We start from the raw sequence: 57,671 nt of genomic DNA on the forward strand, positions 1-57,671 counted from the left end.
ACAGACACTGACACTATTTTTTATATACATCGCAACTCTTATAATAAATTCCTAAAAAAGCTTAAATAAATAAGGCTATTGTTTGAAATTTAATTGACAATGACAATCATTAATGATACATTTTTGTTAGCAAGATAAAATATTGTATAAATTTTTTCTTGACATCTCCGATTAAATTATCTATAATAATATTTGTCGCGTTTAAAGTGACGTCTCCATTAATCTTATCGGAGCATGGCGCAGTTTGGTAGCGCACCTGGTTTGGGACCAGGGGGTCGCAGGTTCAAATCCTGCTGCTCCGACCATTTACAAGTTGACAATGAACAATGGATAATTGAAAGTTAATAGCCTAAAAGAGAAAAATTTTAAGAACCTAATGTTATGTTTGTTCTAACTATCAACTATCAGTTTTTTAATATGCGCCTGTAGCTCAATCGGATAGAGTGGCAGACTTCGAATCTGAAGGTTGGGGGTTCGATTCCTCCCGGGCGCGCCATTACAATCAATCAAAAATTAATACTAAAGAATTAAAGGTTAATAATGAAGATTTAAAAGATTTTAAAAATTATTAATTCTTATCTCTTATTTATTAATTAAATATGGAGGGGTTCCCGAGTGGCCAAAGGGAGCAGACTGTAAATCTGCCGGCGAAGCCTTCAGAGGTTCAAATCCTCTCCCCTCCACCATTTATCAATCTGATTACTATCAGATCTTTTTCATTTTTTGGACAGTTATTTTAAGTGAAATACTCTATACTAGAGTTAGGAAATAACTCTTCAATATTCTCTTCCATAAACTCCTTCATCTCCTGAGCTTCACCTTCTGGATAAACATATTTGCCAAAACCTTTATGACTATACCTTTCTTTATCTAACTTTAAACTACTATTAGGAAATCTAGCTTCAATTAAATTCTTCGATCTTGTTGTAAAGCGATGCATTATTAATTCAAAGGTTAATCTATCATCTTCAGGAGACTTCAATTCTTTATGAAGTCTTAGTAACATCTCTTTATATTCCTCTTTCCAACCATCATAAATCATCAAAGGGGCAATAATAAATCCTAACGGATATCCAGATTTTTGTATCTTATTTGCCGCTGATATCCTCTCATCTAAAGATCCTGTTAGGTGTTCAAAACTTTTAATAACATAACTTGAATTAATGCTAAAGCGAAACTTAGTATTATTATTATGATCTATATCTAAAAGATCATCTACAAAGGGGAATTTTGTTACTACTCTAAGTCTGCCTTTCTCCTCTTTACCAAAGAACTCTATCATCTTTTTTAAATTTCCAGTTAAATGCTCAACACCTACAGGATCTGAAGAACTACTTGCTTCAAAACTAACTACTTCTCCTTCACCTTTTTTAATATGCTTTTTAACTGCTTCTAGTATTTCATCTATATTTACATAGATTCTCAGATAAGATGCTGATCCTAAGTTCTTAGCTAAATAACAATATTCACACTTACCAGGACAACTGGTATTGGTTACAACTCTATAATCAGCAGAAGGTTTACAGGACTTAAACCTTAGTGTCTTCTTCACTCCTACTGCCAAGGTTTCCTTAGTCCAATTAAAGAGTTCTATAGGGCTCATCTGTTCTTTAGGATTAAGTCTATTATGGGATTCTATATATTCTACTGGTATTCCCTGCTTCTTAAAATCTTCATCTAGCTTTTTGGTCAAGGCATATTCCAAAGCACCCTCTTCAATAAATACACGCTTAGGGATAAATTTCTTCACCGTACACCTCCATTCTAAAATTAATCTTTACATTAATTATGTTGGCCCAATCTAGGATCTTTTAAACCTTAAATTCATATACTAATCTACGATAATATAAAACAAATTAAAATTACTTGCTAATGAATATCCTTAATAATTTAACCTTCAATATAATTATTTAAAATATTACAATACTCTGGATTTAGAAGGTCTTCTCCAGTATACTTAAACTTAACAAGAAATTCTGTTGTGAAGTAATTATTAGAATTTCTTCTTAAATAATTATTTAATGCAAATAGCTCCTGATACAGATAGTCATTTTTTTTAGCAAGCCATTTACATAAGAAATTACATTTATCACCTTCACATTTATCTTTACTAATTTTAATTTGAATTATTTCTTCTTCACTAGGTTTTAACTCATTTAAACAGACATATTTGCACTTTTGTGATTTTGTTTGTGTTAATTGTTTAGCATTTATAAATATAGTTAATATAATTTTTTCCTTAATAGTCCCTGGTTTTAAATAGCTAACTTTATTTATTAAAAAATAAATGAATTTAATATTTAAAAACAACAAATTAGAATTACAGTTTAATTTTAAATTAAACTTAATTAAAAATAAACTAATTATTAGATAGTAAATGTGACGATTTTCATATTTTGTCTCAATCTGATATTGATCTATCAATTCATGTGATATCCAATGAAATTTTGTTGCATCAGACATATAAGCTAAATTATTTTCTAATATTGCCAAGGTAATTCTATTCTTAGACATATCTAATAAATCAGCTACCCTTAACGCTACTTTAATATATTTCCTACTAACTAACGAATCTTTTGCTTCTGATTTAATACTATAAATATCTGTAACTCCATAACCATGTGCCTCTGAAACTTCTGCTACTAATTCTCTGATACTACTTTGAACAAATTTCAAATCATTACTAGTTCTAATATGCTTAGCACTATTTTGAGAATGATTATTTCTTACATGCATCTCAAAAAATTCATCTAATTTTTGATAATATCTTACCAATAAATCTTTAACTTCTTTTTTATTATCATATTCTACTTCTCTTTTAAATTCAGTGTATATCAAATTAGAATCAGAGTTAGAATTATTATTAAAAACACTCTTTAAATCTGGGTGAGAAACCATTGCTATATCATGTAAATAACAAGCTATAAACAAAATATAATAATCTATTTGCTTAATTGTAAAATAATCGATTGAATTTATAAATCTAACTGAATTTTTTATTAAATCGGCCCCATGTTCCTGATTGTGCAATGTATAAAAATGTAAAAATTTTGACCCATTCTTCCACATCTCACTTGTATACCTATGTACTTCTATTAAATTATCAATTAGCTTTGGCTTACTTACAAAACTATTGTAATAATCTATAACTTCAAATAACGTATAATCAATTGTATCTAAATCATTAATATCTATACCAGTAATATCATTCAAGAATTTATCAGTTTTAAAATTTCTATTCCTTAAATACACAAGTATCTTAAATTCTGAATAAGTTAATGGTTTATTGTCTAATTTTCCAATTTGAAGCTTATCATTTAAAACAACATTAAAAACCTTTGAAAAAATCGAATTTAGAACCATTCTATATAATTCTGAATCATTATTCACTACCCATTTGTAGCATTCTTTTAATTTTTCATCATTTTTTAAATTTTGATTACCCTCTAACTGTTCTTCATTCGATAAATATTTGTTGTAATTGTAAAAATTACAATCTACACCATCTTCCATAAAAAATTTGATAATATTTTTAACATAATCTAATTTTCTTTCTTTATGTACCCCATTAACCCTAGGAAATACTATGTTAACTCTTTTTTCAATACTGTTATATTTATTAACTCTGAAATATTCACTTTCCTTAATATTAAATCTACTGCATACTTTAGAAAAGTATGCTATTTCTTTATAAGCTTCATTATAAATCGATTGATCAAAATTATTTGTTTTATTTTTTATTTTTTTATAATAAATTTCAACCAAGCATTTTTCTTTTTTATCTTCTTTTTTATCTTCTTTAATATTCTTCAAATTTCTCAAATAAAATAAATATTCACTTGAAAATATATCTTCATCATAATGTTTAAAAAATTTCTCTATCTCCTTTTTATTCATCTTTTCAAGGAGATTATTAATATCTTTACTAGAAATTTGATTGTCTTCTCTATAACTCATTAACTTTCTTCTAAACTTAAAGAATTTCTTGAAGCGAACTAAAAGTTTTTTATGATTACTATTATCTTTCTTATCTATACGTTCAATTCTATCTGTCTCTTTTTCTACTGATTCTTCTAAAGTTTCGAATTTACTTTTTAAACTAATATCCTCAATGTCTTCAAATGTTGACCATAACTGTCTTGCTCCAAGGGATGCTTGTCTACTAAGATATCTTAAATACTGTTCCCCATTATCATCTTCTTTAATTTCTGACAATTTACTTTTATTATTTGTATGAACTTCTATTTTATAATCAATATTTTTAGAAAAATTCTTTATTTCCTCTCTAAATTTGCAATCTGGTAATTTAAAACACTCTTCACTATTACCATTTCTAGATAATCTATCATTTAACTGTTGTAGTTTTCTATTTAAACTTTTTAGTTTATCTTTAAATTTTTCTTGTTCTTCTCTTAAATCTTTTGAGGAGTCAATATATATAACCGAGTCATCTACATAATAAAATGATCTACCATTAAATTCTTTTTCAAATTCTTTTGCTACTTCTATCATACAAATATTTCCCCAAAAATAAGCTTGGGGTAAACCTTGTACAATTCCAACAGAATAGTAATCACCATTGTCCTTTATGCTTTTATACTCAGTAGATAAACTATAATATTCCTCTCTTGCATTTGAACAATTTTCTAAATTAATAACTTTAAAATATAATAGTTTATATAAAACAACCTTTAAACAATCAAATTCTTCATCTGAAAACCTAATCGATAACTTTTCTAATACATATCTATAAATAATATATGGATTAATTGATGGAAAAAAGTTTTTTAAATCTAAAGTTACTTCATAGTTATATTCTCCAGTCTCTAAGTAATTAGAATAACTATTTGTTATATCTTTTGAATATCTTTTATACATTTTCTGCCACGGTTTAAATAATGACTTTGCCTTTAACGAAGGAATATTACCATAAAAATTACTTGGAATTAATTTACTTAAATCTGATAAAACTAATTTGCCATTTTTTTCACTTTCAAGTTCATCAAAATCATATATAATAGGATTTAACATTGCTACTATAGCAATTTGAGTGTAAAGGTCACTTGTATGTAAGGGTCTTGATTCAACCTTTGCTTCACTTATATATTTTTTAGGTCTAAGAAAAACAGAAATTTCAAAAAGTTTATCCTTTAATATTACGTCATTTATTTTTTCTATGACTTTATTCATTACTTCATTAATTTCTTCATAATTTAATTTATCCTTTAACTTACATAACTTTAAATAATCACCTTTATTTAATAAATCACGTTCAAATATATATGAATCAACTGAATATATTGCCATATATAAATTTTTAGGATTAACAATATTTTTATACAGCTGATTTTCTTTTGTTATCTTCATCCTTTGCATTCCCTTCTGAAATCCTATTTTTTTAATTTTTCTTCATCTTTTTCATTTTTATCTTTGCTTAACTCTATCAATTCCTCGTATCTACTGTTATCATATTGAATAACTTCAACACAACTATTTTTTTCATCATTTACTTTATCAAAAACATCTATATTTCCTTCCAAATAATCACAATTAGAATCGTACTTCCATAAGTTATCAAATATTATTTCTATCCCCTTTATATTTTTCTCTTTTAACTCTTTAACTATTTTCTTAATAAAACTTCTCTTTCTAATTAATTATTCTTAATATTTCTTCAAATTCTTTCTCTTCAAATTCTTTCAACGAAAACTTGTAATGGTTAGATGTTTTTTTATCATTATTAATTTGATAAATACATTCGATATAAATATTTCTCTTATCTTTCACTTTATAAAAATTGCCTTCACTAAATATTTCGATATCTCTTGAAGTAGAGTTATTTTTATATAAAAATAATTCATCTACTATTACTTCTTGTAAATTTTCAATTTTTTGTTCTTTTAACTCCTCTATCATTCTTTCAATAATATTTCTTTTTCTAAGTATTATGTTTAACAACTCTTCAAAATCTTCTATTGATTCATTTAAATAGCTTTCATTGTACTTATAATTTTGATTAGTATTAATTAAGTAAAAAGAAAATAATTTTATTATTTCTTTTGTTTTATCAAATTCATTAAATAACTCCAGTAAATTTTCTACCTTTTGTTTAAACGCTTCCCCTCTATTACCCATATTTTATATTACTCCTCCTTTACCATTATAATCTAAAGTTTTCACTACTAACCATCATTTTTCCTGCTTATTTTTTATATAAATTGTATTTATTCTTTTACATTTGCTTTTTCAACAAAATACTACTATATAATTAATTGTTAATTTTCACATTCTAACTTAAAATAAAAAATTGACAGAATAACTTTAATCTCAATTTTCTTAAGAACTTAAAACTAATCATTTGATATAGATAAATTATTGATTAAAATATTACTAACCTCTTTATATTCTTGTCAAGAACTTGTCGGCACTTATCCGAACTTGGTCTGCGTATATGCCTTTGACTTTAAATTTCTTGAAATTCAACTTCAAAATTATAGTTCCCTCAATAACAAAAGAGAGTTAACTGTTAACAGTTAACTCTCTTTTTATCTTAAAAATTATCTGGATTACTTTTATACTCCCTATAAAGAACATTCAATTCTTTAGTAACATCTCCTACTACCCCATCACCTATCTTCTTTCCATCAACCTCTACAACACCCAAAACCTCTTTGGTTGTACTTGTAATGAAGACCTCATCAGCATTATATAGGTCTTCTAGTGAGAAAGGATCTTCAACAGCTGAAAACCTCTCTCTAGCTAATTCAAAGACTATCTCTCTGGTAATACCACTTAATATCTTATTGGTCACTGGATGGGTTATGATAACACCGTCTTTAACTATAAAGATATTACTACCAGTACCTTCTAATACAATATCATTATCAGAAATAAATATTCCTTCAAAGGCTCCCTTCTCGCTAGCCTCTTGGCTTGCTAGAATATTTGGAAGAAGGTTTATAGTCTTAATATTACAACATCCCCATCTGTTATCAACTAAAGTAACTACAGATACACCTTTCTCTCTAATCTCATTAGGTAGAGACTTAGGAGGTAATAGATACATAACCAAAGTCGGCTCTAAAGTATAAGAAAAGTTATGATCTCTTGGGGCAACCCCTCTAGTTACCTGTATATAAAGACTTCCTGATTTGTTCTTATCACTTCTCTTTATAACCTCAAAAGCAATCTCCTTTAGATCTTCAACGCTATAGTCTAAATTAATTCGAATTAATTCAGCACTATTAATTAACCTCTTAAAGTGTTCTTCACCCTTAAATAATATTCCATCATATAACTTTATAACCTCATAAACTCCATCACCAAATTGAAACCCTCTATCTTCTAATGAAATACTTGCCTTATCTAATTCAACAAAATCACCACTTATGTAAGCTATCTCTTTCATTATTGCCTCCTTATATTAATAATAGGATATGATTACTAAGTTCTTAAACTAGCCCTTTAAACCCAGTCTGTCTTAAGGCTTCATAGATTACTATCGACACAGAATTTGCTAAGTTTAAAGACCGAGTACCTTCCTTCATTGGTATTCTAATACAGTTATCAGAATACTTCTTTAAAATATCCTCAGGGATGCCTGTAGTCTCCCTACCAAAGATAAAGAAGTCTCCTTCTTTGTACTCAACTTCGGTATGAAACTTCTCAGTGAAATTGGTCGCAAAATAAAAGTTACTTCCTTTATTCTTTTCAAAGAACTCTTCTAAGTTATCATAATAATAGATATCAAGGCTATCCCAATAGTCCAAACCTGCTCTCTTAACTGCTTTCTCATCAGTAGAAAAGCCTAAGGGCCTAATTAGATGCAGACTGGCACCGGTACAGGCACAAGTTCTCGCAATATTTCCTGTATTAGGTGGTATCTGTGGTTGAAATAATACTATATTCATCTCTTCCTCCTCTTTTATTAAAATAAAATGACTATCTAACTAGCCACTTCTTTCCTTCTTCTATTGTAATAAATTGTTCGATTTCTATACAATCATCATACCTTCTCTTCCATAACCTAAATTTAAATTTGCTAATTAATTCTGGTAACACCAAAGCTACTTTAGAAAGATTAATCTTTGACATAGTTTTTATAAATATATCAAAATCACTATCTTCTAAGTTCACTCGCCGAAGATCCAAAAGAATTCTTTCCTTATGAGAATTTAGCTCAATCAATTCACCAACCTTCCTACAGATAGCTTTTCCTTCTTCACAATCTATTATATCACTTCCAGTGATAATTATAAAATTTTCTTCCCCCTTTAGTCTATACATCTTTATCCCTCCCTTCAATACTTTTACCCCTATTATAGTATTAAAGGAAGAATAATTTCGTGCTAGGTAGTAATAAAATAAACTTTATTACTACAGCTGTCAGCCACCAGTCGTCAGCTAAGTTCAAAAACTTAAAATTCTTTAGCTGATAGGGCTGATGACTGATAGCTACTTAAGCTTTCCTCTCCAAATGAACCGGTAATATCTCGCTCTTATCTAAGATTATCTTATACTCATAGGCAGCTAAGGAGAATTTCTCTTCTGCTTTATTAAGGGGCATCCCCTTTAACTCTACTTTACGTAGATCACCTTCTCCTATGTTTGCCCGAATTAAATTATGTAAATAGTGAACAGCCTGTTGACGAAATCCTAATAACCTTGCCCCAACCACATCAGTAGCTACTGGGTCAGTACCTACTACTACTAAATTGGCGTCTACAGGCTTTCCTTTAGATGGACCTGTCCCTACCATTCCGTTATCTCCACTTAATATAGTCAAATCAATAGGTATCAACTTACCCATCTCTGTGATGAATTCATGTAAATATTCATGAATTCCTAAGTTAGCTTTAGGAAAACCATGCAATTCTGCTGGGGGCCAAGCTAAGGCAATATTTTTAATGCCTAAAGAGACAGTAGACTCTTCGTGGTGTTTAATTTGGGTATAAGAGATTATGCTATCACTCTCTGTTAATAACTTATTCAACTTTATCTTCTTAATTATAGGGTGGTCAATCTCAAACTCTTCATACGGGCCAAAGTTCAGATCAACAAAATCTACCCCTTCTTCATAGATAACCTTCTGGTATCCCGTCTTCTTCATTACCTCCTTATTATCTGCCCCACCAGATCCAGTAGCTATAACTATTCTACCAGGGTTCTTTCCTTTTACATATTTAATCAACTTCTGCAATGATTGTGGGCCAACTACTGTGCCAGTCTCTGGGGCATTAGTATTTACCCAATTTGGTGTAATAGTAACGGTATCGCCACTAGATATTATCTCATCACTAGATAGCATATCCAATAATCCACTAATCACATCCCCTTCTATCCCCTCACCAATTCCAACCTGTGGCTCATTAAACCTTCTCTTTCTAATCATTGTATTTATACCTCCTGAATTTAAATAGTAATAAAGCATAGCTTTATTACTGGTGATGAGTAATGGGTAAAACCTTAAGAAAACAGAAACCCCTTTGTTCCCTGAGACTTATAAGAGGTTTTGAGATTTTGACTTTACTCATTACTCTTAACTCATTACCCATTACTAGTGGCACGAAAGTGACACTTTATTACTATTAATCCCCCATACTATTAATATCATTCCCTACTTCCAAGAAATAAATACAATCAAAGCCACTTTATAACTCCACAGGCTAATCTTCTTCCAGCATCACCGGCTGGTTGGGTTCTAAAGTCATTGGGATTCTTATGAATTATAACAGATCTACCTACTACATCCTCTACTACAAACCTATTTGTAAATACATCCATCTTTGCTACACCGTCATTCGAAAATAAATTTGGTAAATCTCCAGCATGGTTACCATGAGGCTGATCATTAGGATCATAATGTCCTCCAGCAGCTTGAAAAGGATCTTCAGGATCTCCTACTTCACATGTGCCAAATTCGTGAACATGAAAGCCATGTGGTCCAATAGGATCCTCATCATTTGTTGCAGGTCTGTAAGGGGGAAGACCTTCTATCCTTGCTGATACTACAGTCCCCTTTCTCGTTGGTCTAAAGTAGACCAACCCTTCTATATCTAGAGCCAAAGGTCCACCAAAGACTCTAGCAACTCCAACCCTTTTTAACCTAGGTAATAAACCTTTATTTAAGTTAGACATAAACTTCTCCCTTCTTTCTTATAAAGCACTTTATACTATAATATGTCTAACTCATTATCCTGTGCATATTGATAAAGTCATCTTACTAATCCTTATCTCTTAATTCTTAATTCTTACCTCCCCCTTATTCTCCTTAAAATCCTTACCAAAGGATGCTCCTTTACAACCACTGCCTCTTTAGGACAGAGTTCTTGACAGCATAGACACTTAATGCATCCCTTCTCCTCAATGACCAACCCATTATCCTTCTCAACTATCACATCTTGAGGACAACTCTGAACACAGAAACCACACTTTATACAGTCCTTTTGGACTATTACAGGCTGAGACATTAATGAATTAAATAAAGGACTTAATATCCACCTAGGGATAAGACTCAATATAGCATTAGAAGGCAGGTTATACTTCTCATCTCCTCCTTCAAAGTCACCAAGAACCTCAATCTGATCGAAGGATGTTGGCCCAAGCCCTCTTTGATAAGCAAGTCTAGTAATAGGAATATCTCCATATTTATAACCCAAAAAGGATGCAGCAACACCATCTAAAGCTACTGAATTTTGACTTGCTAATATAACCCCAACCTCACAAGGAGTACCTGTTGCTCCAGGGCCATTTCCTTCTAAACCCATAACCCCATCCATAATTGCTAGACCAGGTTTGAGCAAAGAATAGATATCAACAATTATACCTGCAAAATCTTCTGGATGAGGATATAACTTATGATACTCAGCCTTCTTCATCCCCGGTATACAACCATATAAGTTCTTAATAGCCCCTGTAAATAGAGTAAGGCTATGAGTCTTAAGCTTAGGAAGAGTAATGATCAGATCAGAATCTAATAAAACCTTTGGAAAAGGAAAAGATTCCTTAGAAAACTCCCCCCGCAGGTTTTGAATATCTTCTCTATCAAAGTTCACCATCTCTACCCCCATCTCATCACAGACCTCTTCTACTCCTGTCGCTTTAAAAGAAGCTTGAGTTAGAGATTTGTCCACCATCATTCCTCCTGAGCTCTCTCCTACTTTAACTATTCCCCCTGCCTCTTTAATCAATTTAATAACTGCTTTTAAGATTAGTGGATGAGTAGTAATACTATGCTCTGGACTATGTGGACTTAAAAGATTAGGTTTAATTAAAACCTTATCCCCCTTCTTAACAAAACTCTCTATACCACCTAAATAATCTAAAGATTCTCTAACCTTTTGATCTAACAACTCTTCTTCATATCCATTACAAGTTACTGCTGCCACCTTCATTAGAACTCCCCCTTAAGATAAATTAGCCAATAGATCAGCTAAACTTCCACCTGATATATAATAGATAACAATTACCAACACAACTACCAAAGTTGCTAAAATACCTTCTTCAAACATATTCATTATCTCACCTTCCAATTTATTTTTAAAATAAATGAAAAAAATCCTTCCTTAAATTTAAGGAAGGATTCATAATCAATCTCTTTCGGTTGCTAAATTATAACTTCTTCTATTTCCTCTAAACTCCTCTTTTCTAGTAAGATCTATCAAAGATAAACTACCTCTTAGAGAAATTACTGAGACAAAGGCTGTCATACCAAGCTTTCCTCCAAGGCCTCCTAAATAAGGTGTTGTAAAGATAAAAATCAATGCTGTAATAATCCCAGAGATCAAAACTAAAAATTCATTATCTAAAATATCCTTTGAGGACATTCCAGCAAAAGATGCACAAAATGCCATCAAAGCCAGTTGAGTACCTAAGTCACCATAAATTAGAGGTAACACTATACCAGCTAACAACCCAACTATTGCTGAACTTAAAACCGGACCTTTATTAAAACGAACACTTAATACATAAGTGCCAACAGCCCCACAGATAGAGTATATTATAAGCAAAGTTGATATATTTAAGTCTGGAATGCTCCCACTTAAAAATTCTACTCTATTAAATAGCCCTACTAAAATAGAACCTGTAAAAGCAATAGCCCCAAGTTTCCCACCGATACCACTAAAATAATTATCTACTAAAATAAATATGAGTCCACTTATAAATGCAGCCAAAAATAATTGTCCATAGGATATAAAGATTAGATTAGAAGCCATCCCAACAAAGGAGCCACAAAAAACTTCAACCTCATACTTAGATATAATAATAGCCCCTAGCAAACCAACTACAGCTGAAGCAACAATTGGTCCCATCCCCATATTTATATTTAAATAAAAGGTGAATAAAGCACTTAAGACAATAGATATAACTCTTATAGAATCCTTTATATCAATCTCAAAATCACTCTTATTAAAGGAAATAAACTCATTAAATATAGTAATTCCTTTTTGATAAACTAAAGCAAAAAATATTAGAAATTTAACTAAAGATAATAGACCCAAAGATTGTGTACCAATAACCCCTACCAATGAATGAGAGACAAAGATTATTGCTGTAATATTTAATAAAATAAAACCTAATAACAAATACATTATACTCACCCCAAATCCCTTACAATTTAATTCTCAACCATTATACCATAAGAAGAGCAGATAGAAAAGTCTATCTGCTCAATTTTTAAACATTGTTAATTCTTGTCTCTCTTCTTATATCTTGTATGAAGCAAATGGTGCGATTCGCCACTTAATGGCTCTCCTAAGAAATCATCATATAATTTCTTAATCTCTGGGTTCTTATGAGATTTTCTAACCTTTCCACTTTCATCAATATTTCTTAATCCTTGGGCACGTTTCTTCTTAATCTCATCATTAGTTGGTAATGGTTGACCTCCACCACCAACACACCCTTTTGGACAAGCCATTACTTCAATAAAATCATATTTGCTCTCTCCAGCTCTAACTTCATCAAGGATCTTAGCAGCATTTGCTAAACCATTAGCAATTACAACATTAACAGTTTGATCGCCAATTTCCAATGAAGCTTCTTGAATTCCATCAAAGCCTAGACCAAGTCGGTCTAATGATTCACCTGTCAATTCTTCCTTTACAGTCCTTAAAGCTGCTTCTGTTACTCCACCAGTAGTTCCAAAGATAGTAGCAGCTCCAGTAGATGTACCTAAGATACTGTCATACTCTTCATCTTCTAAAGTAGAGAATTCTATCCCCATCTCTTTAATCATTCTAGCCAATTCACGAGTAGTTAAAACTGCATCAGTCTCTAATCCACCCTCTTGTAACTCTTCACGATTCATCTCAAACTTCTTAGCTGTACAAGGCATAATTGCTACTGTATAAACATCTTCTGCATCTATGCCCATCTTCTTAGCATAGTAAGTTTTAGAGATAGAAGAGAACATTGACATTGGAGATTTGGCACTTGATAAGTTCTCAATTAAATCATGATAATTATGCTCACAGAACTTAACCCATCCTGGACAACATGATGTAATATGAGGTAACTTCTTCTTACCTTTAAACCTTTGGATAAATTCATTACCCTCTTCCATAATAGTTAAATCAGCCGCAAAGTCTGTAGAGAATACCTTGTCAAAGCCTAATCTTCTTAGGGCAGCTGCTAATTTACCAGTTACAACAGTTCCTGGCTCCATACCAAACTCTTCACCCATAGTTGATTGAATAGAAGGTGCAGTCTGAACGATAACATGCTTGCTATCATCATCTAAAACATTCCATACTTTTTCTCGACAACGATTCTCTGTAATAGCTGCTGTAGGACATACTGTAGCACATTGCCCACAGTTAGCACAGTTAACCTCGCTTTGAGGTAGATCGAAACCTGTAGTTACAATAGATTCAAATCCACGTTGAGTAAACTCTAATGCAGATACCCCTTGCACCTCTTCACAGACCCTTACACAACGTCCACAAAGTATACATTTGTTAGGCTCTCTTTTAAGAGAAGGGCCAACATCATCAACTGGTAAATCTCTAACCTCACCTTCAAAGTCAATTCTAGTAATACCTAAGTCATGAGTAATATCTTGTAGTTCACAAGTTCCGTTTCTATCACAACCTAAGCAATCATTAGGGTGATTAGCAAGTAATAATTCTACATTTGTTCTCCTTGCAATTCTAGCCTTTGAACTATTTGTAACGATCTCCATTCCATCATTAACTGGAGCTACACAAGAAGCTAATAATCTTCCGCTTTTTGCATCTTCAACTACACAGACCCTACAAGATCCATGCAGAGATAAACTTGGATGGTAACAAAGAGTTGGAATCTCAATTCCCAATTCACGAGCTGCTTCCAATAAGGTAGCTCCTTGCTCAACCTCAACTTGTTGACCATCTATAGTCAAAGTAATGGTATCCATTCTTTATTCACTCCTTCTTATTTTCTTAGTCTCTTAATATTTAAGCTTGGCTTATAGCGTCTACTGGACATTTTGGCTCACAAGCTCCACAAGATATACACTCATCTAAATCGATAATATGAGCTTGCTTAGGAGCACCTTCAATAGCATCTACTGGACAAGCCTTAGCACATAAAGTACATCCAATACAAGCATCCTCATCTACTACATATCCATTTAAAAGATCATCACAAGCACCAGCTGGACACTTTTGCTCATGGATATGAGCTTCGTACTCATGACGGAAATACTTTAAAGTACTTAAAACTGGGTTAGGAGCCGTTTGACCTAATCCACACAAAGAAGTCGATTTGATATTCTCAGCCAACCTTTCTAGCTGTTCAATATCTCCATCTCTTCCCTCTCCAGAAGTAATTCTATTTAAAATTTCTAACATTCTCTTAGTACCTTCACGACATGGAGTACATTTACCACAAGACTCACTTTTGGTAAAGTTTAAAAAGAACCTTGCTACATCAACCATACAAGTCTCTTCATCCATAACAACCAATCCTCCAGACCCCATCATAGCTCCAGCTTCAATTAATGAATCATAATCAACTGGCAGGTCTAATAGATTCTCTGGTAAACACCCACCAGATGGTCCACCAATCTGTACAGCCTTAAACTCTTTACCTCCTGAAATACCTCCACCTATATCATAGATAATCTCTCTCATAGTGATACCCATTGGCACTTCAGCAAGACCAGTATTATTGATCTTTCCAGTTAAAGCAAATACCTTAGTTCCCTTACTTCCTTCAGTACCTACACTATTAAAGCGAGATGCTCCTTCTCTAATAATTAACGGTATATTTGCTAAAGACTCTACATTATTGATATTTGAAGGCTTACCCCATAATCCTTTCTGCGCCGGGAATGGTGGTCTTGGACGTGGCATACCACGCTTACCTTCAATAGAAGCCATCAAAGCAGTCTCTTCACCACAAACAAAAGCTCCTGCTCCTGCTTTGATCTGTAGCTTAAAGCTGAAATCACTGCCAAATAAATTGTCGCCTAATAATCCATATTCCTTAGCTTGATCTATTGCATTTTGCAATCTTTTGATTGCTAAAGGATATTCTGCACGGACATATACATATCCCTCATCAGCACCAATGGCATAAGCACCAATTGCCATACCTTCAATGATAGCATGAGGATCTCCCTCTAATAAACTTCTATCCATAAATGCACCTGGATCACCTTCATCGGCATTACAAATTATATACTTTTTATCACCTTCTGTATCATGGGCAAATTGCCATTTAAGACCTGTCGGGAATCCTCCCCCTCCACGACCTCTTAGTCCTGATTCCTTAACCTCTTCAATAACCTCTTGAGGAGTCATCTCTGTTAAAGCCTTACCTAAAGCCTCATATCCACCTTCAGCTATATACTCGTCTATACTCTCAGCATCTATGTGACCACAGTTAGCTAGGGATAATCTTTGTTGCTTCTTATAGAAGTCTATCTCTTTATAAGATGGTATATTCTCTTTAGTTGTTGGTTCTTTATATAATAACCTTTGAACTATTCTTCCTTTTAAGATATGCTCTTCTACCAACTCTTCCATATCCTCTGGAGTAACTTGACAGTAAAATACTCCTTCAGGATAAAAGATCATTATTGGCCCTTTTTCACAGAAACCATGACATCCAGTCTCTACTAACTTAACTTCAGTAGCTAAATCATGCTTCTTTAACTCTTTAACCAAAGCATCTTGTGCTTCTTTACAACCAGAAGAAACACATCCTGTCCCTCCACAGATCAAAACGTGAGATCTATATATTGATTCTCCCATTATCTATACCTCCTTTAATGACTTATAATTATTCCTTATCTGCTCTTGCAATAGCTAAATCTTCCACAATATTTCCGTTTACAATATGTTCAACTACTATCTTTACTATATCTTCAGCCTTTAAATTCCCATAAGTAATCCTATCTTCACCTGGTAACTCTACATCTATTAATGGTTCTTTTTCACACATACCTATACACCCAGTTTGAGTGATAATCACATCTAAATTCCTTCTATTTATCTCTGCCATAAGCTCCTTAAGGAGTGCTCGAGCCCCTGCCGCAATACCGCAAGTTCCCATTCCAACAGTAACCTTAGCTTTATTCTCTGTCTTTCTAGCCTGTAATTCCTTTTGAGCCTTTTCTCTTAATTTTTTTAACTCTTCTAATGATTTCATTAATAATTCACCCCCGCAATTCTTTTAATCCTTCAGTTAAGTAATTATCGATCCAAGATAGAATTTCCTGATTATTAATAGCTAACCCTCCAAGTTCATCCCTTATCAATCTAGTATTAAAACTAAACTCTTGCCCATCTACAGAATGAATATATATTAAATCTAGATTAGGGTTAAGGGCCAACAAGGTAATAATAGTGCCTACCATATCACCTAAAGGTGGTCTATCAATATGAGAATACTTAAATTGAGCGACTACTTCTGTCCCTTGATCAAGCTTAGAATCTAACTCTAAATCCCCTTCACAAGCCTCTGCAATAGCCTTAAATAAAGATAGACCCAATCCTACCTTACGGGTCTTACGCGAGGTTACAAAGGGATCTAAAACCTTCTCTTTCATCTCTTCACTCATCCCACACCCATCATCACTTATCTTTATTCCTAGAATATCCTCTTCTATCTCCTCATCAATTGATAACTTGATTAAACTAGCTTGAGCAGCTATAGAATTTTGGATAATATCTAAGATATGAAGTGATAGCTCTCTCATATTACTCTTTATACTGAGCTAAAATTTCTGGGATGTCGTCAGCACCAAGGCGACCATGAGTATCATCATTAATCATTATTACTGGAGCTAAACCACAAGCACCTATACAAGCAACTGATTCTAAAGTAAACTTAAGGTCTTCAGTAGTCTCTCCATCATCAACACCTAACTCTTCTGTAATCTTATCTAGAACTTCACCTGCTCCTCGAACATGGCAAGCAGTTCCCATACAAACACGGATGATATTCTCACCACGTGGCTCTAAGTGAAACTGTGAATAGAAGGTTACAACTCCATAAACCTGACTAAAGGAAAGGTTCAACTGATTTGCAATCTCCTTAATTACATCCTGTGGCAAATATCCATACTCATCTTGCGCTTTCTGTAAAACAGGGATAAGGTCTTTCTCCTTCTTCTCATATCCCTCTAAAATTTTCATCAATGGAGCAAAATACTTCTCCTTACTTTCTGCTGAATTTCCACACTGGCATTGGCCCATTATATATTCCCTCCTTTAATAAAGTTTGATGATAATCTATATTATAATTATCATTGTTACCAAACTAATATGAGTTATAACGTAAAATGAAATTAAAACATCAAGTGTTTGATAATGATATTCAAAATCATAATGTGAATTAATTCACATTATGCACTTGTTAATTATACATCAACGAATTGCGAAGTGTCAAAATTGTTATTCTTTTAACAAAATATCGCATATAAATAAGAGACCCTAGCCTCTTATTTATATGTTTTTAATATTTTCTCTATTATATTAGTTGTTGAAGCACCTTTAACCTCTAAAAGAAGTTCAATTTTGCCACCGTAATCTTTGACCACTTCAGATTCTGGAAGATCGTCAACCTTATAGTCTCCACCCTTCACATAGATATCAGGTTTCAAGGTTTTTATTACTGCTTTTGCAGTCCTTTCTGAAAAGATTGTTACATAATCAACCATCTCTAAGGATAACAGAAGCTCAGCCCTCTCTTCTTCAGGTAATAGCGGTCTCTTCTCTCCCTTTAAATCTTTAACAGAAGAGTCACTGTTTAATCCAACGACCAATATATCACCTTTAGCTTTGGATTCCTTTAAATAGCGAATATGTCCTACATGCAATAAATCAAAACAGCCGTTGGTAAAGACTATCTTAGCTCCCTCTGCTCTTTTTTTATCTAAAATTGATTTTAAACAATCAATTTTATAAATTCCATTATCCATATACATCAACCCTTCATAACTTCTAATAACTCTTCTTTACTTACAGTAGCTACACCCGACTTTCTTACAACAATACCAGCAGCATAATTTGATAACTCCATAGATTCAATCCAATCCATCCCACTACCTAAAGCTAAGGTTAAGCTCCCTATCACAGTATCCCCAGCACCTGTAACATCAAAGACTTCAGTATAATTAGATGCAGGTATATGCTCACTTCCCTTATCACTAAAGATCTGCATCCCTTCTCCTCCTAAGGTGATTAATACAGCCTTAGCCTTTAATTCTTCTTTTAACTTCCAACCTGCTCTTTCTACATCTTCTTTTGAGCCTAGTTTAAATCCAACAGCTACCTCAGCCTCTTCCTTATTAGGAGTGGCAATTGTAATCTCTTTAAACTCCTTTAATTCATACCTCGAATCTACAGCAACTACTTTATTAAAGGTATTAGCCAACTTTATAGTTTCTCTCTTTATCCTAGGTGTAAAGACCCCATTTCCATAATCAGAAAGGATTACAGCATCCATCTTATCCATAATAGATTTAACATAAGATATTATCTCATCTTCAATCTTTGTTGAAATATCATCCTTCTTAACCTTATCTACTCTGACAATCTGTTGCTTTACAGTCTGACCTCCACCAGCAAGAATTCTAGTCTTAACAGATGTTGGCCTTTGTTTATCAATTATCAAACCATCTGTAATTATCCCTTTATCATTAAGGACATTTATCAGGTCTTTCCCAACCTTGTCATCACCTATAACACCTGTTAGATAGACTTGTCCACCTAAAGACGCTACATTATTAGCTGCATTGGTTCCCCCACCAGGTAAGATCTTATTATCCTGATGCTCTAAGATTATAACAGGAGCTTCTCGAGACAAACGTTCAGGCTGACCTATAATAAATTCATCTGCAATCATATCCCCTAATACCAATACCTTTTTATCAGAAAACCCATCCAAAAGTCTTTCTATATTATGCATCCTGCTCACTCTCTTCGATATCCATTAAGATCCATTCAACTGCATCAAGAAGGTCTTCAGCTATATAGTCAGGCTCTACTTGCCAACTATCTCTTTCTTCTTTATAAGCTCCCATTCCATAGCCAGTTAAGACCAAAATACCTTTGGCCCCTACTTTATGACCAACTTCAACATCACTAATTTTATCACCTATCATATAGGACTTCTTTAGATCTAAGTCTAATTCTTCAGCACCTTGGTCTAACATACCTGTCTTAGGTTTACGGCAATTACAATCCTTTTTAAACTTACCTTCTCCTACTCTAGGATGATGATGACAATAATAAATTTCATCCAAATAAGCCCCATCAGCTTCTAATAAAGCTTCTAATTTACCGTGAACTCTGCCGATCATCTCCTCTTCAAAGTAACCTCTAGCTACTCCCGCCTGGTTTGTAGCCAAGATAGCTTTAATTCCTTTTTGATTTAACCTCTTGATGGCCAGAGAAGTTCTTGGTAATAATTCATATCTTGCAGGATGGTTTACATAACCTATCTCCTTACTTACAGTTCCATCTCTATCCATAAATACTCCTATTTCATTATACTTCATCTTATCCCTCTTCCTTAGAAATAATTTCTAAATCCAACTACTAATCCTTCTGCATCTTTAGCACCTGCTAATCTTCTATGTCCAGCTTCTAAGGACCAATTTCTTGTTAACATATAATTAAACCCGAATTCAAAACCAAGAATGTCATCTGTCTCTTTAAGCAATACAGTTGCTCCTCCATTTACCTTTAGATGCCTAGATAAACTTTGTGAGGCTATTAAGCCAATTCTAGGTTTCTTATTATCGATATTATTAATATCAATTTGATAGCCTGCTAAAAATGATAAATCAAACTCTGAATCAGAAATCATATTGAATTTCAAATCTAGATTTAAAAATTCTTTATTATTAGAATGATGATATAATGACAAGAAAGCTAAAGTTGAACTTAATGAAAAGTCACTCTCAAGTGTAAATGCTCTTTTATCCCCAGCTTCACTCTGTAAATTAAAAGCAATAGACTTCTCACCAGCATTTACTTCTCCTTTGTACATTGCCTCTGAAGTGCTTATACTTATTATTATAAAAAACAATACTAATGATACTATTACTCTATTTTTATACATAAAGATCCTCCTATATTTTTACCCTGGTGTATTTTTCTATTAATATCTCAATTAAACTAAGTGATATCAAGCTTATATAGCATAGCTTCATTAATAAATTTTACAATTGAATGAAATCATCCTATGAAATAAATAATTATATCATATACAACTACACTCAGATTGTCTTGACAATTTTTAAAGATTTGTTATGTACTAAATCAACCTCTTTAATCTCAGTTATAACTTCGCCATTTGAATCTTTAATCAACCTAATAATAGGTGAACTTAAATCTTCTTTATTAACATCTACAACCATACCTTCTTCTTCATTATTTAACTTAACTATTGTTCCAACTGGATAGGCAGCAATATGCTTAAATAAAGCAGCTACATACTCTGGGTTTAACTTAGTCCCTTTAAGCTCATCAATAATCTTAAGAGCCTCGTAAGGCATCAACATTTTTTTATATACTCGATCACTGGTCAATGCATCATATATATCAGCAACAGTAACTATCTGGGCCCATTTTAAGATTTCATCACCTTTTAAGCCACGAGGATAACCACTGCCATCAAGGTATTCATGATGCTGATAAGCAACATGTGCTGAAAGAACATTTATCCTCTTTTGCTTTCTGATTATATCATACCCATATTTAGAATGTTTTTTTACAATCTCGTACTCTTCATCATTTAGTTTTCCAGGCTTCATTATAATATCCTTATTGATCTTTATCTTTCCTATATCATGAAGAAAAGCACCTAAAGCAATTTTTTTAACTTCATCTAGAGTAAATCCAGTATCTAAAGCTATTAAGATTGAAATAATGGTTACACCAACTGAATGTTTAAAAGTATAATCATCATAACCTCTAATATCATTTAAATGTATAATAACATTATTTTGTAATAATAGTTCATCTAAAATAGAATCTACAACTTGAGAAACTTCTTCATAATCGATGTTGGCCCCATTCTTAATAGACTCCATTGTTTTTTTTACAGTCTTAATGGCCTCAGTTCTTGTCTTATCAGATATAGGCTCAGGTACTTGAAGATCTGGAAAATTTTCATCAACTATATATACCTCTTTAATATTTAAACCTTTTAATTGGTTAATATAGCTCTTCTTTATCTTCATCCCTGCACTTAACAATACTTGTCCATTTTTACCATAAATAGTCCTTGCTATTTTCATCCCGCTTTCTAAATTTTCAACTAAAATAAGCTTCATATTATCTCACCATTTCCTAAATTATTAACCCTAATCTGAAATTTTTAAATTAATATTGGACCTTAGCTGATTTTTAAAAAACTTACCACCATTACTTATTAATATATAACTTTTTAATGATTTTTTCAAATAAAAATACTTATTTTTCTCCAAATTTACCTTCTATTAGCTCTACTATACTATCTAAAGCTTCCTTAGCATCATCACCCTCTACTCTAATAGTTACCCACTCCCCATAACCTACCGCCAAAGACATTACACTTATAATACTTTTAAGATTAGCTTCACGATTTTGATGGATTATCTCTACCTTTGCTTCAAACTTATTAGCTATATCTATTAATAACGAAGCTGGCCTAGCATGTAAACCACTTTGATTAATTATTTGAACCTTTTTAGTTAACATTAGTCCCACCCCACCTTTTATTTATTTTATTTGATATTATTTCGCGATAGCTTCAAAAACTCCTTTTCAATAATCAAACATATATAATTAATTAAAATAACTATACCTAATATTACAACTTGAATTTTTTAGAAATATTTTTTAATTGCTACTTTTATTATATATAGCAAAAGGTATTTATATCACCAAAATGATGACTATAAATACCTTTTGTTAGCTATCAGCTGTCAACCTTCATTCATCAGCCAAGAGTCTTTAAGTTCTTTAATAGATAATAATAAAGCTACGCTTTAGTACTATTTTATATACCTTACTACATCAGATAATGATCTCTGTCTAGGCTTCTTTCCTTCACCATCTGCGTAACCAAGAGTAACAAAGCCATAGACCCTCAAGTCTGCGCCTAAATCCATTATCTCGCTGGCTTTTACTTCATCAAAGGCTCCTATCCAACAAGTTCCTAGCCCCATAGCAGTAGCTGAAATTAAGATGTTTTCAATTGCTGCTGCAGTATCTTGGATAACATATAGGTTGCGCCCTCTATCTCCATACTTTTTAGCTACTGTCACAGGTTTAGCACAGACTGCTATCAATACAGGAACCCCTTTAGACATCCAACTCTTATTGAAGGTAGACATTGTATCATCAACTAATTTTGTTATAACTCCTTCATTCTCTATTACGATAAATTCCCAAGGTTGAGAATTGCCAGCACTAGGTGCAGCTGTAGCTGCCTCCATCAGTTTTTCTACCTTCTCTTCCTCTACCGGTCTATCTAAATACTTTCTAATACTTCTTCTCTTTTTTAGTAATTCTATAATATTATACTCCATAATTTCACTCCTTTAAGTATGTATTTTCAACCTTATATAATTACAAATTTATATATCTTTTATATTATTATACCCCTTTTCTCAACTGGCTGCAAATTGATAGTAATAAAGCCCAAAATAAAAGTACTGATTGATCTTCAAGATCAATCGGTACTTTTTAAATACTACCATCTATACCTTAAACCAAAGGTTTCAAAATCCAAGAGATTTAAGTCTATATTATTACTAACTCTATAAGAGAGATTAGTCTTAGAGTCTCTTCCTCTAGCTATAGTATAATCTAAGGCTAATCTTCTAACTCTAATTTCACTTCTAAACTTTATTAGTGTGGAAAGATCATCATCATAACTTATCCCTCCACCTAACCAATGCCTTGTTAGATACCCACTATATATATCATACTCTCCCCACATATCATAGATATCATCTAAACTTATGTTGGCCCCTAATTGCACTCTGTATTTGGGAGAATAAGAAAATCTTGCTTTAAGATCTGGATTTTTATAATCATCCACCCATAAAGAGATTGAGTGTTTCTCCCTCTTAGGCTCTACATCTTCAAAGTTGACACCAGTTACCTTAGTACTAAATAATGAATCTAACCTCATATACTCATAATCATAAAGATGCTCTAAATTTGGCCCTTTTAAAAATATTGGTACTGTCATATCAATAGAGGTTATACCTTGGTGATTACCCTTTCTAACATAACCATCTCCCATTATCTTAGGAGCATTTAATACTGATATTATATCACCTACATTGGGGCTTTTAAATAAGTTGTAGATATTAACTGGTACTAAGGGATATTCTAATTTGTGAGTAAATTCCAACCATTGATCTTCTGTTAAGGGTTGGCCCTTATATCCAGCCTCATAATAACCAAATGTATCTACACCTTCATAAGAGTAACTTATCTTCTCATTCTTTATTTCAAAAATTATGCTACTCTCATTATGATAACCGATTATCTTGTTCTTCTTTTCTTGAATAAAGGTATAGTCAAGGGGAGTTTCCCTTAATAGCTTTTTAGCTATCTTAACTTTATCATCACTATTAGCTAGATAAATATTTGGATAAGAAAAGTTTAAGACATCATCTTTAAAAATCTCCTCCATCTCATCTTCAAAATCTACCCTCTCCCCAAAGGTCATCCCATGATCGGAGTAGATAATAACATTCACATCATCATCTAAATTACTCGCCATTTCACCAAAGTATTTATCAAATCTTCTAAACCATTTTCTTTGCTGGTTCTCTCCAAAAGCATGTCCATATGTATCGGTAGCAAACCAGTAGAACTCTACTACCCCATACTTATCAATTAAATCTGGTACATTCAATAGAGCTGGTCCTCCTAAATAAGATAGAACTGGATAACCATAAGCAAAGTTACTTCGAGCACGCCTAGATACTGTGTCTCTCATCTTCATAAAGACCGATATTTTGCCATGGCCCTCATCTGTCTCTTCATCATATCTATCCCAATCTATAAGCTCGCCTTCATATATTTTCTTGCCTTCCCTTATTCTTGTTGTTACTACTTGAGTAAAAGGTGGGAAGTAAGTTATTCCATAGTCAATAATATTGCCATTAGCAAAGAAAGAATTTAAGTTCTCTAACTCGCCTGCATTTAATTCATCTAAAAATAGCTCTGATGATATACCATCGACATGGATAACAAGGTACTTACCTCTATCTTCTCTTGCTTCTGTTATACCTATAAATACAAAAGAAGATATTATTACTAAAATAAAGCTAAGTATTAAAGTTCTAATTTTCATATTAAATTCTCCCTGCTATTTTATTATCTTTAATTATAAAGACTTCTACTAAAAATTGTTACCTATATCATTATATATTTTTAAATGATATATTTCAAGTTTGGTCTTTGCCTTCTTTATATTCAGGATCATCCGTAACCCTTTAAAATATCTATCATTTTTTCTCCAAAACAGAGGAAAAAGAATACATTAACTCAGGCATGCTTAAAATTAAAAGGTAATCCCCCTAAATAGTATGTAAAAAAAGGAACTGTATGGTTTTGAATTAACTCAAAGCTCATAGCACTCACAGCTAGTAATAGAGTGAAAATATATACCTTCAACCTCAAGATTCTAAATCTGTGGCAGATACAAGGTTGATCTAAAGAATACTCTTCTGACTAAAAAACCTAAATCTTCATCTAAACTATTAGCTGGAACCTCGTGATTAACCTTGAAAATATAATTATATCCTGGACTTATAGATAAGATTGCTTGCCCTTTATTATTAGTAATTATCGTCTGATACTCCGATTCATTATGCAAGTCTGGAAAGACTCTTCCCCCTGCTTCGTTAGATTGGAGTACTTTAATTCCTTCATCTGACAAAGAATCTCCATAATATCTGACCTCTACCTTAATCTCATTATTTTGCCTTATCTCTTCTAAAGTTGATAGAGGAATTATCTCTAGATCAAGGCCTAAATGATTATTGGCCCTCTGCGCTTCATCTCTAACCCAAGTAATTGCCTTAGCATAATCTCTATATTGGGATCTTCTAAATCTAGCAGGAGGTCTTATTGCCGAGAAGATATATGTGCCCTCTTGATCAAAACTTAGCTCTGATTTATAGAAGGTTTTCATATCTCTTAACTCAATTTCTTCTACTTGTCCTTTAGGGTCTTTGACTTTAAGTGTTAATTCAGCCATATCCCTCTCCTCTATAGAATCATCAGGATCTGCCCAGAATATATCAAATTCAACCTCTTCACTATAATTGACCGTCAAAGGAGCCTCAATCCAAGCGCAATGGGCCAACGCCACCGAAGGAACTCCTAATATAATAACTGCTAAAAATAATACTACAACAATACTTCTTCTCTTTAACATTACTTAAAACCTCCTTTTCACACTATAGCTTAAACAAACACCAAAAAGTTCTTTGGGCTCTATCTAACCCAAAGAACTTTCATTTATTTTATACAACTTCGTAAAAATGATTTATATTTACCACACTATCTAATCTCTTACTAAAATAATTTCTCGCCTTATCAAAGCTACTCTTTCTCATTAAAGAAGGAGACTTATCTCCATAGATTCTCCATTCCTCACAACAGGTAAATTCTAAATCACTGTACCCCATAAATCCTAGGACATCTTTTAAGGGATAGCCAAAAAAGAGTCCGATCTCATGTGGAAACTCCCCTTTACCTAATTCATAGCTCCTAAGTTTTGTAACTAAAACATGCACATAAAGACCTAAACTATAGTTTTGAGGATAACCAATCTCCTTTAAAAAGTTAAGATTCTCTAATTCTCTTAACTCTTTATCTAAAGCTGATTTGTGGTAAATAAATACCTTTTTACGAAACCAATCCTCATTTAACTCTACAATCTCCATCTCTGCATAAGAGGTTATGCTTTTTTTACAATCCTCCCAGACATTAATATCACCATTATGTACCTTTATACTTCTTAATTCAGAGGGCTTAACTCCCATTATCGTAGCTCCTACATTCTTTAAGATGCACTTAAGGCACTCTTCAAAGTTAACTTTACAACCTTTATCCTTTTTATACACCTTTATACCCTCCCCTTGTAGTATATTTGGGCTATAGTTTGTTGGCCCATTCTCTAACCTTATCTTTAGCCTCGCCATCTATATCTCCATCCCATTTGAAACCATCTACAACTATCTGAGCACCTAACTCTTCTAGCTTTTCTTCTAGCATATCTACTGCTTGGCAAAAGAACTCACCGTAAGCCTTATCTCCTGGGCCAAAGGCAGCACCCTTTTTCCCCGATAGGTCTATGCCCTCTAGTTTATTATAAAAATCATAGAAATCATCCTGTAACTCTCCAGCACCCCAGGTAGATGATCCAAATACAATCAAATCAAAGCCTTCTAACTCTTCTGGGCTTACTTCCTTTACATCCTTAATAACAATATTATATCTATCTTTTAAAACCTCTCCAGTTTCAATTGCTAAAGTTTCTGTATTTCCCATAGTTGAGCCATAAATAACAATAGTTTTACTCACTGATCATCTCTCCTTCATTTATTTTTTATAATGAAAATCATTCTCACTACTTAAGATGATATTATATTCTTAGATTTTTGTCAAGTGGTAATTTTTTATTTTTAAAACTAAGGTGAAAATTATCACAAAAGTCAAATCAACTACCCACTAACTTAAAAGAGAGGACGCGCAGATACGTTGGCCCTCTTTATCTTCCCTATCTATTTATTTAAGATAACCTCTATTCATTATATCCAAGCAAAAACCTCCTTCTCATAGATGTTAGAGCAGATCCCTATACCTGCTTTTTGTATGCCAATCCCCAGGTCTATAGCTGTTATCCTTTAATTTTAACACTGTTAAATGAAACTCTCCCCTAACTAGGTTTATCAGGGGAGAGTTTTTTAATCTTATATATTCAATTCTCTTGATGGTGAATCAAAGATTTCAATATCCTCATTCTCAAACTCTTTTCCTTCTTCCATCTCTTCTAAATTCTTAAAGGCTACGGATAATAAGAGCTTAATCCTATTAAACTGATTCACCAGACTAGCTCCTGGGTCATAATCAATTGGCTTGATATTAACTCCTGAATAAGAGTCTCTAAGCTCTTTTACCATCCCTTTGCCAACAACATGATTGGGCAAACAACCAAAGGGCTGCAAGCAAAGAATATTCTTAACCCCCTCATCGATTAACTCTACCATCTCTCCAGTTAAGAACCACCCTTCTCCTGTATGATGACCTAGGGAGAGGTGTTTGTTGGCCCCTTCTGCTATATCATAGATGGATTTAAAGGGCTCAAATCTTTGACTCTCTTCTAAAGCTTTATTTATTACCCTTCTATACCTAAACTCAATTCCTCTAATACCTATCTTGCTAACTAAATTCATCATCCAATTGTTAGCAAACTTTTTATACTTCTCTTGAGAATTATAAAGTGAATAAAGAAAAAAATCTAAAAGACTAGGAACTACAACTTCAGCCCCTTCTTTCTCTAAAAATTCAATCAAGTTATTATTAGCTGTAGGATGAAACTTAACTAAGATTTCCCCTACTATCCCAACCTTAGGCTTAACTAACCCTTCTTTTAACTCTAAATTATCAAAATCTCTTATAATATCCTTAATATTGTTCTTAAACTCTTTCTTTTCACCTTTTAATAAGGACTCTTGACATTTCTTCATCCATTCCTTATAAAGCTTATCTGCTGAACCTTTTAACTTTTCATAAGGTCTTGTTTTGTATAGGACTTTCATTAATAAGTCACCATAAGCTACTGCTCTAAAGAGATTATCAACTAGTGATAAGGTCAATTTAAAGCCTGGATTCTTCTCTAACCCAAGACTATTTAAGGAGATAACAGGTATATTCTCTAACCCAGCCTCTTTTAAAGCCTTTCTAAGAAAAGCAATATAATTGGTAGCCCTACATCCTCCACCAGTTTGAGAGATAATAACTGAAGTTCTATCTAAATCATACTTCCCAGATAATAAAGCTTCCATTAACTGACCTATAACTATAATTGATGGATAACATGCATCATTATTAACATATCTCAACCCGACATCTATTGCTTCCTTATCTACTGATGGAAGAACCTCCAAATTATATCCTTCCCTTTGGAAAGCGCTTTCCAGAAGTTCGAAATGAATTGGTGACATCTGAGGGGCCAATATTGTATCTCGCTTCTTTCTTTCTTCAGTAAATAGTACTCTCTCTTTTGATGGAAGCTTTTCTTCTTTATAAGTTTTAGCTTGACGCTCTTTTATGGCAGCCAACAAAGATCGTACCCTTATCTTGGCTGCTCCTAGATTGCTTACCTCATCTATCTTTAGTAATGTATATAACTTCCCTTCTTTCTTTAAGATCTCTTCTACCTGATCGGTAGTTACAGCATCTAACCCACATCCAAAGGAGGTCAACTGTACCAACTCTAGATCATCTCTTCTCCCTACATAAGTAGCTGCACTATATAAGCGCGAGTGATATACCCACTGATCAACTACCCTTAAAGGTCTCTCTGGCTTAGCCAAATGAGAGATTGCATCCTCTGTAATAACAGCACAGCCAAGGGATTGAATCAATTGGGCAATACCATGATTAACCTCAGGATCAATATGATAAGGTCTTCCAGCTAAAACAATAGCCAGCTTACCTTCTCTGTCTATATAATTTAAGACCTCTTCTCCCTTAACTTTAATATCCTCTTTATATTTATCTAAAGCTTCATAAGCACTCTCTACAGCCTTAGTTATCTTCCTTTTAGTTAACCCTTCTTCTCTTAACTCTTGACTTAAGCGTTTGACCAACTTCTTCTTGTTATGAAGAGGAAGAAATGGGTGATAGAATTTAACTTCCTTATCTTGAAGTTCTTCTAAGTTGGCCCTTATGGTCTCAGGATATGAGGTAACTACTGGACAATTGAAGTTATTATTTGCCTTCTCATCTTCCTTTATATTATAAGGGATAGAAGGATAAAATATCTTTCTTACTCCCTTATCCTTAATCAATTCCATAATATGACCATGAACTAACTTAGCTGGATAACAGATCGATTCAGAAGGTATAGTCTCTATTCCTTTCTGATATGTTTCCTTTGAAGAAGGACTAGATAATATGACTCTATAACCTAAATTATTAAATAAGGTAAACCAGAATGGATAATCTTCATACATATTCAAAACCCTAGGAATACCTATTATACCTCTATTGGCTTCATCCTTCTCTAAAGGTTGATAATCAAATACTCTCTTATGTTTATAATCATATATATTTGGTATGTGATTTTTTGAGTCTACCCCTATCCCTTTTTCACATCTATTTCCTGATATGAACCTACTATTATTAGAGAACTTTTTGATAGTCAATAAACAGTTATTACCACACTTATTACAACGTGCCTGGCTATTACTTACCTTAAATCCTTCTAATTCCTTAAGTCCTAATACCTTGGATTTGCCTTTTTCGCTAGATCTCTCTTTAGCTATTAAAGCTGAACCAAAGGCACCCATAATCCCAGCAATATCAGGTCTAACAACATTTTGGCCCGTTATCTGTTCTAGAGCTCTTAAGACTCCATCATTATAAAAAGTTCCACCCTGCACTACAATATTTTTAGCCAAGTCTTCATTGCTATTATAACCAATAACCTTAAAAAGGGCATTCTTAATTACTGATACAGCAAGCCCTGCTGATATATCCTCAACGTTGGCCCCTTCTTTTTGAGCTTCCTTTACCTTAGAGTTCATAAATACTGTACACCTGGTACCCAAGTCTATTGGACTATTAGCCTTGATTCCAAGTTGAGCAAACTCCTCTATATCATAATCTAATGATTTGGCAAAGGTCTCAATAAAAGAACCACATCCCGAAGAGCAGGCCTCATTGAGCATTATAGAATCAATTACTCCATCCTTTACCTCTAAACTCTTCATATCTTGACCACCGATATCTAAAATAAAATCAACCTCTGGCAAGAAGAAACTTGCAGCCTTGTAGTGAGCTACAGTCTCTACCTCCCCTATATCTATGTTAAGTGCTGCTTTAATAAGATCCTCTCCATATCCAGTCACTGCAGAATTAGCTATCTCTATATCTTGATTAAGCTTTGGATAAATCTCTTTTAGAGCCTCAATTACTGTATTTAAAGGATCCCCTTTATTGCTACCATAATAGGAATACAATAACTTACCTTCTTCACTGATTAATGCCATCTTAGTGGTTGTAGATCCAGCATCTATTCCTAAATAAGCGCTCCCACTATAATTGGATATATCATCCCTTGCTACCTTATATTGATTATGCCTTTCTTTAAAATTCTTATAGCCATCTTCATCTATAAAAAGGGGATCTAAACTTTTAGTGTTATCGATCTTTATATTAGATAATAAGGCTAACCTTTCATATAATCGATTTGATGAATATACTGCTTCTTCCTTACTTTCTAAAGCTGCTCCTAGGGCTACAAAAAATTGCCCATCCTCTGGTTTTAATATATCATCATCTTTTAAGTCTAAGGTTAACTTAAACCTTTCTCTAAGTTCTGGTATAAAGTGGAGTGGTCCACCTAATAGGGCTACTTTCCCTCTAATTGGCCTTCCTTGGGCCAACCCTCCAATAGTCTGATTTACTACTGCTTGAAGAATGGAGAGAGCAATATCCTCCTTAGAAGCACCATCATTTAATAAAGATTGGACATCTGACTTAGCAAAGACTCCACAACGAGAGGCTATTGAGTAGATGTTTTCACCTTCTTTAGCCAGGTCATTTAACCCTTCTATATTACTCTCTAATAGTGACGACATCTGATCGATAAAAGCACCTGTCCCACCAGCACAGGCAGCATTCATCCTCTGTTCAACAGAATCACCAAAGTAAGTAATCTTAGCATCCTCACCACCTAGCTCAATTGCTACATCAGCAGAAGGGATGAACTTCTCAATTGCATTACTACAAGCTACTACCTCCTGCAAAAAAGGTACTTCTAATAGATCTGCAATATCCATTCCACCAGATCCAGTTATTGAGATAGTAAAATCAGATTTTTCTAAGATAAACCTAACCTCTTTTAACATTTCTATGACAACTTTTCTCACCTCAGAAAAGTGCCTCTTATATTCCTTATATATAACATTACTATCTACATCTAGTATCACAATTTTAACTGTAGTTGATCCTACATCTAAGCCTAAATTCAAGTGCCTTCCCATCTTATCTCCCTCCTGCTTTATAATCATATATCTTAAATATTTTAATAGACATAATTAAACTCCTTACTATTTATTTGAATCTTTTTTCCTTTTTTCCTTCTTTTATCCTGAAATTTATAGTAATATAGTTGCACTTTGTGCAACTAGTAATCAGTGATGAGTGAAGAGTAATCAGTAAGGTCAAAATCTAAGAATAAAGGGTTTCTGGACTTTTAAGGTTTTACTCATTACCCATTACTGCTTACTCTTCACTAGTAATAAAGCTATGCTTTATTACTAGATATATGTATGTAAATAAAATAGTGCTCATAAAAAAACCAGGGCCAACAGTTGGCCCTGGTTCAAATCAAAGTATATTTAGTTAGCTTTTAGGACTACAGGAGTTAATGGATCAAGAGTTATACTATTGCTAGTAACCTCTACGCCTGTAGGATTAGCTATCTCTTCAGTTCCAGCTTGAACAGCATCTACTAGAACTTGAGCTCCAGTTAGATCTACATCTATTCTAAGCTCTCTTTCGCTATCATCAGCATTGATGAAGATATAGTAAACTTCTCCATCTGTAGACTCAGTTCTATAACCAATTACTAAGTCTGTGTCTGCTATATCATCACTCTCAACCATTGATACATTTGATTCAACTAAGTCCATAGTTGCTAATCTAAAGGCATCAGTAGATCTTCTAAGAGCAACTAAACCTCTCAGATGCTTCATAGTCTCTCTGTGGATACCTTCTTCTCTCACCTTGGCCCAATCGAACATATTAATAGCATCTGTAGAATCATAAGAGTCATGGATGAAGTAAGGATAGTTAAATGGTTCTCCGTCTTCATCTACACCATAATGTGATTTATAAGGTGCTTCATCAGTCTCTGCTCTAAATTGCTTAGTACGACCATACTCTTGACCAGCATGAATAAATGCTGTACCTTGAGAAGTCAACACCATTGTATTTCCTAAACGAATACGCTTTTGAATTTCTTCTTGGTGATAGTCTGGATCTTTTTCAATCGAAATAGCAATAACATCGTGTAATGTCAAGTTATCATGTGCTTCGATATAAGGAACAACATCACCTGGATGTGTAGCTGTAAAGTTATGTGGGTTGGCCCTTACATTATCAAAGATCTGTTGGATATCTCTTGCTCCACCAGTAATAAATCGTGGCTCACCTTCATGACCATATCCAGATTTTAACTCATTTCTGAAGTCATCAGAGAATACACCAACACTCTCTGTATGTTGCATCCAATCTTGATCAGCTGGCATAATATCTCCACCATCTTCATCTCCTACGAAGGTTCTCCAGCCCTCTCCAATCATAACAATGTTCGGATTAATCTCTTTAGCTTTATCATAAGCTATCTGGATACTCTCTGCATCATGGTCACCCATCATATCAAAGCGGAATCCATCAACTTTAAATTCTTCTACCCAGTAAAGAATAGAATCAACAAGAATTCTTCTTGCCATTTCGTGTGTTGTTCCTAAACGTCCACCACCAAAACTTGTTCTAGAAGTACCATCAGCATCCATAAAGTGGTAGTAATTTGGTACTAAATCTTCAAAGATGTGTACTCTTGCAGTATGGTTATAAACAACATCTAATACAACCCCCATACCACGACTATGAATCTCGTCAATTAAATTCTTAAATTCTTCTACTCTTAACTCTGCATCATTTGGATCCTCAGAATACATACCAGTTATCGAGAAGTAACTATGCGGGTCATATCCCCAGTTATAGTTATTTCCACTAGCAGACCAATCCATCATTCTTACATCGTTAGCTAATTCATCTCCCCAAAAATAACTCATAATTGGAAGAAGCTGAACGTGAGTTACTCCTAGATTTTCAATATAATCAAGCTTATCAACAAGAGCTGCAAAAGTACCAAATTGAGCACTTAACTCATCTTCAATACTTGGATCAGATGTCAAGTCACGTACGTGAACCTCATAAATAATAGCATCTTCTCTTCTTTCAAACCCTTCAATCTCTGCAAAATCTAACTCCGGGCCAACAAAAGATGGATTCACAATAGCTGCTTTTCCAACTGGATAAGCCTTTGCAGGATCTTCAGGATTATTATTCCAAGCTGCCATTGAAGGCGCATATGGATCAAGAGCTAGCCTCTTATTACCATCTCTTTCGATTTCATAGTGGTAATAATACCCTGTTAAATCTGCTACACCAGTATTCTCTTCATCTAATCTTACTTCCCATACTCCTCTATCTCCTAAGTTCATATCTATATCATCAGCTACAACCTCATATTGGTCATCTCTATCATATAAGATAACTCTTACATTATCTGCTCCAGGTGACCAAAGCTTTAGATTAGCTGTTCCATCTCTATGAAGTTCAACTCCCAGATCTCCATCATAAGCATATACTTCATCAATTAATCTCCAACCAGCTCTAACTGTAGCAGTTCGCTCATCAAAAGTAGCTATATATGGTGACATTTCAGTATCAAAATCACCTTGAACTGATACAACTTGCTCATCTACAATTACTACAAAGTCAAAGGAAACTTGATTTCCTTCTCTATCCTCTAGTACTAATCCTTCTTCTATCTCTTCTTCTGTTAACCCATCTGTAGTTGAGAATCTAAGCTCTATAGAATCAGATAGTACCTCTCCAGTCTCAATACCTGCTTCTGAAACATAATAAGGGTTTGTATACACATTATCATCTCCAGCACGGAAGAACAACTGACTACTAGATAAGTTAGACACATTCATATCTGGAGTCTGCTCAGCTGTATCCATATTTACTGCAAGGAAATTAATTTGTGTAGCATTATCTACTATCTCTATATCTACATAAGCGCCAAAGTCTCCTACTTGATCATCAGAGAAGTCTGTAGCTCCTGTAGGCCAATCTCCTACATTTTCAGAAGGAGTAACTACATCTCCCCAATTCCAAAGACCCCAATCCTCATAGCTATCAAGGTCATGCTTGTAGTGAACTCTTACTACATTCTCTGGAAGATCAACTGGTTCATATAAGAATACCTCATACTCACCATTAGCTTCTTGAATCCAGATATCAGTCATATCAGCAGCTAATATATCCACTCCCATATCTCCTGATAAATTTTCTCCACCACTCTCATTTACAAGAAAGCTAAGACTATCTGCACCTTCTGCTAACTTAACATCTACATAAGGGCCATAATCTGTACTTTGACTTTCGTCAAATGCAGTTGCACCATCTGGCCATTCATCTAACTCTTCTGAAAAAGTCTCAGCTCCATCCCATACCCATAGACCTAAACCATCATAGTTTCTACCTTCTGTTTGAAAATGAACTCTTATCGAATCTGGAGACTCTCCTAAATCACTAATCTCCTCTGCCTCTTCAACAGGACTTGATGAAAAGGCTTCCGCATTAAGGTTAAACCCAAATGCCAAAAATAATACCATTAAAAATGTTACTGGTAATAGTATCTTACTTCTTCGCATTAATAATTACCTCCTATTATTATATTTATTTAAATATCAGCATTCAAATACAAGGCTAAATATTCTTTGCAAATATAACTGTACCTTATGTATAAAAAGCTTGCTGATACTTAATAACAAGATAGTTCAATATATTTCTTTAAGATTACATACAAAAAATACCTCTAGTCTAATCTCAATATTGAAATTAGGTTTGAGGTATTCTTATAGACTTATAGTATGTTATGTTTTTATGTAAAAGTTATTTATATTCTTAGATATATTGAAGATTATGATATTATTTCTTAACAAATCAACCATTTTAACAGATTGTTAAGAAGATTATGGCTAAATAATATAACTAAATTATAACAATATAAAATAACTTTGTCAAACTTTTTAAACATATTAAAATTCTCAAATATTATATAATTATAATAAGCGAGAACTAACTTATCATTTTTATTATATGAATATTTTTCCAAATATATTCCACTTATCTTAATTAATTTTATAACTTGAATTCCTTAATCAGATCTTGTAACTTCTGTGCCATTACAGTCAACTCCTGTGAAGAATGACTTATTTCATAAGACATACCCTTGATATCATTAGTTGCACTTGCTACATCTTCGCTATTTTGGGCCAACTCATTAGAAGACTTAGCAGTCTCTTCAACCTGAGCAGCAGTAGCTTTAATAGACTCTTCAATCTCCTCAAATACTTCTCCTGTTCTTTGAACAATCTCCTTACCTTCTACCACCATCTCTTCAGCCTTTCTTACTGCATCTATTCCTTCTTTAGATCTTTTTTGGGTCTCCTTAACCAAAGTACCAATATCATCTGTTGCTTTAGCCGTCTCTTCAGCAAGCTCTCTAATTTCATCAGCTACAACTGCAAAACCTCTACCGTGTTCTCCAGCCCTAGCTGCTTCAATTGCTGCATTTAAAGCCAAAAGATTTGTCTGCTCTGCTATATTAGTAATTAGATCAACTATCTTCCCAATCTCTTCAGAATTGCTATCTAATTTAGCAATTACCTCTACTGTCTCGTTAACAGAGATATTAATAGTTTCAATACTTTTAATTGTATCACTAATATTACTGCTACCTAAATTAACTTGAGAATTAGCTTCTTGAGAAAAAGATGCTACCTCTTGAGAGCTTACGGAGATCTCTTCAATTCCTGCTGACATATCCTCAATTAAATAATTACTCTCCTCTATTGTTGCATTACCTTCCTCTGCTGATGCAGATAACTCTTCACTATAAGCTAACAAATTCTCAATATTCTCTATTAAATTATTTATCATCTCATTAAGGTTTTTATTCATTCGAGCAAAAGATTTGGCTAAAATCCCAAATTCGTCACCCCTACCCATTAACTTAGCATCTATATCTTGAGATAGATCCTTTTGGGCAATACTTTCACTATAACCTGTCAATATCTTCAGTGGATTACTTATATATCTCCCAAGCCAGACTCCAACACCAATTAAAACTACTAAAGCAATAGCTAACATAGTAATTAAAACTGTTCTAACTTGATTTATTGGCCCATAAACATAATCTCTTGGAACCCTAGTTAATAGTTTCCAACCATCTGTACCTTCTATTTCTTCAAAGTAAACATAGGTATTAACCCCTTCAAAACTATAGTTAACACTACCAGAACTATTGGATAATATATCCCCTGAAACCTCTTTAATACCAACTATATTATTTATATTCTCTTCAATTATAAAATCAGAATCAGGATGGGAAATAATCTGACCATCACCACTTACAATAAAGGAGTAGGACTCTTTATGGTCTACTCGGATATCGCTGATAAAATCATTTAAGTTATTTAAATTTACTGTAGAGCCCATAAGGCCTATAACTTCCCCACTCTCCTCTATAGGAGTAGCAAATACTGCAATAGGATTGCCTGTAGACATTGAAACCAAAGGCTCAGAGATTATTGTCTCACCTGCCATAACCCTTGGAAAATAGTCTCTCCCACTTATATTACCATCATTACCACCTGTAGCCCGATAGTCTCCAATTTTATCTGCTACAAATAAAACCTCGAATATATCTTCATACCTACTATGTCTATCCCTTAAAAAAGCTTCACTTTGACTCCACTCCATACTCTTGATGAAGGGCATAGCTGCATAATTCTTCATCTCATTCTTTCTCTCTTCAAGCCAACTCTCTAAAAAACCTGAATTCCTCTCTACAACTTCCATTATATTAGTATCAATTAAACTAAACACCCTTGTCCTTACAACATTACTAGAAATCAATGTAATCAAACCAAAGACTACTATGGAAACTGATACTAAAGTCAATATTATTTTATCACCTATACTTTTTCCAATATTTTTCTTAAACATACTAGCCCCTCTCCTTCTTTATTATTTTTTAAAAATCAGCTTATAATCTCATAAAAAACACCTTCAAATAATATACTAAGACTCTATATCATTTGAAGGTGCTTGAAAATAACTCTTATATTATAATTATTAAACTAATCCTTCATTTTTCCTCCTTTTTTTGACAACTTATTGTATAAAACAACAATATGAACCCAACTAAATTTTACCGACAATAATTATATTTCATTAAATTGCTTTCTATATAAGTTATAGTAATACCCTTGCTTAACTAAAAGCTCTTTATGACTTCCAGCTTCTTTAATTTTACCATCTTTAATTACTAGGATTCTATCTGCTGAACGAATTGTCGATAACCTGTGGGCTACTATAAAGCTTGTTCTGTCCTTTATCAACTCATCTATTGCCCTTTGAATTACTCTCTCCATCTGAGTATCTATTGAGGATGTAGCCTCATCTAAAACAAAGATCCTTGGCTTTGCTAATATAGCCCTTGCAAAGGAGATAAGTTGCTTTTCTCCAGTAGATAAATTACCTCCTCCTTCACCTACTTGGGTATCATACCCCTTCTCTAGCTTTGTAATAAAGCTATGAGCATTTACCATTTTGGCAGCTTCAATTATATCTAAATCACTAGCTTTTAAATTTCCATAGCGGATATTTTCTTTAATAGTACCACTAAAAAGGTAAGGCGATTGAAGTACATAACCTAAATTTTGGTGTAGCCACAATTGAGATCTTTGCCGATAATCAACCCCATCTATCAAAACCTCTCCCTTTATAGGTTCATAAAAACGACAAAGCAGATTGATAATAGTACTCTTACCAGATCCGGTCTCACCAACTAAGGCTATTGTTTCAGCAGCTTTGACTTCTAGATTAAACTCTTGCAAAATCTTTTCTTCATCATTATAAGAAAAGGAAACATCCTTAAAACTAATATTCCCCTGTAACTTGGGCCAATTCTGATACTTAGGGTTAAGAATATTTCCATAAACCTCTATTACCTCTTGACTATCTTTGATCTCAGGGTCTGTGTTGATCATAGATAAGACTCTCTCTGCTGACGCTTGAGCCGACTGAAGCTCTGCAAAGATACGGGCCAACTCCCTTAAAGGCTCAAAAAACTGTACTGTATAAGAAAGAAAAGCTACCAAAGTACCATATCCTATTACCTCTAACATCACACCCTCTCCACCAAACCAAAGAGCAAGACCAGTCCCTATACTTCCTAAGGTTAAGACAATTGGCAGGTATAAAGATGAGAATATAGCAGCCCTAACCGATTGACCTCTCATCTTAGAAGTTACCCCTTGAAACTCTCTTAAATTCTCCTCTTCTCTTACCAAAGTCTTAGTAGTCTGTACACCCATAATCCCTTCATTAAAGGCTCCTGTAATTTGAGAATTTACCTTTCTAACCCCTCTGTGGGCCTTTAAAATCTTCTTTTGAAAGAAGAGACTAATTAAAACCAAGGGAGGAATTACTATTAAAGTAATTAAAGCCAGCTTCCAATTTAAATAAAGCATAACCCCCATAATTCCGACCATCATTGCACTCCCCCAAACCATATCTACCAGACCCCAAGCAATTGTATCACCAAGCTTTTTCACATCTGAGGTCATTCTAGCCATCAACCATCCTACTGCCTTTTTATCATAATAAGAAAAGGATAATTTCTGTAAATGTTCAAACCCATTTTTTCTAATGTCATAGCTGATTTTAGTCTGTATCTCCCCAGCTTTTTCTATAAATAAAAATACTGTTGTAGCCAAAAATACTACCAATCCAAAATAAGCCCAAGAAAACCCTATTAACCCTTCTAAATCTCCAACTACCACAAAGTTATCGATAGCATATTTATTCATTAAAGGAAATATTACATCAGCCCCTGCTACTCCAACCATTAATAAGGCCAAAGTAAATAACTCCTTCTTATAAGGCTTAATATAATTAAAGACCCCCTGCCAAAGCTTAAGATCAAAACCTTTATTATAATCTTCTTCACGATAAGCATCCATTTAATCCACCCCAACCTTTATCCTTTAATTTATCCTTCACTCCACTTTGCATTAAATAAATCTCTCTATACATCCCTTCCTGAGAAATCAATTTCTCATGATCTCCACTTTGAACTACCTTACCATCTTCTAAAACCAAGATTTTATCAGCTTGAGCCAAGGTTGTAATCCGATGTGAGATAATAAAGGTAGTAGTATCCTTATTTCTTCTCTTTAAAGCCTTGCGTATCTGAGCGTCAGTCTCTGTATCTACAGCACTTAAGGAGTCATCAAAGATCAATATAGGACAATCACGGATTAAAGTTCTAGCTATTGCAACCCTCTGTTTTTGACCTCCAGAAAGCGAGACTCCCCGCTCACCAACCTCTGTACTATAACCTTTATCAAAGTCCAGTATCACATTATGGACTGCAGCATCCTTGGCCACCTTAAAGATCTCTTCATCCTCCGCTTCAACCTTAGCTAAAGATATATTCTCCTTAATACTCTTAGCAAATAAGAAAGGCTCTTGGAGTATCAGACCTATATTCTTGCGCACCCAATCCCTTCTTATCCTCTTTAACTCTACCCCATCTACTTTAATTGACCCTTTATTATAATCATATAAACGGGTCAACAACTTAACCAAGGTACTCTTACCAGATCCCGTTGGCCCTAATATAGCCACTGTCTCTCCAGCTTCCACCTCAAAGGAAAGCCCATCCAAAATCGGCTCCTCATTCTCATAAGCAAAGGCTAAATCCTTCACTTGGATTTTTCCTTTAATTTGTGGAGTAATTTCATTACCGCTCTTAACCTCTACACCTTCACTTAATATGACATCTATTCTTTCTAAGGCCACTATAGTCTTACCCATATCGGTTAATATCCTCCCTAGCTGTCTAATTGGCCACAAAAGCATTCCAATATAGGTTGTAAAGACCACTAAAGTTCCCAAAGTAATCTGACCTATAACCGTCCAATAAACACCAAAGACCACGACTATTCCAATCTGTGTTAAAGCTAATAAATCAGATAATGACCAATACCAAGCCAAGGTTCTCACTAATTTATAAGTTAAATCTCTATACTCTCTGTTCTTCTTATCAAATTTATCAATCTCATAACTTTGTCGAGCAAAAGCTCTAACCACCCTAACACCTGTCAAGTTCTCCTGTAAAACCGTTGACATACTCGCCTCTGACTCATCTACCTTCTCAAAGGTATTTTTTACTTTTAAAAAGAAGATAAAAGTAAAAATGAATAAGAAAGGAATTACCATTATTGATACCAAGGTCATCCTTAAATCAAGAGAAAGCATTATCGAGGATACAAAGATAATCATAAAGATTATTCTCCCTACCTCAACAAACTGCCCTGCTAAAAAATGTCTTATAGTATCTAAATCTGATGTGCACCGTTGAATTAAATCACCTGTATCCCTTTGGCTATAGTAACCATAAGGAATATATTGAAGATGATCATATAACGCATCTCTAATCCTCTTTACAATAGACTCTGAAGCTAAAGCCAACCACCTCCCCTGCAAAAATAAAAAACTTCCTTGCAAAGCGGTCAAACCTATAAGTATAAGCCCCATAACCCATAAATTACTTGCCAAAGCCTCTTTGCCACCTGAAAAATCTAAAATAGAGACTATCACCCTTGGCCCTTCAAAGGGCTCACCACCGATTATATTATCTATACTAAACCTCAAAACCAAAGGATTAATAATCGATAAGAAAGCAGCTACCGCAACACTTAAAATAGCCCCTAAATAAAGCAACCTACTTCCCTTCATAAAACTAAATAACAACTTAAAATTTTTCATACATACACCTACCTTGTCTTTTGTAAATCTATAGTGATAAAGCGCAGCTTTATCACTGATGTCAGTGTCTGTGTCAGTTAAAATCTAAGTTCTTGAATTTGCTGACACAGACACTGACACTATATTATAACTTCATAGCTTTAGTGGCTATTGATGAATTTATATATTCATCAAGTGCACTTCCTCCAATATCTTCATAAAAACCTCCAATTAAAAAACCTGCTTTAATCTGTCCTCCAATTTGATCTTCTAATGTATGGTCAAATATAATTCCTTCTCCTTGATCAAGTACTAATTCCTTCAACTCTTCTTCAGATATACTTGTTAAATCAGAATAAGGTATTTTATGTCTTACAACAAACTTACCTTCATTTAAGTTTTTTAAGTCAAAAATATATTCAATTGGATTGGCAAAACCTGATATAAGAACCCCGCCAGACCTTAAAACCCTATATGCTTCTTCCCATACAGGTAAAACGTTATCTATATATCCATTTGACCACGGATGTATAATCAGGTCAAAAGAAGCATCTTCAAATACTGATAAATCTCTCATATCACCTTGTACAGTCTTAATCTTTAAGCCATCCCTTTTTGCTACCATAATATCTTGATTTAATTGTTCTTGACTATTATCAAATACCGTTACATTTGCCCCTAAGGCTGCCATAATTGGCCCTTGTTGTCCTCCACCAGAAGCTAAACAAAGTACATCTTTCCCTTCCATTCTTTCTGGGAACCACTCTTTAGGAACTGCTTTTGTTGGGGTCATCACAATATTCCATTCTCCATTCTTTGCTTTCATCACTTCTTGACTGCTTACTGGCTGTGTCCAAACATATCCCGTTTCAACATTCTTATCCCATACTTTTTCATTCAACTTTACAAAATCCATATTTTTCGCCTTCTCTCTTGTTATTTTTATATTAATTTATTTTTTTATATACATTCGCTGTTTTAACTCTACGGGTTCAAAAACCGAACCCTTCGTAGCAAGCCCACCAAAAACTCTTCGTAGGCAGGGTTACTCTTTCTTTTTTTAACTCAATACTTTTTGCACTGCCCTGCACTGACACACTATCAATTATCAATTGACAACTCTACAATCTCCTCCCACTCACCAACCAAAATTTTCAACTCTTCCTCTATCCTTTCGTTCTCTACTTTGAGTTCATTAAGATACTCATAATCATCTATATTATCTTTATCTGTCATAGCCAGATTATTCTCTTCTCTCTTTTCTTCTAGCCTGACTATCTTCTCTTCTATCTCCTCTAGCCTCTTAGCCAAATCCTTCTTTGATTTTTCACTAGCCTTTTCCTCCTTTAATTCTTTTCTATTGCTCTTCTTGTTTCTCTTTCTTACCTGCTCCCTTTCTTCTCTCTCCTTTACCTTCTGGCGATAGTAATTATAATTTCCATCATAATAAACCAACCTCTTATCCTCTATAGCATAGATTTTATTTATAACTTTATTTAAAAAATAACGGTCATGGGAAACTAAGATCAAAGTCCCTTGATAATCCTTAAGGGTCTCCTCTAATATCTCAATAGATTTAAGATCCAAATGGTTAGTTGGCTCATCAAGAATAAGTAGATTAATCTGGCTATGAACCATCTTCATCAAATGGAACCTCACCCTCTCACCGCCACTTAACTCCTTAATATACTTAAAAACCTCATCACCTTTAAAGCCATAACGGGCCAACACCCCTCTTGCCCTAGACTCCTCCATAGGTGGCATATCTTTACGAAAGGATTCCAATAAGGTTAGGTTCCCATCCTCTAACTCCTGATGCTGAGATAGATATCCCATCTCTAAACTCGCCCCTAACTTAATCTTCCCATCATAATCTCCTTCACTACCAAGTATCATCTTTAATAAAGTAGACTTACCTGACCCATTTGGTCCAACCAAACCTATTCTATCTCCATAAAAGACCTTTAAATTTATATCTTCAAGTATCAACCTCTCCTCAAAGAACTTACTCACACCTTCAAGAGATAGAACATCCTTCCCACTTCTGTCTGCTCCAAAATTTAGATTGAATTGGCTATCTCCTAAATCTGGATTATCAACTCTTTCAACCTTCTCTAGCTGTTTCTCCATACTCTTGGCCCGCTTATGAAACTTCTCATTGTCATTCTCATCACCCCATCGCTTTAACCTTTTAATTGCTTCTTCCCTCTTCTTAATCTCCTTTTGCTGATCCTTATATCTCTTTAGCTCTTCTTCATAGCGACGCTTACGCTCCTTAAGATAAAAGGAATAGTTACCAACATAGTGATGGGCTCTACCACTTTTAATCTCTACTATCCTATCAATTGTGCTATCAAGAAAATAACGATCATGGGAGATAATTAATACAGTTCCTCTATAATTCTTTATATAATCCTCCAACCAATTAAGGGCCAAGAAATCAAGGTGATTAGTAGGCTCATCTAATAGTAGAATATCTGGGCGGGATAGAAGTAGTTCTCCAATCTGTACTCTAGACTGCTCCCCTCCACTTAAACTACTTATCAGTTCATCTTTAAATTCTACAAGTCCCAGACCTTCTAATATCTCTTTAATTCTTGTCTTGTATAGATATCCTCCTTCGTTCTCATATCGAGAGCTAATTCTTGCATACTCCTTCATATAAGAATCTATCTTCTTAGAAGACCCATCACTGCTCATCAATACCTCTAACTCCCTCATCCTCTCTTCTATCTTTAAAAGATGGGAAAATACCTTTAATAAAGACTCTTCTACCTTAGCTCCTTCTTCATAATCTCCCACCTGATCCATATAACCTATACTTAGCTTTTGACCTAGGGCTACACCACCCTTATCTGGACTTTCTAAGCCTGCCAATAGCTTGAAGACTGTTGATTTCCCCGAGCCGTTGGCCCCTATTAAACCTATCTTCTCACCTAAATGAACCGTCATAGAAAAATCTTCTAACACCTCGTTAAAACCATATTTTTTATATATTCCTGAAAGATTAATCATCTTTATTCCTCCTTATTAAATGAGCTATGAGCTTTGTGCAAATGGTTTTTATTACGGAAGGTCTTGGTTTTTAGACCTGTAGGGTGTGCCGTGTGCTAAAACCTTGAATTGAGCTGTAAGTCATTAGACATCAGCTAAAAACTTAAGTTCAAAATCACTAACTCTTAACTAAGATACATGACTTCTAATCTTTTGTCTGGATCTTGTCGGCTCTTATAAGTCTTCAGTCAGAGTCTAAGTTTTTAGTTTTGATCTTTAGCAAAAGATAAAAAAGCTACAGGCAATATTGCCTGTAGCTTTGGTTAAACTACTCTGTCCTTAAAGAGATACAATCTCTACTATAAAATTTAGAAACTATATTCAAACAAAGAATTTACCCCTTGCTCAATATATATCTAAGTATAGTAAAACTCAAGAAACTTAATCATAAATTCCCTTATCTTTTATCTATTTATGTAAAGATAAAGGATTAATAATAAGCTCCTAACAGAGATATCCCTTTAAAATATAAAACCACAGGCTACTTCATAACCTGTGGTAAGATTCATAATAGAATATATAACTAGACATAGACTTCCCTAAATATAGGCACAAACAAGACACCCATATATTAATTCTATATATAGTCCTCTAAAATCTCCAGACAGGTCATGAAGTTATCTTCAATTAGATTATTTAAAGAAGCATTAATAACATTGCTTCTGATATTATTGATCTCTCTTGGATTAAATACTGCATTTATCATCTTTTCATGACCTTCCTTCCATATATTTTTAGTAATTTCTGCTTATAGTATATAGTGGTTATTTTTCTCTGTCAAGGATTCTTTGAAATTAAGTGACATCTTACTCATAACTTAAAGCCTCTACCGGTTCTAACTTAGCTGCCTTGACAGCTGGATAGATTCCAAAGAACATCCCAATTACCAATGAAAAACTAAAAGCTATAATCACGGCAGGTGGTGAAATTATAAAGGGCCAATCACCAATCTTTGAAATAAGATAAGCTCCTCCATAACCTACTCCAACACCTAATATCCCTCCAATACCACTTAAGGCTAAAGATTCAATTAGAAATTGGACTAGGATATCCTTCTTTTTTGCACCTAAAGCCTTTCTAATACCAATCTCTCTAGTTCTCTCTGTTACAGAAACTAGCATTATATTCATAATTCCAATTCCACCTACTACTAAAGAGATAGCTGCAATACCACCAAGCATCAAACTCAATGATCTATTAATATCATTCATTGTATCTAAAATCTGATCTTGACTTGTTATTCTAACACTACTACTATCTCCAGCATACATCTCAAAAAAATAATTAATCTGATTTACCGCCTCTGTTGCTTGATTAGAAGAATAAGTTTGAGCAATAAATCCATCAACCTCATTAGAATTTGCTATTCTATCAAGATAAGTAGTAATAGGAATATAGGCCTGATTATTAAAATCGCCCATCATTCCTCTCTCCCTATCTTCCATTATCCCAATTATTGTAAAGATAAAGGTACTATTACTTTGATTAAATCTTACGGTTCTTCCTATAGAATTATCATCTTCAAATAACTCTTGGGCCAACTCCGCCCCTAGTACTATTACATTAGCCCTATCTTCAATATCTCTACTATTAATAAATCTACCTTCTTGGGGTTGATAAATATTAATATCCTGATAAACTCCTTCAGTCCCTACTAAGTTGGCCCTTATATTATTCTCACCTTGAATAAAGAGACCTTGCCCTTGAGCATTAGCTATTATATTCTTAATAGCTGGGCTACTTTCTTGGATATAATCTCTCATCTCTAAGGTAAAAGAAACATTAGCATCAGAACTTACTCTACCTCCCCAACCTCTAGTGAAACCCCTATTAATATTAATCAAATTAGATCCTAAATTAGATATCTGAGATATAATCTGCTGTTGAGATCCTGTCCCAATAGAAACGATTGTAATTACTGCACCTACTCCTATGATAATTCCTAACATCGAAAGAAAGGTTCTTAATTTATTTGCACTCAAGCCCCTAAGAGCTATATTTATCGTCTCAAAAAACATTTACTTACCACCTCCAAATAATTCACTTGATAATTGATACAGAATACTTACTTAAGTGAATAAGAACCGACCATCATTATATAAGACCATATAGATATAAAATTATCAAACTCTACCCCTTATCCCTTAACCAACTCTCCATCTAAAAGTCGAATCGTCCTATCTGCATGGTCGGCAATCTCGTCTGAGTGAGTAACTAAGACAATTGTATGACCTTGGTCGTTTAATTGATGAAACAACTCCATAATCTCATCCCCAGTCTTAGAATCGAGATTTCCCGTTGGCTCATCTGCTAGAATTAAAGAGGGATTATTAACCAAAGCTCTAGCAACAGCAACTCTCTGCTTTTGACCACCAGATATCTCATTTGGATGATGATCAAGACGATGTCCTAAACCAACCTTAGTTAATACATCTGTTGCAATCTTTCTTCTTTTCTTTCTGCCTACCCCAGCATAAATTAAAGGTACCTCTACATTATGGAGTATAGATGTCTTAGCTAAAAGATTAAATTGTTGAAATACAAAACCTATCTTCTTATTACGAATTTCAGCAAGACCATTGTCATCAAACCCACTGACATCCTTGCCATCTAAAAGATAACTCCCTGATGTAGGATGATCTAAGCAACCTAGAAGATGCATCATGGTAGATTTTCCGGAACCACTTGGCCCCATTATTGCTACCATCTCACCATCATCAATCCTAAAAGAGACTCCTTTTAAAGCCTCAACCTCTATTAGTCCACTATTATAGACCTTTCTTAACTCATTTACCTCAAGCATTAAAACCTCATACCTCCTCTAGGGACTCTCCCTTCTACATTTTGAACCTCAATAGAATAGCTATAAGCATTAACTAAAATTTGATCTCCTTGATCTAACCCTTCTTCAACAACAATTCTCATCCCATTACTTATCCCAGTCTTAACATTGACTGGCTTCATCTTTCCATCAATTACTTTAACTACTTTCTCTTCTCTACCCTCTCTAAATATAGCTGTAATTGGAACCACTATCTTATTCTCAACCCTTTCAACAATTACCTCTGCCTCTGCAGAAAAATTTGGCCTAACTGCTTTAACCCCTTCTTCTATCAAAATAGTAACTGGTAAAGTAACCACCCCACTATTATTCTTTCCTACCTGTGAAATTTTAACAACCTCCCCTTCCAATCTTCTAGATGATAACGAAGGTATATTAACTCTAGCCCGTTGGCCCAATTCTATCTCTCCACTTTGGCCCTCACCAACCTCAATCTCTAATTTAAATGCTCTATTATCTATTACCTCTAACAAGAGATTTCCTGATCTGATCTGCTCACCCTCCTCTACCTCTACCCTTGTCACTACACCAGAGAAGGGGGCCTTAATATCGGTCTCCCTTAAATCTCTTTGGGCAACTCTTAAATTCAATTCAGCCTCATCAATCTCAGATCTTAACCCATTAATTAAAGCCCTCTCATAATTATTTTGAGCTTTAAAGTAATCTAATCTCTCTCTATCATTACTCATCCTAATCAATAAGTCATCTACTTCTACCCTATCTCCTTCTTTTACATTGATCTCTTCTACTATATTATCATTGTTTAAAGAGAACTCTCTTACCCTAACCGGCTGGAGGTGACCACTACCTAAGATAACCCTCTCTAAATCTCCTCTCTCAACCTCCACTAAGTTACTGCTGCTAAGACTATTTGTAGAGGATAAATCCTCTCTCCTCGTCCTAGACCTATTCCAAATAAAAAGACTAGAACCTAAAATTAATACTATTAATAAAGATATAACAACCCTCTTTCTCACCTTAATTCCTCCTCTTTGAAAATTCGATTTGTACAGTAATAAAGTTTCGCGTTATTACTCCCTAAAATAACCCCAAAGCCTCCAATAATCTTAACTTGCTTATTAGCAATCTATCCTCTGCTTCCTTAAAGCTTAAACGAGCTTCTTCTAAAGCCTTCCTTTTCTCTTCATAAGTAACTTCATTAATTAACCCTCTCTCCAGCCTCTGTCTTGCTGCCATCTCTTCTAGGTTGGCCCTGTCTAATCTAAGATCTCTCTGCTTTAAATTCATCTGACTTAATTCAATATCATTGATTAAAGTATCTAAATCTAATTCTAATCTTTCAATTATCTCCCTATAGTTTCGCTCCAACTCGTTAGACTGTAACTCAAAATCTTCCTCTTCTAATTTCCTCTGACCACCATCAAAAATATTATAAGTGACATTAATTCTCGCACTCCAGTCATCTCTTAAAGAATCATAGCTTCCATTTAAACTTACTCCTAAATTATTATTTACTTTACTCCACTGAAAATCATATTCTAAGAGTTTTTGACTATTCTTATTTCTAAAAAATTCACTATTATTTTCCATTATGCTCTCTAATAAATTGCTTCTATCCTCTAAGTTAAAATCTAAACCTTCTAATAGCCCTTCCATCTCTTTAAAGGAATCTTTTCTAGCATCTAAAGATAACAATAACTCTCCTTCTATCCTAAGTTCGTTATAAAAGATTCTTCTTCTTTGTTCATAATTATTCTTTCGCTCTCTAAGGCTATACTCTCCTTCCATTAACTGAATTCGAGCCGTTAAGATTTCTTCTTCTCCAGCCTCTCCTATTTTCTGCCGAGCTAAAGTCTTATCTAGGTTATCTCGGGCCAACACTTCCTGTTCTCTATCTAATTCAACTCTCTTCTTTAAATATATCAGATCAAAATAACCCTCCAACCAATAGATTAACTTTCTACTTATTTCTTGATCTAAACTTCTCTTAGCCTCCTCTAACCTATACTCCAAAGTGATTAATCTCTTCTCTTCACCACTTGGAATTCTAGGATAAATATCTCGACTTAAATTAAATTTAAAGCCTAACTCATTAGAAAGCCCTTCAAAGACATCCCTTTCTTCTATATAAACCTCTGGTCTTAACCTTAATCCTCCTAGATAAGATCTATCTCCGCCAAGGGATAAATTTAAATTAGCATCATCTGAACTATTAACCCCACTAGATCCACTTAGATCAACTTGCCAATTAAGATCTGCCTTTACCTTTTCTATATCTCGTTCTATCTTTTCAACCTCTTCTCTCGCTCTAATAATATCGCTATTTGTCTCTAATGCACCTTCAACAACCTGTTGAAAAGTTATCTCAGAGGCCCAAGATTTATTGGTAAAGAAGAGAAGGGATATCAAAACTAATAAAAGTAACCTACTCCCCTTAAAATTCATCAATTAACACCTCTACTTTCCATCCCATCTCCTCTTTGATCTCTAATTTACTTATATAATAATTAAGAACAGCTCTTTGATAGCTCTGTTTAGCTTGTAATACTTCTATCTGAGCCAACAGAAGGTCTTCTGTACTTCTTAGCCCCTTCTCTTCCTCTCTAAAGACTAAACTCTCTCTATCTCTAAGTTCTTTTAAATTACTTGCTGACATCTCTAGCTCCTTTACCCTTTCTATAAAATTATAGTATTCACCCTCTAAAGAGGCCCTCAAATCTCTTTCAAATACCTCTCTTTGCATTCTAGCAATCTCCAAGCTATTCTCTCGAATCTTTAGATCAAGTCTTGGCATATCCCTTAACTTAGCATCCTCAAACTCAATCTCCGATAACCTTAATCTATCACCTCTTAATTGTAAAAGAAGGTTATTATTCAAAGCCTCTTCCAAAAATTCATCCTTGCTTATCTCAAAGGTCTCTCCTACGCTTAAAAGATCTAATTTAATCTTACTTTCATCAAGATTAAGTGAGGTTTTAAAAATCCTCTCTCTTTCACGCAAATCCCTTTTAGCTCTATCTAAATTAAAGAGTACATTATTATAGGAATTTCTCCTACTTAACAGCTCCAGCTGATTCTTATACCCTCTATCAGCCTCTTGTTCATCCCTAGCTAATCTAAACTCTTCGATCTCAAATTGCATCTTCCTAACCTGAAGATCTAATTGAGCCAAATTAAGATCAGAATACTGACTTAAAATCTCCTTAATCAGACCTACCTCTTTCCTATAATAATTATCTTCAGCCTCAATAAAATTTAATCTCGCCTCCCAATCAAAAGAATCTGATTGACGCAAAAGATTATTACCCTGACTCTTCTCGTAATCGATCATAGCATTCTCTAACTCCAACCTAGCAATATGTACATCAATGCTATCCTCTAACATCAACTCTATTGCTTCTCTAACCTCTATACTCTGCTCAGCTCCAACCACAGCTACTCTACTAACAAGAATCAACACCGAAGAAATCACCAGCATTTTAAAATTTAATTTAACCTTCACTTCCAAACCTCCTTAGTTTTTACTACTTAATATTTTAACACACTAACTTAAAATTAGCCTTAAATAAAGATAAAAATTAGATCAAAATCTAAATCACTGAAAACTTTAACTTCTTTAGCTGATAGCTGGTTGCACAAATTTCAATTATATTACTATTATACCAGATAAATTTATAACACAAATTATAAAGATCCAGTTAATGAATATATTCATTAACTGGATCTTTACTTATGCTAAAACTTTATAACTTGAACTCTTTTACCAAATCTTGCAGCTTTTGCGCCATAGTTGCTAGCTCTTGTGATGATTTACTTATCTCATCAGACATACCTTTAATATCCTGTGAAGAACTTGCCACTCTATCACTACTTTGGGCCAAATCATTAGAAGCTCTAGCAGTCTGCTCAATTTGAGCTGAAGTCTCTTCTATAGACTCTTGAATTTCTTCAAAGACCTCTCCAGTTCTTTGTGCTATCTCCTTACCCTCTACTGCTCTATCCTCAGCCTTTCTCACCGATTCGATACCCTTGGCAGAATTTTTCTGTGTCTCACTTACTAAATTGCCGATTTCATCAGTTGCCTTTGCTGTCTCTTCTGCTAATTCTCTAATCTCATCAGCTACTACTGCAAATCCTTTACCATGCTCTCCAGCCCTTGCTGCTTCTATTGCTGCATTTAAAGCTAGCAAATTAGTCTGCTCTGCTATGCTGGTAATCAATTCGACTATCTTACCAATCTCCTTTGAGCTACTATCTAAATCATTAATAACTTCTACCGTCTCCTTAACTGACTCATTAATAACCTCAATACTACTAATAGTTTCTCTAATATTCTGACTTCCTAAATCGACTTGAGAATTGGCCTCTTGAGAAAAGGAGGCTACCTCCTGGGAACTTGCCGATATCTGCTCAATCCCTGCTGACATATTCTCAATCAAAGCATTACTCTCCTCTATAGTTGCATTTCCTTCCTCTGCTGATGCAGATAATTCTTCACTATAAGCTGATAAATTCTCTATATTATTATTAAGGTTTTTAATTATATTTCTTTGATTGTCAATGGCCTTATTAAAATTAATAGCAAATTGACCCAATTCATCTCTACTCTTAACCTTTAATTTCTTACTCAAATCACCACTAGCTAAACTATTGACTCCTTTTAATATCCTTTTAAGCTCTTTGGTTAAATAGTCAGAAAATTTCAAAACTAATAAACTTGTAATAACAATTACTATAACAAAAGTTATAAAAATAGCTCTTAAGATCCTTCTTTGATTTGAAATCATACCCTCACTAGCAGAACCTACATTTGATTCTATAAAAGTATAGTAACTTCCTGTACCTATATACCAATCCGTCCCTGGTATTTCTTTTACATAACTAAATTTAGTTTCCACTTCTCCAATCTCCGGGTTTAAGTATCCATAATCTACAAACCCTTGTCCCTCTTCTTCAATAGTCTTTGTAAACTCTCTTATAATATATTTACCTTCTGGATCCTGTAGATCCCAACGATTTTGGCCCTGAATCTCTGGTTGTGGAGGTAATGCAATGGTATCTCCATCAAGGTTATATATGAAGAAATATCCATCTTCATCAAACCAAGCATTATTGTTTATACTTATAATATATTCCTGTAAATCTTTTTCTGATAAATCCCCTTGCTTTTTTTGATATAAATCCCCTATAGCATTTGCCATTGTTATCGTAAGGTGCTCTACTCTCAATTTGTCATTTTCTGTTAATACCCCTCTTATATCCTCAACACTTTTTTCTTCCAATACGTTAAATTGGTACCAAATAACACCAAAGAGCATCAATAATGAAACTAATACACTTCCACCAACCAAAAAAACAGTCTTAACTTTTATACTCATATCTTTTATATTCATAACACCCCACCCTCCATATACCATAATTAAAAATAAAACTATATTATATTATTTCGACAAAAAATAATATAATCCTTCATTTGATATTTTATCATTCCCTGTGCTTTATTGTATTTTCAATGAAAAAGATGGGCTTGAAAATCTTTTAAAAGATCCTCAAGCCCATCTTTTTTATTTATTATAATTTAAACTCATTAACTATCTTTTGTAATTTTTGTGCCAAACCTGCTAACTCTTGAGATGAACTACTTATCTCATCAGACATCCCTTTAATATCTTTAGAAGCACTAGCTACTTCATCACTATCTATAGCCAATTGATTAGAAGCCATAGAAGTCTGCTCAATTTGAGCTGAAGTCTCTTCGATAGACTCTTGAATCTCTTTAAATACCTGACCGGTTTTTCTAACAACCTCCTTACCTTCTTTTGCTCTTTCTTCTGCTTTCTTTACTGATCTGATCCCCTTTTCTGATCTGTTTTGAGTCTCTCTTACCAAGTTACCAATCTGATCTGTTGCCTTAGCAGTTTCTTCAGCCAACTCCCTAATCTCATCAGCGACAACAGCAAAACCCCTACCATGCTCACCAGCTCTAGCTGCCTCAATTGCTGCATTCAAGGCCAATAAATTGGTTTGCTCAGCTATATTGGTAATTAATTCAACAATGGTTCCAATTTCTTTTGAATTACTATCTAGCTTTTGAATTACTTCTACTGTCTCTTTAACAGCACTGTTAATAGCTTCAATACTATCAATAGTTTCCCTAATATTCTCACTACCTTGATCTACCTGAGAATTAGCCTCTTGGGAGAAGGAGGCAACCTCTTCAGAGCTTGCCGATATCTGCTGAATCCCTGCCGACATATCCTCAATCAAAGAATTACTCTCCTCTATCGTTGCATTTCCTTCCTGGGCAGATGCCGACAACTCTTCACTATAAGCTGATAATTCAGCAGTAACCCCTCTTACTTCACTAAGAACTTTTTTTAAGTTATACTCTGACTTCTTCACTTCAATCTCACTTCTCTCAGCTGAGGTAATTAACTCATTTGCTCCCTTAGCCATTAAATAAGCAATGAACGATGAAAACATAAAAGTTGCCAATACAGTAGTTAAAAGCATACCATTATAATTTGCTGTATAATCTCCTGTAAAAAGCTGATAACCGATTAAATTAAAGGCTATTGAAGATATAGAATATATTAGGGTTAATCTAGCACTGTAATATATTGTAGCGACAATTAATCCCATAAATAAAGCAAAGGGAACCCCTTGATTATATTCACCTAAAAAAGCCATTAAAAAAGCCATTAAAAAAGAAAATCCTATAGTATAAAGATACTTGCTTAAATAAAAATATTTCCTTCCTGATAAAAACCTTATTAAAAAGAAGAATATAGAACTTACTAACATTATGGAACTAGTAGCAAATCCCAATTCGGTAATAAAGTAAAAGAATAAAAAGAAGAATAGATTTATTCCTGCTAAAAACAAATTTAAAACCTTATTAACTTTGATTTCATGTTTTAAAACAGCTGTACTCTGCATTAAATCCCCCCTTGATTTTAGCTGCCTAATTATAAAATATTCTATATTGAAACAACTTAAAGTTCTAATTAATATTATTCAACAAATTAATGTATTTTCCTGCAAAATAATATATAATTGTTGACTTTATATCATAAAAAAGCAACTACCGGAATTCGATAGTTGCTTTTTACTACATTTTTTCTTTTAATTTATCTACTAGATCTTACATATCATCTGAAGTCTTTACTAATAACTTTGCAGACTCTGCTATTTGATGAATAGTTGCAGATTGCTCTTGAGTAAAAGCACTAGCCTCTTGAGTAGCAGGATTGTCCTCTAATGCTGCTGAAATATTTTCGATCAATTCTACAGTCCTTTGAGCACTACTTATAGTATTATTTTGCACCTCTTTTACCATTTCCCCAATTCTCTCAACTGCTGAAGAAGATTCATCAGCCAAGTTCTTAATCTCCTGAGCTACAACTGCAAAACCTCTAGCATGATCCCCAGCCCTTGTTGTTTCTATAGAAGCATTTAAAGATAGTAGGTTTGTTTGACTAGCAATCTTCTCTATAGTCCTTATAGCTTCTTCTATCTTTTCAGATGTTTATTTTGACATTTGGGCCAAATTTTTAATCTCATCACTTGCATCTTGAGCATGAATTGCTTGTTATTGGCTTCTTTCTGATATATCCATTACATTATTAGTCAACTCAGTAGAAGCATTACTCAACTCTTCAGTAGAACTAGCTAAATTCCTTGATACATCAGTTATATTATCACTTGATGAGCTTAATGTTCCTACAGTACTATCTAGCTCCATAAATTCAGCAATATATGTCTCCATTGCTATCTGGATATCAATATTAGTAATCTTCAAAAAAGCCATTATAGTTGCTGATGCCTTCTTTTTATCCTCTGTGAAATATTGACTTATCCTAGAAATAACCTCACTATAATAGGTGGCATAACTTCGGATATAATACTTTGGTCCTAGGTTAATCCTATTATGAACTTTTTCAATCTTAAACCTTTCTTTAAAGTACTCAACACCATAACCACCATCGACTCCACCAACCAAATCTAAAAAGTACTTCTTCTGCACACCAGTCAAAGAACTAATATTACTATGTGCATCAATGATCATCTTCATAGGCTTAAATCTATAGATATGCTCATAAAACCTATCTACTAAATCATCAGCAATACTATGAAAAAATCCTTTCATCTCTTTTAGTAAACCTACATCCTCTATTCCAAAATCAACTATATCCTTTCTATGCTTAATCTCCTTAGGAGTTAAATCATCTATTCCAGATATCCCCTTAGAAAACTCCTTAAACTCCTTTAGCATCTTAGCATGATCAAAATTTTTCATAATTAACACCTCTTCCTTCTATCATTGCAACTTACTAGAAATTAAGTCCAACTATAAGACAATGTATAATTCTCTTCACCTTCTACTTTATAGTCGTTTGTTCGATATTGATAATCATTATCCTTTAATTTCATTCTTTTTATTTTCTCACTATAAACTATAACCCTAAATAAAAGAAGAAGGCTATGGCTTCCTAAAGGAAGCCATAGCCTTCTTCTTTTATTTAGATATTACTTACTCAACAATATCTACTTTTAACAGGTTAGTAGTACCAGACTCTTTAACAGGAGTTCCAGCAGTAATAACAACTAGATCACCTTTGCTAGCATAATCTGCATTTACTACAGCATTAATAGAATCTTCAATCATTCCATCAACAGATTCACTAATTTCTGCTAGAATTGGATTGACACCCCAAGTTAAGATCAGCTTATTAAATACTCTCTGACTAGAAGTTACAGCAACAACGGGAGTGTTAGGTCTATATTTTGATACCATCTTAGCAGTATAACCAGATTGAGTAGAAGTAATTATAGCGGCAGCATTTAATTCATAAGCACTCTTGCAAGTAGCATAACTGATAGAATCAGTTACAGTATCAGTTGCAGCTAAAGTATCTCTATCCATTAACTTCTTATACTCTAAGCTTTTTTCAGTCTCGATAGCAATTCTAGCCATAGTCTCAACGGACTCAACCGGATAGTCTCCAGCTGCTGTTTCACCAGAAAGCATAGTAGCATCTGTACCATCGTAGATAGCATTAGCAACGTCACTAGCTTCTGCTCTAGTTGGACGTGGGTTATCCTGCATAGAATCTAACATTTGAGTTGCTGTAATAACTGGTTTTCCAACCCTATTACACTTTTGAATCATCATTTTTTGGGCAGCAGGTACCTTTTCTGGTGGTATCTCTACACCTAAATCTCCACGAGCTACCATCAATCCATCAGCCACTTCAATAATCTCATCTATATTCTCTACACCTTCTTGATTTTCAATCTTAGGTATAATATGAATATCAGCATTAGCTTCTTCTAAAATCTCTCTAATAGCTAGTACATCATCAGCTTTACGAACAAAAGAAGCAGCAATAAAATCTACACCCTGCTCAATACCAAATTTGATATCAGAAATATCTTTATCAGTAATTGCTGGTAGATTAACAGATACACCTGGTAAGTTAACACCTTTTCTAGAACCTAACTTACCTCCATTAACAACATTACAAACAACCTCGCTACCATTAATGCTCTTAACTTCTAATCCAATTAATCCATCATCAATTAAGATTGTATCTCCTGGATTCATATCCTTTGGTAAGTCCTTATAGCTTACTGAAGTTCTAGTAGAGTTTCCTTGAATCTCTTCTGTAGTTAAAGTGAATTCTTGTCCATCTTCTAAAACTACCTTTTCATCATTTTCTAACATACCAGTTCTAATCTCTGGACCTTTAGTATCTAAAAGAACAGCTACTGGCTTTCCTTTCTCCTTAGATAATCTTCTGATTCTTTCAATTCTAGTTCCATGCTCTTGATGATCACCATGAGAGAAGTTAAGGCGAGCTACATTCATCCCAGCATCCATTAGATTTGCTAGCATCTCCTCACTTTCACTTGCAGGTCCTATTGTACATACAATCTTAGTTCTTCTCATTAATATTTCCTCCTCAATGATTATATATATTTAAATTGATAAAATGTTAGCTAGTTCATATAAGTCCTTATCAAATTCTTTCTTACCTTCAATAGCATCCTTAATATCTGATACTTCAATTTTATTATGTATTAAACCAACCATCTTATTGGTTTCACCCGCTAGCATAGCATCAACAGCTGCAGCACCTAGTCTACTAGCTAATAATCTATCACGCCCAGTTGGAGATCCACCACGTTGGATATGACCTAAAATTGAAACTCTAGTATCAAAACCAGTTCTCTCATTGATAATCCTTCCTATAGTGAAAGCATTACTTTCATTAACATCTCTATTTGTCTCAAACTCATTACCTTCAAATTCAACACCTTCAGCTACCAAAATAATGCTATGAATTTTACCCTTTTCATAACCTTTTTGTACCTTGTCACAAACTTCATCAATATTAAACTTAATTTCAGGTACTAGTATAGATTCTGCACCTCCTGCTAATCCT

General features: G+C 33.8%; 45 protein-coding genes, 3 tRNA genes and 1 pseudogene (1 of these 49 cut by a window edge). 3 read left to right on the forward strand and 46 right to left on the reverse strand.

Features of this window, described 5'->3' with window-relative positions; genetic code table 11:
• Positions 1 to 228: 228 nt before the first annotated feature.
• The 3 genes from HALSAC_RS0102500 to HALSAC_RS0102510 all read left to right on the forward strand — a co-directional run bounded on the left by HALSAC_RS0102500 (position 229) and on the right by HALSAC_RS0102510 (position 686).
• A tRNA-Pro gene (locus tag HALSAC_RS0102500) sits at positions 229 to 305 on the forward strand.
• Positions 306 to 419: 114 nt separating this feature from the next.
• Positions 420 to 496: transfer RNA gene (locus HALSAC_RS0102505), tRNA-Arg, on the forward strand.
• Between the two features lie 105 nt (positions 497 to 601).
• Positions 602 to 686, forward strand: a tRNA-Tyr gene (locus HALSAC_RS0102510).
• A 50-nt stretch (positions 687 to 736) separates the two neighbouring features.
• Here HALSAC_RS0102510 and splB read toward each other — a convergent pair.
• The 46 genes and pseudogenes from splB to pfkA all read right to left on the reverse strand — a co-directional run.
• Positions 737 to 1,750, reverse strand: coding sequence for a spore photoproduct lyase (splB, locus tag HALSAC_RS0102515; protein ID WP_027338942.1), 1,014 nt, complete (start codon positions 1,748 to 1,750; stop codon positions 737 to 739).
• A gap of 140 nt (positions 1,751 to 1,890) precedes the next feature.
• Positions 1,891 to 5,367 (reverse strand): HD domain-containing protein, encoded by a 3,477-nt coding sequence (locus HALSAC_RS0102520; protein WP_027338943.1) that lies wholly within the window; start codon positions 5,365 to 5,367, stop codon positions 1,891 to 1,893.
• 23 nt (positions 5,368 to 5,390) lie between these two features.
• Complete coding sequence (locus HALSAC_RS17330; RefSeq protein ID WP_211231283.1) at positions 5,391 to 5,540, reverse strand: hypothetical protein; 150 nt, start codon at positions 5,538 to 5,540, stop codon at positions 5,391 to 5,393.
• A 109-nt stretch (positions 5,541 to 5,649) separates the two neighbouring features.
• Entirely contained in the window at positions 5,650 to 6,135 is a 486-nt protein-coding gene (locus HALSAC_RS0102530; RefSeq protein WP_027338944.1) for a hypothetical protein, read from the reverse strand.
• A gap of 415 nt (positions 6,136 to 6,550) precedes the next feature.
• Entirely contained in the window at positions 6,551 to 7,408 is an 858-nt protein-coding gene (gene dat / locus HALSAC_RS0102535) for a D-amino-acid transaminase (protein ID WP_027338945.1), read from the reverse strand.
• 43 nt (positions 7,409 to 7,451) lie between these two features.
• Positions 7,452 to 7,910 carry a tRNA (uridine(34)/cytosine(34)/5-carboxymethylaminomethyluridine(34)-2'-O)-methyltransferase TrmL gene (trmL, locus tag HALSAC_RS0102540; RefSeq protein ID WP_027338946.1) on the reverse strand — a complete coding sequence of 153 codons (459 nt, stop codon included), beginning with the start codon at positions 7,908 to 7,910 and terminating at the stop codon, positions 7,452 to 7,454.
• 31 nt (positions 7,911 to 7,941) lie between these two features.
• Complete coding sequence (locus HALSAC_RS0102545) at positions 7,942 to 8,286, reverse strand: hypothetical protein (protein ID WP_027338947.1); 345 nt, start codon at positions 8,284 to 8,286, stop codon at positions 7,942 to 7,944.
• Positions 8,287 to 8,458: 172 nt separating this feature from the next.
• Positions 8,459 to 9,391, reverse strand: a complete 933-nt coding sequence (locus HALSAC_RS0102550; protein ID WP_211231284.1) for a DUF362 domain-containing protein — start codon at positions 9,389 to 9,391, stop codon at positions 8,459 to 8,461.
• A gap of 248 nt (positions 9,392 to 9,639) precedes the next feature.
• On the reverse strand, positions 9,640 to 10,137 hold the full coding sequence (locus HALSAC_RS0102555) for a superoxide dismutase family protein (RefSeq protein WP_027338949.1): 498 nt from the start codon (positions 10,135 to 10,137) through the stop codon (positions 9,640 to 9,642).
• A gap of 113 nt (positions 10,138 to 10,250) precedes the next feature.
• On the reverse strand, positions 10,251 to 11,393 hold the full coding sequence (locus tag HALSAC_RS0102560; RefSeq protein WP_027338950.1) for a DUF362 domain-containing protein: 1,143 nt from the start codon (positions 11,391 to 11,393) through the stop codon (positions 10,251 to 10,253).
• Positions 11,394 to 11,588: 195 nt separating this feature from the next.
• Complete coding sequence (locus tag HALSAC_RS0102570) at positions 11,589 to 12,590, reverse strand: hypothetical protein (protein WP_027338951.1); 1,002 nt, start codon at positions 12,588 to 12,590, stop codon at positions 11,589 to 11,591.
• 95 nt (positions 12,591 to 12,685) lie between these two features.
• Positions 12,686 to 14,395 carry an NADH-dependent [FeFe] hydrogenase, group A6 gene (locus tag HALSAC_RS0102575; RefSeq protein WP_027338952.1) on the reverse strand — a complete coding sequence of 570 codons (1,710 nt, stop codon included), beginning with the start codon at positions 14,393 to 14,395 and terminating at the stop codon, positions 12,686 to 12,688.
• Between the two features lie 40 nt (positions 14,396 to 14,435).
• The gene (nuoF, locus tag HALSAC_RS0102580; RefSeq protein ID WP_027338953.1) at positions 14,436 to 16,238 is read right to left on the reverse strand and encodes an NADH-quinone oxidoreductase subunit NuoF; all 1,803 of its coding nucleotides are present in this window, start codon (positions 16,236 to 16,238) and stop codon (positions 14,436 to 14,438) included.
• A 28-nt stretch (positions 16,239 to 16,266) separates the two neighbouring features.
• Positions 16,267 to 16,635 carry a (2Fe-2S) ferredoxin domain-containing protein gene (locus tag HALSAC_RS0102585; RefSeq protein WP_027338954.1) on the reverse strand — a complete coding sequence of 123 codons (369 nt, stop codon included), beginning with the start codon at positions 16,633 to 16,635 and terminating at the stop codon, positions 16,267 to 16,269.
• Between the two features lie 7 nt (positions 16,636 to 16,642).
• Positions 16,643 to 17,185, reverse strand: a complete 543-nt coding sequence (locus HALSAC_RS0102590) for an ATP-binding protein (RefSeq protein WP_027338955.1) — start codon at positions 17,183 to 17,185, stop codon at positions 16,643 to 16,645.
• A 1-nt stretch (position 17,186) separates the two neighbouring features.
• Positions 17,187 to 17,684 (reverse strand): NADH-quinone oxidoreductase subunit NuoE, encoded by a 498-nt coding sequence (gene nuoE / locus HALSAC_RS0102595; protein WP_027338956.1) that lies wholly within the window; start codon positions 17,682 to 17,684, stop codon positions 17,187 to 17,189.
• Between the two features lie 245 nt (positions 17,685 to 17,929).
• Positions 17,930 to 18,409: a D-glycero-beta-D-manno-heptose 1-phosphate adenylyltransferase gene (gene rfaE2, locus HALSAC_RS0102600; protein WP_035571210.1), complete on the reverse strand. Its 480-nt coding sequence runs from the start codon at positions 18,407 to 18,409 to the stop codon at positions 17,930 to 17,932.
• Between the two features lie 5 nt (positions 18,410 to 18,414).
• Positions 18,415 to 19,398: a bifunctional heptose 7-phosphate kinase/heptose 1-phosphate adenyltransferase gene (locus HALSAC_RS0102605; protein ID WP_027338958.1), complete on the reverse strand. Its 984-nt coding sequence runs from the start codon at positions 19,396 to 19,398 to the stop codon at positions 18,415 to 18,417.
• A complete protein-coding gene (locus tag HALSAC_RS0102610) occupies positions 19,391 to 19,990 on the reverse strand; it encodes a D-glycero-alpha-D-manno-heptose-1,7-bisphosphate 7-phosphatase (RefSeq protein WP_027338959.1) in 600 nt (199 codons plus the stop codon). The genes HALSAC_RS0102605 and HALSAC_RS0102610 overlap by 8 nt, the downstream gene beginning before the upstream one ends.
• Positions 19,991 to 20,004: 14 nt before the next feature.
• Entirely contained in the window at positions 20,005 to 20,556 is a 552-nt protein-coding gene (locus tag HALSAC_RS0102615; protein ID WP_027338960.1) for a hypothetical protein, read from the reverse strand.
• Positions 20,557 to 20,713: 157 nt separating this feature from the next.
• Entirely contained in the window at positions 20,714 to 21,772 is a 1,059-nt protein-coding gene (locus tag HALSAC_RS0102620) for an HD-GYP domain-containing protein (RefSeq protein WP_027338961.1), read from the reverse strand.
• Positions 21,773 to 21,911: 139 nt separating this feature from the next.
• Entirely contained in the window at positions 21,912 to 22,178 is a 267-nt protein-coding gene (locus HALSAC_RS0102630) for an HPr family phosphocarrier protein (RefSeq protein WP_027338962.1), read from the reverse strand.
• Positions 22,179 to 22,474: 296 nt separating this feature from the next.
• Positions 22,475 to 23,011: a nitroreductase family protein gene (locus HALSAC_RS0102635; protein ID WP_027338963.1), complete on the reverse strand. Its 537-nt coding sequence runs from the start codon at positions 23,009 to 23,011 to the stop codon at positions 22,475 to 22,477.
• A gap of 164 nt (positions 23,012 to 23,175) precedes the next feature.
• Positions 23,176 to 24,795 (reverse strand): alkaline phosphatase family protein, encoded by a 1,620-nt coding sequence (locus HALSAC_RS0102640; RefSeq protein WP_027338964.1) that lies wholly within the window; start codon positions 24,793 to 24,795, stop codon positions 23,176 to 23,178.
• A gap of 333 nt (positions 24,796 to 25,128) precedes the next feature.
• On the reverse strand, positions 25,129 to 25,884 hold the full coding sequence (locus HALSAC_RS0102645) for a DUF4198 domain-containing protein (protein WP_027338965.1): 756 nt from the start codon (positions 25,882 to 25,884) through the stop codon (positions 25,129 to 25,131).
• Positions 25,885 to 25,972: 88 nt separating this feature from the next.
• Positions 25,973 to 26,653, reverse strand: a complete 681-nt coding sequence (locus tag HALSAC_RS0102650; RefSeq protein ID WP_084804279.1) for a DUF3793 family protein — start codon at positions 26,651 to 26,653, stop codon at positions 25,973 to 25,975.
• Positions 26,607 to 27,035: a flavodoxin gene (locus HALSAC_RS0102655; RefSeq protein ID WP_027338967.1), complete on the reverse strand. Its 429-nt coding sequence runs from the start codon at positions 27,033 to 27,035 to the stop codon at positions 26,607 to 26,609. Before HALSAC_RS0102655 ends, HALSAC_RS0102650 begins: the two co-directional genes overlap by 47 nt.
• Before the next feature lie 389 nt (positions 27,036 to 27,424).
• Positions 27,425 to 31,726 carry a 2-hydroxyacyl-CoA dehydratase gene (locus HALSAC_RS0102660; protein ID WP_027338968.1) on the reverse strand — a complete coding sequence of 1,434 codons (4,302 nt, stop codon included), beginning with the start codon at positions 31,724 to 31,726 and terminating at the stop codon, positions 27,425 to 27,427.
• Positions 31,727 to 32,083: 357 nt separating this feature from the next.
• Positions 32,084 to 35,197: a pullulanase gene (locus HALSAC_RS14830; RefSeq protein ID WP_211231285.1), complete on the reverse strand. Its 3,114-nt coding sequence runs from the start codon at positions 35,195 to 35,197 to the stop codon at positions 32,084 to 32,086.
• A gap of 490 nt (positions 35,198 to 35,687) precedes the next feature.
• The gene (locus HALSAC_RS14835; RefSeq protein ID WP_051412045.1) at positions 35,688 to 37,556 is read right to left on the reverse strand and encodes a methyl-accepting chemotaxis protein; all 1,869 of its coding nucleotides are present in this window, start codon (positions 37,554 to 37,556) and stop codon (positions 35,688 to 35,690) included.
• Positions 37,557 to 37,774: 218 nt separating this feature from the next.
• Positions 37,775 to 39,577, reverse strand: a complete 1,803-nt coding sequence (locus tag HALSAC_RS0102675; RefSeq protein ID WP_027338969.1) for an ABC transporter ATP-binding protein — start codon at positions 39,575 to 39,577, stop codon at positions 37,775 to 37,777.
• Positions 39,561 to 41,387 carry an ABC transporter ATP-binding protein gene (locus HALSAC_RS14840; RefSeq protein ID WP_035571178.1) on the reverse strand — a complete coding sequence of 609 codons (1,827 nt, stop codon included), beginning with the start codon at positions 41,385 to 41,387 and terminating at the stop codon, positions 39,561 to 39,563. The genes HALSAC_RS0102675 and HALSAC_RS14840 overlap by 17 nt, the downstream gene beginning before the upstream one ends.
• Before the next feature lie 124 nt (positions 41,388 to 41,511).
• Entirely contained in the window at positions 41,512 to 42,282 is a 771-nt protein-coding gene (locus HALSAC_RS0102685; RefSeq protein WP_027338970.1) for a class I SAM-dependent methyltransferase, read from the reverse strand.
• Positions 42,283 to 42,467: 185 nt separating this feature from the next.
• Positions 42,468 to 44,381, reverse strand: a complete 1,914-nt coding sequence (gene abc-f, locus HALSAC_RS0102695) for a ribosomal protection-like ABC-F family protein (protein WP_027338971.1) — start codon at positions 44,379 to 44,381, stop codon at positions 42,468 to 42,470.
• Between the two features lie 616 nt (positions 44,382 to 44,997).
• Complete coding sequence (locus HALSAC_RS17625) at positions 44,998 to 45,126, reverse strand: hypothetical protein (RefSeq protein WP_281172321.1); 129 nt, start codon at positions 45,124 to 45,126, stop codon at positions 44,998 to 45,000.
• A gap of 100 nt (positions 45,127 to 45,226) precedes the next feature.
• A complete protein-coding gene (locus tag HALSAC_RS0102705) occupies positions 45,227 to 46,438 on the reverse strand; it encodes an ABC transporter permease (RefSeq protein ID WP_027338972.1) in 1,212 nt (403 codons plus the stop codon).
• Between the two features lie 119 nt (positions 46,439 to 46,557).
• Positions 46,558 to 47,223, reverse strand: a complete 666-nt coding sequence (locus HALSAC_RS0102710; RefSeq protein WP_027338973.1) for an ABC transporter ATP-binding protein — start codon at positions 47,221 to 47,223, stop codon at positions 46,558 to 46,560.
• Positions 47,223 to 48,239, reverse strand: a complete 1,017-nt coding sequence (locus tag HALSAC_RS0102715; protein WP_027338974.1) for an efflux RND transporter periplasmic adaptor subunit — start codon at positions 48,237 to 48,239, stop codon at positions 47,223 to 47,225. The genes HALSAC_RS0102710 and HALSAC_RS0102715 overlap by 1 nt, the downstream gene beginning before the upstream one ends.
• A 61-nt stretch (positions 48,240 to 48,300) precedes the next feature.
• Positions 48,301 to 49,668, reverse strand: coding sequence for a TolC family protein (locus HALSAC_RS0102720; RefSeq protein ID WP_027338975.1), 1,368 nt, complete (start codon positions 49,666 to 49,668; stop codon positions 48,301 to 48,303).
• Entirely contained in the window at positions 49,658 to 50,725 is a 1,068-nt protein-coding gene (locus tag HALSAC_RS0102725) for a TolC family protein (RefSeq protein WP_027338976.1), read from the reverse strand. The genes HALSAC_RS0102720 and HALSAC_RS0102725 overlap by 11 nt, the downstream gene beginning before the upstream one ends.
• A gap of 241 nt (positions 50,726 to 50,966) precedes the next feature.
• A complete protein-coding gene (locus HALSAC_RS0102730; RefSeq protein WP_035571181.1) occupies positions 50,967 to 52,616 on the reverse strand; it encodes a methyl-accepting chemotaxis protein in 1,650 nt (549 codons plus the stop codon).
• Positions 52,617 to 52,794: 178 nt separating this feature from the next.
• A complete protein-coding gene (locus tag HALSAC_RS16275; protein ID WP_051412046.1) occupies positions 52,795 to 54,162 on the reverse strand; it encodes a methyl-accepting chemotaxis protein in 1,368 nt (455 codons plus the stop codon).
• A gap of 205 nt (positions 54,163 to 54,367) precedes the next feature.
• Entirely contained in the window at positions 54,368 to 54,739 is a 372-nt protein-coding gene (locus HALSAC_RS16770) for a methyl-accepting chemotaxis protein (protein ID WP_084804294.1), read from the reverse strand.
• A 75-nt stretch (positions 54,740 to 54,814) separates the two neighbouring features.
• The gene (locus HALSAC_RS0102745; protein ID WP_027338979.1) at positions 54,815 to 55,522 is read right to left on the reverse strand and encodes a protoglobin domain-containing protein; all 708 of its coding nucleotides are present in this window, start codon (positions 55,520 to 55,522) and stop codon (positions 54,815 to 54,817) included.
• Between the two features lie 240 nt (positions 55,523 to 55,762).
• Positions 55,763 to 57,175, reverse strand: a pseudogene (pyk, locus tag HALSAC_RS0102750) (pyruvate kinase); the annotation flags it as partial.
• A 30-nt stretch (positions 57,176 to 57,205) separates the two neighbouring features.
• Positions 57,206 to 57,671 carry the end of a 6-phosphofructokinase gene (pfkA, locus tag HALSAC_RS0102755; RefSeq protein WP_027338981.1) on the reverse strand. The gene runs 542 nt beyond the window's last position, so the window shows 466 of its 1,008 coding nt (coding positions 543–1,008); its start codon lies off the right edge, out of view — the gene reads right to left on this strand; the stop codon is at positions 57,206 to 57,208.

Source organism: Halonatronum saccharophilum DSM 13868 (assembly GCF_000517025.1).
Lineage (GTDB): Bacteria > Bacillota > Halanaerobiia > Halobacteroidales > Halobacteroidaceae > Halonatronum > Halonatronum saccharophilum.

Coding starts and splice junctions, on each gene's coding strand:
- HALSAC_RS0102520 (WP_027338943.1), bottom strand. CDS start 5,367: ATGAAGATAACAAAAGAAAATCAGCTGTATAAAAATATTGTTAATCCT.
- HALSAC_RS0102530 (WP_027338944.1), bottom strand. CDS start 6,135: ATGGGTAATAGAGGGGAAGCGTTTAAACAAAAGGTAGAAAATTTACTG.
- dat (WP_027338945.1), bottom strand. CDS start 7,408: ATGAAAGAGATAGCTTACATAAGTGGTGATTTTGTTGAATTAGATAAG.
- trmL (WP_027338946.1), bottom strand. CDS start 7,910: ATGAATATAGTATTATTTCAACCACAGATACCACCTAATACAGGAAAT.
- HALSAC_RS0102545 (WP_027338947.1), bottom strand. CDS start 8,286: ATGTATAGACTAAAGGGGGAAGAAAATTTTATAATTATCACTGGAAGT.
- HALSAC_RS0102550 (WP_211231284.1), bottom strand. CDS start 9,391: ATGATTAGAAAGAGAAGGTTTAATGAGCCACAGGTTGGAATTGGTGAG.
- HALSAC_RS0102555 (WP_027338949.1), bottom strand. CDS start 10,137: ATGTCTAACTTAAATAAAGGTTTATTACCTAGGTTAAAAAGGGTTGGA.
- HALSAC_RS0102560 (WP_027338950.1), bottom strand. CDS start 11,393: ATGAAGGTGGCAGCAGTAACTTGTAATGGATATGAAGAAGAGTTGTTA.
- HALSAC_RS0102570 (WP_027338951.1), bottom strand. CDS start 12,590: ATGTATTTGTTATTAGGTTTTATTTTATTAAATATTACAGCAATAATC.
- HALSAC_RS0102575 (WP_027338952.1), bottom strand. CDS start 14,395: ATGGATACCATTACTTTGACTATAGATGGTCAACAAGTTGAGGTTGAG.
- nuoF (WP_027338953.1), bottom strand. CDS start 16,238: ATGGGAGAATCAATATATAGATCTCACGTTTTGATCTGTGGAGGGACA.
- HALSAC_RS0102585 (WP_027338954.1), bottom strand. CDS start 16,635: ATGAAATCATTAGAAGAGTTAAAAAAATTAAGAGAAAAGGCTCAAAAG.
- HALSAC_RS0102590 (WP_027338955.1), bottom strand. CDS start 17,185: ATGAGAGAGCTATCACTTCATATCTTAGATATTATCCAAAATTCTATA.
- nuoE (WP_027338956.1), bottom strand. CDS start 17,684: ATGGGCCAATGCCAGTGTGGAAATTCAGCAGAAAGTAAGGAGAAGTAT.
- rfaE2 (WP_035571210.1), bottom strand. CDS start 18,409: ATGGATAATGGAATTTATAAAATTGATTGTTTAAAATCAATTTTAGAT.
- HALSAC_RS0102605 (WP_027338958.1), bottom strand. CDS start 19,398: ATGCATAATATAGAAAGACTTTTGGATGGGTTTTCTGATAAAAAGGTA.
- HALSAC_RS0102610 (WP_027338959.1), bottom strand. CDS start 19,990: ATGAAGTATAATGAAATAGGAGTATTTATGGATAGAGATGGAACTGTA.
- HALSAC_RS0102615 (WP_027338960.1), bottom strand. CDS start 20,556: ATGTATAAAAATAGAGTAATAGTATCATTAGTATTGTTTTTTATAATA.
- HALSAC_RS0102620 (WP_027338961.1), bottom strand. CDS start 21,772: ATGAAGCTTATTTTAGTTGAAAATTTAGAAAGCGGGATGAAAATAGCA.
- HALSAC_RS0102630 (WP_027338962.1), bottom strand. CDS start 22,178: ATGTTAACTAAAAAGGTTCAAATAATTAATCAAAGTGGTTTACATGCT.
- HALSAC_RS0102635 (WP_027338963.1), bottom strand. CDS start 23,011: ATGGAGTATAATATTATAGAATTACTAAAAAAGAGAAGAAGTATTAGA.
- HALSAC_RS0102640 (WP_027338964.1), bottom strand. CDS start 24,795: ATGAAAATTAGAACTTTAATACTTAGCTTTATTTTAGTAATAATATCT.
- HALSAC_RS0102645 (WP_027338965.1), bottom strand. CDS start 25,884: ATGTTAAAGAGAAGAAGTATTGTTGTAGTATTATTTTTAGCAGTTATT.
- HALSAC_RS0102650 (WP_084804279.1), bottom strand. CDS start 26,653: ATGGCGAGGCTAAAGATAAGGTTAGAGAATGGGCCAACAAACTATAGC.
- HALSAC_RS0102660 (WP_027338968.1), bottom strand. CDS start 31,726: ATGGGAAGGCACTTGAATTTAGGCTTAGATGTAGGATCAACTACAGTT.
- HALSAC_RS14830 (WP_211231285.1), bottom strand. CDS start 35,197: ATGCGAAGAAGTAAGATACTATTACCAGTAACATTTTTAATGGTATTA.
- HALSAC_RS14835 (WP_051412045.1), bottom strand. CDS start 37,556: ATGTTTAAGAAAAATATTGGAAAAAGTATAGGTGATAAAATAATATTG.
- HALSAC_RS0102675 (WP_027338969.1), bottom strand. CDS start 39,577: ATGGATGCTTATCGTGAAGAAGATTATAATAAAGGTTTTGATCTTAAG.
- HALSAC_RS14840 (WP_035571178.1), bottom strand. CDS start 41,387: ATGAAAAATTTTAAGTTGTTATTTAGTTTTATGAAGGGAAGTAGGTTG.
- HALSAC_RS0102685 (WP_027338970.1), bottom strand. CDS start 42,282: ATGGATTTTGTAAAGTTGAATGAAAAAGTATGGGATAAGAATGTTGAA.
- abc-f (WP_027338971.1), bottom strand. CDS start 44,381: ATGATTAATCTTTCAGGAATATATAAAAAATATGGTTTTAACGAGGTG.
- HALSAC_RS17625 (WP_281172321.1), bottom strand. CDS start 45,126: ATGATAAATGCAGTATTTAATCCAAGAGAGATCAATAATATCAGAAGC.
- HALSAC_RS0102705 (WP_027338972.1), bottom strand. CDS start 46,438: ATGTTTTTTGAGACGATAAATATAGCTCTTAGGGGCTTGAGTGCAAAT.
- HALSAC_RS0102710 (WP_027338973.1), bottom strand. CDS start 47,223: ATGCTTGAGGTAAATGAGTTAAGAAAGGTCTATAATAGTGGACTAATA.
- HALSAC_RS0102720 (WP_027338975.1), bottom strand. CDS start 49,668: ATGAATTTTAAGGGGAGTAGGTTACTTTTATTAGTTTTGATATCCCTT.
- HALSAC_RS0102730 (WP_035571181.1), bottom strand. CDS start 52,616: ATGAATATAAAAGATATGAGTATAAAAGTTAAGACTGTTTTTTTGGTT.
- HALSAC_RS16275 (WP_051412046.1), bottom strand. CDS start 54,162: ATGCAGAGTACAGCTGTTTTAAAACATGAAATCAAAGTTAATAAGGTT.
- HALSAC_RS0102745 (WP_027338979.1), bottom strand. CDS start 55,522: ATGAAAAATTTTGATCATGCTAAGATGCTAAAGGAGTTTAAGGAGTTT.